This window comes from Ruegeria profundi (genome assembly GCF_001507545.1).
In the GTDB taxonomy this organism is placed as follows: Bacteria; Pseudomonadota; Alphaproteobacteria; order Rhodobacterales; family Rhodobacteraceae; genus Ruegeria; species Ruegeria profundi.
On sequence record NZ_LQBP01000002.1, the window covers coordinates 459,789 to 515,991 of the forward strand.

The 56,203-nt window shown below is 55.4% G+C and carries 58 protein-coding genes and 5 pseudogenes (1 of these 63 running past the window's edge); 31 read left to right on the top strand and 32 right to left on the bottom strand.

The features are described from left to right. The 4 genes from AVO44_RS05585 to AVO44_RS05600 all read right to left on the bottom strand — a co-directional run. Positions 1 to 473, bottom strand: the start of a protein-coding gene (locus tag AVO44_RS05585) for a CaiB/BaiF CoA transferase family protein (RefSeq protein ID WP_068333748.1). Its footprint begins 712 nt before the window's first position; the window shows 473 of its 1,185 coding nt (coding positions 1-473); it begins with the start codon at positions 471 to 473; its stop codon lies off the left edge, out of view. Positions 474 to 527: 54 nt separating this feature from the next. Continuing rightward, a complete protein-coding gene (locus AVO44_RS05590; protein ID WP_068333751.1) occupies positions 528 to 2,042 on the bottom strand; it encodes a tripartite tricarboxylate transporter permease in 1,515 nt (504 codons plus the stop codon). Positions 2,043 to 2,053: 11 nt separating this feature from the next. After that, positions 2,054 to 2,536 carry a tripartite tricarboxylate transporter TctB family protein gene (locus tag AVO44_RS05595; protein ID WP_068333754.1) on the bottom strand — a complete coding sequence of 161 codons (483 nt, stop codon included), beginning with the start codon at positions 2,534 to 2,536 and terminating at the stop codon, positions 2,054 to 2,056. Between the two features lie 67 nt (positions 2,537 to 2,603). Next, positions 2,604 to 3,578 carry a tripartite tricarboxylate transporter substrate binding protein gene (locus AVO44_RS05600; RefSeq protein WP_068333757.1) on the bottom strand — a complete coding sequence of 325 codons (975 nt, stop codon included), beginning with the start codon at positions 3,576 to 3,578 and terminating at the stop codon, positions 2,604 to 2,606. 122 nt (positions 3,579 to 3,700) lie between these two features. Here AVO44_RS05600 and AVO44_RS05605 point away from each other — a divergent pair, with 122 nt between their 5' ends. From AVO44_RS05605 to AVO44_RS05615, 3 genes are read left to right on the top strand one after another with little or no spacing between them, the layout of a single operon-like run. Beyond that, positions 3,701 to 4,366 carry a response regulator transcription factor gene (locus tag AVO44_RS05605; RefSeq protein ID WP_068333759.1) on the top strand — a complete coding sequence of 222 codons (666 nt, stop codon included), beginning with the start codon at positions 3,701 to 3,703 and terminating at the stop codon, positions 4,364 to 4,366. Continuing rightward, positions 4,363 to 5,739, top strand: coding sequence for a sensor histidine kinase (locus tag AVO44_RS05610; RefSeq protein WP_068333763.1), 1,377 nt, complete (start codon positions 4,363 to 4,365; stop codon positions 5,737 to 5,739). Before AVO44_RS05605 ends, AVO44_RS05610 begins: the two co-directional genes overlap by 4 nt. Next, on the top strand, positions 5,709 to 6,725 hold the full coding sequence (locus AVO44_RS05615; protein ID WP_068333765.1) for an ABC transporter substrate-binding protein: 1,017 nt from the start codon (positions 5,709 to 5,711) through the stop codon (positions 6,723 to 6,725). Before AVO44_RS05610 ends, AVO44_RS05615 begins: the two co-directional genes overlap by 31 nt. 167 nt (positions 6,726 to 6,892) lie before the next feature. On the opposite strand, the gene AVO44_RS05620 is transcribed toward AVO44_RS05615, so the two are convergent. After that, on the bottom strand, positions 6,893 to 7,657 hold the full coding sequence (locus tag AVO44_RS05620) for a hypothetical protein (protein WP_068333768.1): 765 nt from the start codon (positions 7,655 to 7,657) through the stop codon (positions 6,893 to 6,895). Further along, a complete protein-coding gene (locus AVO44_RS05625; RefSeq protein WP_068333771.1) occupies positions 7,654 to 8,511 on the bottom strand; it encodes a hypothetical protein in 858 nt (285 codons plus the stop codon). The genes AVO44_RS05620 and AVO44_RS05625 overlap by 4 nt, the downstream gene beginning before the upstream one ends. A gap of 537 nt (positions 8,512 to 9,048) precedes the next feature. On the opposite strand from AVO44_RS05625, the gene AVO44_RS05635 reads away from it, so the two are divergent. From AVO44_RS05635 to AVO44_RS20595, 8 genes and pseudogenes are all read left to right on the top strand, one after another. After that, positions 9,049 to 10,074 carry a LacI family DNA-binding transcriptional regulator gene (locus AVO44_RS05635; RefSeq protein WP_068334069.1) on the top strand — a complete coding sequence of 342 codons (1,026 nt, stop codon included), beginning with the start codon at positions 9,049 to 9,051 and terminating at the stop codon, positions 10,072 to 10,074. 94 nt (positions 10,075 to 10,168) lie between these two features. Continuing rightward, on the top strand, positions 10,169 to 11,473 hold the full coding sequence (locus AVO44_RS05640; protein WP_068333777.1) for an ABC transporter substrate-binding protein: 1,305 nt from the start codon (positions 10,169 to 10,171) through the stop codon (positions 11,471 to 11,473). Between the two features lie 107 nt (positions 11,474 to 11,580). Continuing rightward, a complete protein-coding gene (locus AVO44_RS05645; protein WP_068333780.1) occupies positions 11,581 to 12,447 on the top strand; it encodes a carbohydrate ABC transporter permease in 867 nt (288 codons plus the stop codon). A gap of 12 nt (positions 12,448 to 12,459) precedes the next feature. Further along, the gene (locus AVO44_RS05650; RefSeq protein ID WP_068333782.1) at positions 12,460 to 13,290 is read left to right on the top strand and encodes a carbohydrate ABC transporter permease; all 831 of its coding nucleotides are present in this window, start codon (positions 12,460 to 12,462) and stop codon (positions 13,288 to 13,290) included. A 12-nt stretch (positions 13,291 to 13,302) separates the two neighbouring features. After that, entirely contained in the window at positions 13,303 to 14,307 is a 1,005-nt protein-coding gene (locus AVO44_RS05655; RefSeq protein WP_068333784.1) for an ABC transporter ATP-binding protein, read from the top strand. Continuing rightward, positions 14,304 to 15,077: an L-iditol 2-dehydrogenase gene (locus AVO44_RS05660; protein WP_068333786.1), complete on the top strand. Its 774-nt coding sequence runs from the start codon at positions 14,304 to 14,306 to the stop codon at positions 15,075 to 15,077. The genes AVO44_RS05655 and AVO44_RS05660 overlap by 4 nt, the downstream gene beginning before the upstream one ends. After that, a complete protein-coding gene (locus AVO44_RS05665; RefSeq protein WP_068333790.1) occupies positions 15,077 to 16,582 on the top strand; it encodes a mannitol dehydrogenase family protein in 1,506 nt (501 codons plus the stop codon). Before AVO44_RS05660 ends, AVO44_RS05665 begins: the two co-directional genes overlap by 1 nt. Before the next feature lie 102 nt (positions 16,583 to 16,684). After that, positions 16,685 to 17,136: pseudogene (locus AVO44_RS20595) on the top strand (DDE-type integrase/transposase/recombinase). A gap of 214 nt (positions 17,137 to 17,350) precedes the next feature. Here the strand turns inward: AVO44_RS20595 and AVO44_RS05680 are convergent. From AVO44_RS05680 to AVO44_RS05715, 8 genes are all read right to left on the bottom strand, one after another. Beyond that, entirely contained in the window at positions 17,351 to 18,862 is a 1,512-nt protein-coding gene (locus tag AVO44_RS05680; RefSeq protein WP_068333798.1) for an amidohydrolase family protein, read from the bottom strand. Further along, entirely contained in the window at positions 18,852 to 19,535 is a 684-nt protein-coding gene (locus tag AVO44_RS05685) for a DUF1989 domain-containing protein (RefSeq protein WP_068334072.1), read from the bottom strand. The genes AVO44_RS05680 and AVO44_RS05685 overlap by 11 nt, the downstream gene beginning before the upstream one ends. A gap of 97 nt (positions 19,536 to 19,632) precedes the next feature. After that, positions 19,633 to 20,604, bottom strand: a complete 972-nt coding sequence (gene gcvA, locus AVO44_RS05690; RefSeq protein WP_338057279.1) for a transcriptional regulator GcvA — start codon at positions 20,602 to 20,604, stop codon at positions 19,633 to 19,635. A gap of 415 nt (positions 20,605 to 21,019) precedes the next feature. Then, on the bottom strand, positions 21,020 to 22,204 hold the full coding sequence (locus tag AVO44_RS05695; RefSeq protein ID WP_068333803.1) for an ABC transporter substrate-binding protein: 1,185 nt from the start codon (positions 22,202 to 22,204) through the stop codon (positions 21,020 to 21,022). A gap of 15 nt (positions 22,205 to 22,219) precedes the next feature. Next, positions 22,220 to 23,185 (bottom strand): CobW family GTP-binding protein, encoded by a 966-nt coding sequence (locus tag AVO44_RS05700; protein ID WP_068333806.1) that lies wholly within the window; start codon positions 23,183 to 23,185, stop codon positions 22,220 to 22,222. Between the two features lie 368 nt (positions 23,186 to 23,553). Continuing rightward, entirely contained in the window at positions 23,554 to 24,435 is an 882-nt protein-coding gene (locus AVO44_RS05705; RefSeq protein ID WP_068333809.1) for a polysaccharide deacetylase family protein, read from the bottom strand. An 11-nt stretch (positions 24,436 to 24,446) separates the two neighbouring features. Beyond that, positions 24,447 to 25,793 (bottom strand): amidase family protein, encoded by a 1,347-nt coding sequence (locus AVO44_RS05710; protein WP_157769932.1) that lies wholly within the window; start codon positions 25,791 to 25,793, stop codon positions 24,447 to 24,449. Positions 25,794 to 25,843: 50 nt separating this feature from the next. After that, on the bottom strand, positions 25,844 to 27,352 hold the full coding sequence (locus AVO44_RS05715) for an NCS1 family transporter (protein ID WP_068333815.1): 1,509 nt from the start codon (positions 27,350 to 27,352) through the stop codon (positions 25,844 to 25,846). A 179-nt stretch (positions 27,353 to 27,531) separates the two neighbouring features. Between AVO44_RS05715 and AVO44_RS05720 the strand changes: the two genes are divergently transcribed. Next, entirely contained in the window at positions 27,532 to 28,548 is a 1,017-nt protein-coding gene (locus AVO44_RS05720; protein ID WP_068333817.1) for a GntR family transcriptional regulator, read from the top strand. 152 nt (positions 28,549 to 28,700) lie between these two features. Here the strand turns inward: AVO44_RS05720 and AVO44_RS21535 are convergent. Together AVO44_RS21535 and AVO44_RS05735 are read right to left on the bottom strand one after the other, a co-directional pair. Next, positions 28,701 to 29,268, bottom strand: a pseudogene (locus AVO44_RS21535) (transposase); the annotation flags it as partial. A 74-nt stretch (positions 29,269 to 29,342) separates the two neighbouring features. Continuing rightward, positions 29,343 to 30,851: a methyl-accepting chemotaxis protein gene (locus AVO44_RS05735; RefSeq protein ID WP_233421929.1), complete on the bottom strand. Its 1,509-nt coding sequence runs from the start codon at positions 30,849 to 30,851 to the stop codon at positions 29,343 to 29,345. Between the two features lie 361 nt (positions 30,852 to 31,212). Here AVO44_RS05735 and AVO44_RS20605 point away from each other — a divergent pair, with 361 nt between their 5' ends. Beyond that, a complete protein-coding gene (locus tag AVO44_RS20605) occupies positions 31,213 to 31,383 on the top strand; it encodes a carboxymuconolactone decarboxylase family protein (protein ID WP_082677401.1) in 171 nt (56 codons plus the stop codon). A 20-nt stretch (positions 31,384 to 31,403) separates the two neighbouring features. On the opposite strand, the pseudogene AVO44_RS05740 reads toward AVO44_RS20605, so the two are convergent. The 4 genes and pseudogenes from AVO44_RS05740 to AVO44_RS05755 form a co-directional block, all read right to left on the bottom strand. Continuing rightward, positions 31,404 to 31,577, bottom strand: a pseudogene (locus AVO44_RS05740) (IS6 family transposase); the annotation flags it as partial. A gap of 109 nt (positions 31,578 to 31,686) precedes the next feature. Continuing rightward, positions 31,687 to 32,226 (bottom strand): YcnI family copper-binding membrane protein, encoded by a 540-nt coding sequence (locus AVO44_RS05745; RefSeq protein ID WP_068333830.1) that lies wholly within the window; start codon positions 32,224 to 32,226, stop codon positions 31,687 to 31,689. A 393-nt stretch (positions 32,227 to 32,619) separates the two neighbouring features. Beyond that, complete coding sequence (locus AVO44_RS05750) at positions 32,620 to 32,937, bottom strand: cupredoxin domain-containing protein (protein ID WP_157769933.1); 318 nt, start codon at positions 32,935 to 32,937, stop codon at positions 32,620 to 32,622. A 26-nt stretch (positions 32,938 to 32,963) separates the two neighbouring features. Beyond that, positions 32,964 to 33,488, bottom strand: a complete 525-nt coding sequence (locus AVO44_RS05755) for a DUF4142 domain-containing protein (RefSeq protein ID WP_068333836.1) — start codon at positions 33,486 to 33,488, stop codon at positions 32,964 to 32,966. Between the two features lie 137 nt (positions 33,489 to 33,625). Between AVO44_RS05755 and AVO44_RS20610 the strand changes: the two genes are divergently transcribed. After that, positions 33,626 to 33,940, top strand: coding sequence for a cupin domain-containing protein (locus AVO44_RS20610; RefSeq protein ID WP_233421930.1), 315 nt, complete (start codon positions 33,626 to 33,628; stop codon positions 33,938 to 33,940). Here the strand turns inward: AVO44_RS20610 and AVO44_RS21785 are convergent. The 3 genes and pseudogenes from AVO44_RS21785 to AVO44_RS05770 form a co-directional block, all read right to left on the bottom strand. Further along, positions 33,904 to 34,257, bottom strand: a pseudogene (locus tag AVO44_RS21785) (aminotransferase class IV); the annotation flags it as partial. The gene AVO44_RS20610 and the pseudogene AVO44_RS21785 sit on opposite strands and share 37 nt — an antisense overlap. Positions 34,258 to 34,272: 15 nt before the next feature. Next, a complete protein-coding gene (locus AVO44_RS05765; protein ID WP_068333842.1) occupies positions 34,273 to 35,223 on the bottom strand; it encodes an ornithine cyclodeaminase family protein in 951 nt (316 codons plus the stop codon). Beyond that, entirely contained in the window at positions 35,220 to 36,089 is an 870-nt protein-coding gene (locus AVO44_RS05770; protein WP_068333844.1) for a PhzF family phenazine biosynthesis protein, read from the bottom strand. The genes AVO44_RS05765 and AVO44_RS05770 overlap by 4 nt, the downstream gene beginning before the upstream one ends. An 85-nt stretch (positions 36,090 to 36,174) precedes the next feature. On the opposite strand from AVO44_RS05770, the gene AVO44_RS05775 reads away from it, so the two are divergent. After that, the gene (locus tag AVO44_RS05775; protein WP_233421931.1) at positions 36,175 to 36,450 is read left to right on the top strand and encodes an ArsR/SmtB family transcription factor; all 276 of its coding nucleotides are present in this window, start codon (positions 36,175 to 36,177) and stop codon (positions 36,448 to 36,450) included. A 191-nt stretch (positions 36,451 to 36,641) separates the two neighbouring features. On the opposite strand, the gene AVO44_RS20615 is transcribed toward AVO44_RS05775, so the two are convergent. Further along, the gene (locus tag AVO44_RS20615) at positions 36,642 to 36,887 is read right to left on the bottom strand and encodes a hypothetical protein (RefSeq protein ID WP_082677403.1); all 246 of its coding nucleotides are present in this window, start codon (positions 36,885 to 36,887) and stop codon (positions 36,642 to 36,644) included. Positions 36,888 to 37,316: 429 nt separating this feature from the next. On the opposite strand from AVO44_RS20615, the gene nadA reads away from it, so the two are divergent. The 5 genes from nadA to AVO44_RS05805 all read left to right on the top strand — a co-directional run bounded on the left by nadA (position 37,317) and on the right by AVO44_RS05805 (position 41,824). Then, positions 37,317 to 38,369, top strand: coding sequence for a quinolinate synthase NadA (nadA, locus tag AVO44_RS05785; protein WP_068333848.1), 1,053 nt, complete (start codon positions 37,317 to 37,319; stop codon positions 38,367 to 38,369). Positions 38,370 to 38,377: 8 nt separating this feature from the next. Continuing rightward, the gene (locus AVO44_RS05790) at positions 38,378 to 39,943 is read left to right on the top strand and encodes an L-aspartate oxidase (RefSeq protein ID WP_068334074.1); all 1,566 of its coding nucleotides are present in this window, start codon (positions 38,378 to 38,380) and stop codon (positions 39,941 to 39,943) included. Then, positions 39,940 to 40,788 (top strand): carboxylating nicotinate-nucleotide diphosphorylase, encoded by an 849-nt coding sequence (nadC, locus tag AVO44_RS05795; protein WP_068333851.1) that lies wholly within the window; start codon positions 39,940 to 39,942, stop codon positions 40,786 to 40,788. Before AVO44_RS05790 ends, nadC begins: the two co-directional genes overlap by 4 nt. 204 nt (positions 40,789 to 40,992) lie before the next feature. Further along, the gene (locus tag AVO44_RS21455; protein ID WP_205626530.1) at positions 40,993 to 41,250 is read left to right on the top strand and encodes a hypothetical protein; all 258 of its coding nucleotides are present in this window, start codon (positions 40,993 to 40,995) and stop codon (positions 41,248 to 41,250) included. Continuing rightward, entirely contained in the window at positions 41,141 to 41,824 is a 684-nt protein-coding gene (locus AVO44_RS05805) for an IS6 family transposase (RefSeq protein ID WP_068333856.1), read from the top strand. The genes AVO44_RS21455 and AVO44_RS05805 overlap by 110 nt, the downstream gene beginning before the upstream one ends. A gap of 32 nt (positions 41,825 to 41,856) precedes the next feature. Here the strand turns inward: AVO44_RS05805 and AVO44_RS05810 are convergent, their stop codons facing one another. Continuing rightward, positions 41,857 to 42,252 (bottom strand): alcohol dehydrogenase catalytic domain-containing protein, encoded by a 396-nt coding sequence (locus AVO44_RS05810; RefSeq protein ID WP_068333859.1) that lies wholly within the window; start codon positions 42,250 to 42,252, stop codon positions 41,857 to 41,859. 103 nt (positions 42,253 to 42,355) lie between these two features. Beyond that, positions 42,356 to 42,892, bottom strand: a complete 537-nt coding sequence (locus tag AVO44_RS05815; RefSeq protein WP_068333862.1) for a TetR/AcrR family transcriptional regulator — start codon at positions 42,890 to 42,892, stop codon at positions 42,356 to 42,358. A 135-nt stretch (positions 42,893 to 43,027) separates the two neighbouring features. Between AVO44_RS05815 and AVO44_RS21790 the strand changes: the two genes are divergently transcribed. Continuing rightward, positions 43,028 to 43,342, top strand: a complete 315-nt coding sequence (locus tag AVO44_RS21790) for a thioredoxin family protein (RefSeq protein ID WP_082677404.1) — start codon at positions 43,028 to 43,030, stop codon at positions 43,340 to 43,342. A gap of 80 nt (positions 43,343 to 43,422) precedes the next feature. Here the strand turns inward: AVO44_RS21790 and AVO44_RS05820 are convergent, their stop codons facing one another. From AVO44_RS05820 to AVO44_RS05840, 5 genes are all read right to left on the bottom strand, one after another. Then, positions 43,423 to 44,541 (bottom strand): flavin monoamine oxidase family protein, encoded by a 1,119-nt coding sequence (locus AVO44_RS05820; protein ID WP_338057284.1) that lies wholly within the window; start codon positions 44,539 to 44,541, stop codon positions 43,423 to 43,425. Further along, entirely contained in the window at positions 44,504 to 45,187 is a 684-nt protein-coding gene (locus AVO44_RS05825; protein ID WP_068333866.1) for an SDR family NAD(P)-dependent oxidoreductase, read from the bottom strand. Before AVO44_RS05825 ends, AVO44_RS05820 begins: the two co-directional genes overlap by 38 nt. A 3-nt stretch (positions 45,188 to 45,190) precedes the next feature. After that, positions 45,191 to 45,859, bottom strand: coding sequence for a cupin domain-containing protein (locus AVO44_RS05830; protein ID WP_068333869.1), 669 nt, complete (start codon positions 45,857 to 45,859; stop codon positions 45,191 to 45,193). A gap of 35 nt (positions 45,860 to 45,894) precedes the next feature. Further along, positions 45,895 to 46,518: a glutathione S-transferase family protein gene (locus tag AVO44_RS05835; RefSeq protein ID WP_068333872.1), complete on the bottom strand. Its 624-nt coding sequence runs from the start codon at positions 46,516 to 46,518 to the stop codon at positions 45,895 to 45,897. Positions 46,519 to 46,662: 144 nt separating this feature from the next. Next, positions 46,663 to 46,860, bottom strand: a complete 198-nt coding sequence (locus AVO44_RS05840) for a hypothetical protein (RefSeq protein ID WP_068333875.1) — start codon at positions 46,858 to 46,860, stop codon at positions 46,663 to 46,665. Positions 46,861 to 46,976: 116 nt separating this feature from the next. Between AVO44_RS05840 and AVO44_RS05845 the strand changes: the two genes are divergently transcribed. Next, positions 46,977 to 47,285: a hypothetical protein gene (locus tag AVO44_RS05845; protein ID WP_068333878.1), complete on the top strand. Its 309-nt coding sequence runs from the start codon at positions 46,977 to 46,979 to the stop codon at positions 47,283 to 47,285. Between the two features lie 127 nt (positions 47,286 to 47,412). Then, positions 47,413 to 47,586 (top strand): annotated as a pseudogene (locus tag AVO44_RS21540) (IS6 family transposase); the annotation flags it as partial. A 95-nt stretch (positions 47,587 to 47,681) separates the two neighbouring features. Here AVO44_RS21540 and AVO44_RS05850 read toward each other — a convergent pair. Further along, positions 47,682 to 48,260, bottom strand: a complete 579-nt coding sequence (locus tag AVO44_RS05850) for a helix-turn-helix domain-containing protein (RefSeq protein WP_233421937.1) — start codon at positions 48,258 to 48,260, stop codon at positions 47,682 to 47,684. A gap of 762 nt (positions 48,261 to 49,022) precedes the next feature. Here AVO44_RS05850 and AVO44_RS05860 point away from each other — a divergent pair. The 8 genes from AVO44_RS05860 to AVO44_RS05895 all read left to right on the top strand — a co-directional run bounded on the left by AVO44_RS05860 (position 49,023) and on the right by AVO44_RS05895 (position 55,866). Further along, entirely contained in the window at positions 49,023 to 49,811 is a 789-nt protein-coding gene (locus tag AVO44_RS05860) for a helix-turn-helix transcriptional regulator (RefSeq protein WP_169794834.1), read from the top strand. A gap of 108 nt (positions 49,812 to 49,919) precedes the next feature. Further along, entirely contained in the window at positions 49,920 to 50,765 is an 846-nt protein-coding gene (locus AVO44_RS05865) for a cysteine hydrolase family protein (protein ID WP_082677405.1), read from the top strand. A gap of 110 nt (positions 50,766 to 50,875) precedes the next feature. Continuing rightward, positions 50,876 to 52,147, top strand: coding sequence for a sulfite dehydrogenase (gene soxC / locus AVO44_RS05870; RefSeq protein WP_068333890.1), 1,272 nt, complete (start codon positions 50,876 to 50,878; stop codon positions 52,145 to 52,147). Next, positions 52,134 to 52,673 (top strand): c-type cytochrome, encoded by a 540-nt coding sequence (locus AVO44_RS05875; RefSeq protein WP_068333893.1) that lies wholly within the window; start codon positions 52,134 to 52,136, stop codon positions 52,671 to 52,673. The genes soxC and AVO44_RS05875 overlap by 14 nt, the downstream gene beginning before the upstream one ends. Before the next feature lie 27 nt (positions 52,674 to 52,700). Beyond that, complete coding sequence (locus AVO44_RS05880) at positions 52,701 to 53,177, top strand: YHS domain-containing (seleno)protein (RefSeq protein ID WP_068333895.1); 477 nt, start codon at positions 52,701 to 52,703, stop codon at positions 53,175 to 53,177. 14 nt (positions 53,178 to 53,191) lie between these two features. Then, entirely contained in the window at positions 53,192 to 53,971 is a 780-nt protein-coding gene (locus tag AVO44_RS05885) for an SDR family NAD(P)-dependent oxidoreductase (RefSeq protein WP_068333898.1), read from the top strand. Positions 53,972 to 54,028: 57 nt separating this feature from the next. Beyond that, entirely contained in the window at positions 54,029 to 54,991 is a 963-nt protein-coding gene (locus AVO44_RS05890) for an MBL fold metallo-hydrolase (RefSeq protein WP_068334079.1), read from the top strand. Positions 54,992 to 55,380: 389 nt separating this feature from the next. Then, positions 55,381 to 55,866, top strand: a complete 486-nt coding sequence (locus tag AVO44_RS05895; protein WP_068333901.1) for an acyloxyacyl hydrolase — start codon at positions 55,381 to 55,383, stop codon at positions 55,864 to 55,866. Positions 55,867 to 56,203 lie beyond the last annotated feature (337 nt).

Consider the following 56,203-nt stretch of genomic DNA (forward strand, 5'->3'; position numbering starts at 1 on the left):
GTACCGGTAATTGACATCACTCCGCTGATACCCTGCACGATCTGGTCATAGGCCGGGTCGTTCTTGCGTGGTCCGTGCTGCCCGAAACCGCTAATGGCGGCGTAGATCAGGTTGGGGTTCTCGGCGCGTAGCACTTCGTATTCCAATCCAAGCCGCTCCATCACGCCGGGGCGAAAGTTTTCGACCAGCACGTCGGCGGTTTTCAGCAATTGTTTGAACAGCACCTTGCCGCGGTCAGACTTCATGTCCAGCGTAACGGATTTCTTACCGGCGTTCTGTGCGAGAAAGCTGATCCCCATCCCGGCCTTGTTGCGCATTGGGTCTGCGCCCAGCACCCGCGCCAGATCGCCGGTGCCAGGCCGTTCAACTTTGATGACCTCGGCGCCCATAAGAGCCAGATGATAACAGCAATATGGGCCAGCCAGCACATTGGTCAGGTCTAAAATCCGCGTACCACGCAATGGTTGGGTCATCTTTCCCCTCCGTCAAAGGGCTGACAAACAAGTGGCGCGTCTCCGGTTTTGGTATCAATCGCCTTCGGCAACGCCCTCCTTGCGGGCTTTGGCGCGGCGCGCGCGATAGCTGGGAATGACAACCAGCAGCACCGCGATCACCAGCAGACCCAGGGTCATCGGGCGGTTGAAGATGAACCCGATCCCGTCATAGAGCTGCATGGAGCGTGCAAAGTTGTCTTCCAGCATTCCGCCAAGGATAAATCCGATCAACAAGGGTGCCAGAGGGTAATCCGCGAATTTCAGAACCGTGGCACCGATCCCCATGCCCACCAGTATGAGCAGCTCGGTCGCGTTGTTCTGGCCGATATAGCTCCCCATCAGGGTGAAGAACAGGATGAATGGGATCAGGTAGTTGCGCGGGATGGCCAGGACTTTGGCGATGTAGGGGATCAACGGCAGGTTCAGGATCAACAGCACGAGGTTCCCGATATACATTGAGATGATCACAGCCCAGAAGATTTGAGGGTTATCGATCATCAGGCGCGGGCCCGGTGTGACATTCAGAGCGATCAACGCACCCAAAAGGATCGCCGTGGTGCCAGAACCAGGGATGCCCAGCGTCAGCAGCGGCACGAACGAGCCGGTACAGGCGGCGTTATTGGCAGTTTCCGGCGCGGCCAGCCCTTTGATAGAACCCTTGCCAAATTCTTCCTGCTCTTCCTTGCTGGCGATGTTGCGCTCAACTGCGTAGCCCAGGAACGAGGCAATTGTGGCACCTGCGCCCGGCAGTACCCCGATGAAAAAGCCCTGAACCGACTGGCGCCCGATGACAGGGGCAATCTTGCGGCCCTCTTCGCGGCTGATACGCAGGTTTTCGATTTTGCCACTGGAGCCTTGCGCGCTTCGAGCGGGGTTTAGGACCAGAAAAAGTGCCTCGGGAAGCGCGAACATGGCCATCGCCAACGTGATAAAGCTCAAACCGGACTGCAAGTCCATCAGCCCCATTGTGAAGCGCGGCATGTTGAACAGCGCGCCTTCGCCTACCGTGGCCATGATCAGCCCCACAAGGGTCATCAATACTGCCTTGGCCACGTTTCCAGTTCCGGCGAATGCGGCGATGGCCGATAGGCCCACGACCATAAGCGCGAAATATTCGGCCGAATGGAACAGCAACGCCACGGTCGACAGCATCGGCGCAAAGACCATCAACAGCAGCGCCCCGATCGAGCCGCCTGCAAAAGACGCGATCGCGGCGATGGTCAGGGCCTTTCCAGCCTGCCCTTTTCGGGCCATCGGATAGCCGTCAAAGCTGGAAGCTACCGTACCTGCAACGCCGGGGGCATTGAGAAGGATCGACGAGGTCGATCCACCGAAGATGGCGCCATAGTAAACTCCGGCCAATAGGATTATTGCGGCAGAGGGATCACCGATTGTAATCGCGACAGGGATCATGATCGCGATGATCGACATCGGACCGAGACCCGGCAGCATGCCGATGAATGTGCCGATCAGACAACCGGCGACCACCATAAGCAGGTTTTGAATAGAAAATGCGGCGCTCAGACCGATCAGGAGTCCTTCAATCATCTTTCAACTCCTTACAGGAAAAACGGCCACGGGCGCAGGAAGATACCCAGCACTTCGTCAACCAGATACCAGACAACGAAACTGGCGAAAGCGGCGACGGGCAACAAGACGATTAACTTGCGCTCACCCAGGGTGACAGACCCGAGCACAAGGAACAGGAAAGTCGCACTCAGGAACCCTGCTGGACGTAAAACCAGTGCATAACCCACCATCAGCGCCAGAAGTCCCAAAGCCTGCGATAGGTGATAATCACCCAGACGGCGATAATCAATGTCCGGTTCCTTGCCGTCATCCTCGGACTTTTCCAGCCCCAGAAGGATGAACAGACACGTGATGATGGTAAGGACAGCCAGAACCTTGGGGAAGGTGCTTGGCCAGATCGGATTGCGCTGCATAAACGGTGGCAAAAGCGCGTCCATGGTGAAAAATGCAGCGTAGCCATAGGCCATGGCCGCGCACAAAATGACGAATGCGACCCAGCGGTCCAGTGCCATCTTTCCCCTCCCTCGGATAAGAAACAACCGGCCCCGTGATGGGCCGGCTGCGTTGCGTGACTAGGTTTTAGAGAAAGCCCAGTTTCTTCATCAGGTCGCCGATGACCTGTTCCTGACCTTCCAGGAATGTTTGAAAGTCGTCACCCGAATTGTGGATATTGACCCAACCGTTGCGGGCACGAACGGCTTCCCATTCGGGAGTGTCATACATTTTGGCGATGACCTCCTGATAAGCGGCCAGCTTTTCCGCGGGCAGGCCCGGGGCGGCAAAGAACCCACGCCAGTTGACGAAAGTTGTGTCGATGCCCTGTTCTTTCATGGTCGGGGCGTCGGCATAGGCATCCACGCGCTCGTCCGAGGTCACACCAATGATCTTGACTTCACCAGCTTCTGCCAGTGCCACGGCTTCGGAAAATCCGGTGGACAGGGCCTTGATCTCGCCCGAAAGCAGCGCGGCCATCGCTTTGCCGCCCGCATCGTAGGGGATGTATTTCAGGGCCAGCGCATCCTTCCCGGCGGCTTCCATCGTCATGGCGGCCACGAGGTGATCCATACCACCCGGAACCGAACCACCACCAATTGCTGTACCCGAAGGGTCGGCGTCAAAGGCCGCAAGCAGATCGCTCATCGAATTGATCGGGCTGTCCTTGTTTACAACGATTGCGGCGTAGTCGCCGATGGTGCCCGAAACCAGTGTCAGGTCACGGAAGTTGTGCGGAAACACACCTGTCAACGAGCGGATCACGATAGGGGTCGAGTTGACCATCAGCGTGCCATGCTGGCTGTCTGCGTTCTCGATGAGATAGCCGATGGCCTTGCCGCCACCTCCGCCCGACATGTTTTCGTAAGAAGCGGTGCCGACCAGACCAGCGCCGGTCAGCGCTTCGCCTGTTCCACGGGCCGTTCCGTCCCAGCCGCCGCCAGCGCCGCCGGGGATCAGAAAGTGGATGCTGTCGACCACCGGTTCGGCCGCCGCTGGCCCGGTGATGGCAAAGGCCGCTGCGGCAGCAAGAATGGCACGACGGCCTAATGAGAATGTCATGTGTTAGTCCTCCCATTTGACATTGGCGGCTCATACCGCTCATGACTCAGAAAGCTGACGGGCGAAGCTGACACAAAGCTGACACGGGTCAAAAAAGTGGCAAATGGAGTAAAAAGGGAGCAATGAGGTTCTTATTGATCGAAGACAACGTACAACTGGCAGGGGCGGTGGTTGACCGGCTTGTGCTTGACGGTCACGTCGTCGATCATGCCGCCGATCTGGAAACAGCGAATGATTTTGTTGCGACAACCGGTTACGATCTGATTTTACTGGATATTATGCTTCCCGATGGGGATGGCCGCGGTTTTCTGTCGCGGCATCGAAAGCAAGAATCCCAAACCCCGGTGATCGTGTTGACGGCGCGGTCCGAAGTCGCAGACCGGGTCGGTCTTTTGGACCTTGGCGCCGACGATTACATGGTCAAGCCAATTGATTTTTCCGAGTTAGAGGCCCGTTGCAGAGCCGTGCTCCGACGCCGCGGTGGCGCAGCACGGAACCTGTTGCCATTAGGCGACCTGCAATTCGATTCGCTTTCGGGTACACTGAAATTCCCCGATGAGGATGTGCAGTTGCGCACCCGAGAGTTGCGTCTTTTCGAAGTGCTCGCAAACGCGCCCGGGCAGGTGTTTTCGAAAGCGTCCTTGGTTGACCGGCTGTTTTCGTATGACGAAGAGGTCTCGGAAAACGCGATTGAAGTCTATGTTGGTCGGCTCAGACGGCACTTGCAAAAATCGAACGTAAGGATCACCACGATCCGCGGGCTCGGGTACAAGCTGGAAACCGAATGAGCACGCCGGTTGCCCATGGCTCCATTCGCCGCAGGCTCTTGCTGTCTTTGTTGGTCAGCGCAGCGGTATTGGCTGTGGTGGTGTATTTCATGGTGCAATCCGTGGCGCGGCAGGTCGCACAGGAAAGCCAGGACAATGTGCTTGCCGCGTCGGCGCTTTCGATCCTTGACAGCGCCCGCTTTAGCGGCGGGCAGATAAATGTCGACCTTCCCTATTCTGCGCTGTCGATGCTTGACAGCATCTCGGATGAACGCGTTTTCTATGCCATTCAACTGGGAGATGAATTCCTGAGCGGTTACCAGAACTTACCCAGCCCAGAAAGCACGCCTGGCGGGGGGCCAGCGTTTCTGTCGGCTGAGTTCCTCGGCGAAGAAGTCCGGATTGCCTCGGTCCAGCGTCGCGTGTCGACCGACATTGGTCAGAGCTTTCTTCAAGTATCGGTCGCGCAAACGCTGTCAGGACAAAAACAAGCACTGGCCAGGATTTCGAGAACATCCATGGGGATAGGAGCAGGGTTCTTTGCAATCTCTGTCCTGTTGGCCACCATAGTCGCCCGAAGCACGATCCGCCCGCTGGACCGGTTGACAGCTTCGGTTTCGCGTAGGGGTCCCAAGGACTTGCGCCCCGTCGCCGCGCCGGTCCCGACCGAGATGGTTCCATTGGTCACCTCGCTGAATTCCTTGATGCGCCGATTGCAGCATTCCCTTATGCGGTCCGAGGATTTCATAGCCGAAGCGGCCCATCGCGTCCGTACCCCGCTGGCGGTTGTGCGGACCAAAGCCGAAATTGTTCAGCGTAAATCGGATGACCCCGAAACCCGCGCTGCGCTCAAAGAGATGATCCACGCAATCGACGACAGTTCGCGAACTGCAGGTCAGCTTTTGGACCATGCAATGGTGACCTTCCGTCTGGATCACTTGCTGCGCGAGGAAGTCAGCCTGCTGCGCATGGTTCATGACACCGTTGAACGCCTGCGCCCTGTGTCCGACCTGAAGGACATCGACATCGACGCGACAGGCACTGAGGACATCATAATCGACGGAGACCCGATCCTACTGCAAAACGCGCTTCATAACCTTCTCGATAACGCGGTGAAATATGCGCCTTCGGGGGCGCAAATTACAGTCAGCCTCACCCAACGGGAAGGGGCCGCCAGTATTTCCATTACCGATACGGGGCTCGGTTTTCCCGAAGCGGAGCTGGATCACCTCACTGAACGTTTCTCGCGTGGCGCAAACGCGCAGAATATCGTTGGGTCCGGGCTTGGCCTGACTATCGTGAAAGAGGTTGTCGAAGCTCATGGCGGCAAAATGCAGATCGGCAACAACACCGGAGGCGGCGCATGCGTCAGTTTGCTCTTTACATTGTCCTGATCTTCACAGCCGGATGGGCCACTGCCTTCGAGACCGAAGACTTCGCGCGCTTCGGCCCAAGCGATAGCCAAACGGTGCTCAAAATCGTCTCTACCGCCGATATCCGGTTTTTCGAGCCTATGATCGCATCTTTCCTCGCGGCGCAGCCGGGAACTGCCATCGACTATACCGTCGTCAGCTCGACCGAGTTGCAAAAGGCAATTGTCGAAGAAGGCGCGGCGTTCGACATCGCAATCTCCAGCGCAATGGATCTGCAGACGAAGCTGGCCAATGATGGCTGGGTTCAACGATACGAGATCAGATCAATCGATGCACTTCCGGATTGGGCCGTCTGGAACGACATGCTGTTTGCCTTCACCCAGGAACCAGCTGCGATCGTGGTTTCCAAATCTGGGCTGGGGAATCTGCCCATTCCACGCGACCGCCATGATCTCATCAACCTGCTGAGGCAACATCCAGACGTTTTCCGCGGCCGGGTCGGCACCTATGACGTGCGGCAGTCCGGCCTAGGCTATTTATTTGCGACCCAGGACACCCGTGCGTCTGAGACGTACTGGCGCCTGACCGAGGTGATGGGCGCGCTCGAGGCGCAGTTATATTGCTGTTCTTCTGATATGATCGAAGCGGTGAAGACCGGCGAATTGCTTATCGCCTACAATGTTCTGGCAAGCTATGCGTTCAACCGCGAAGACCGCGATGATTTCGCGATCATTCTGCCCTCTGATTTCACCACTGTCATGCTGCGAACAGCAATGATCCCGCGCAACAGCCAGTCCTCTGAATTGGCAGGCCTGTTCGTGGATCACTTGATGATACGATCGCACGGCAGTGAGTTTAAGCTTTTGACCCACCCGGCGCTCAACCTGAACCAGATCGAAGTTGCCCTTAACCGCATCCGAATTGGCCCCGGCCTTTTGGTTTACTTAGATCAACTCAAGAAACGTGCATTTCTGTCAGAGTGGGAAAATGCCATTGTGCAAAATTAGCAGCAATGTGTTTCGGCGGCTCTGTTGCAGATGCCGGACTTGCAAAGATCGAAAAGGCGCTCCCTGCGGGTAAGGTGAAGGACCTTCGCACGTTTCGGAGAGGACTACGAAGAAAACGGTTTGTATTCTGGTTGGTGCCGGTTGCCAATTTGCGCCAGCTAGAGCTTTCATGGTGGCGCAGGTATGACTTTTTCTCGCTGCAGTACCAGCAACATGTCGATGATCGTTGACGGGGCGACATCAATAGAGCCGCTTAGCAAAACGCCGAGGCCACCATCTCCGATTTCTCGCGGACCTCCCTTTTCATAGATGGGATCGAGAGAGGCAAGTTCTGCGGGCAATTCCGGGCAAAGAGGTGTTTCACTCAAGACGAGATCTATCGCCGCGAGAAGAAAGTTTTTCACTTCGGACAAAGTATTCTCCTGCAACAACCTGTCTTTGGTTGACTCCGGACCGCTCAAGGTCAGATCGGGTAACTTCAAGTAGGCACAGTTGTCGCGCAATTCGACAGACACAACGGTGGATAATTGCGCCGAGAAGCTTCCCAACTCATCGCCGCGCCTAAAATCCTGCCTGCTTATGCGGCCGCAGTCGAAACGCGTTATCCCCAAAAGGCTGTCAAGCGAGATGGTGTCCTCATCAGCAAGGATAGAGAGGTCATTAAGCGTCACTTGCATTCCACAGCCGTCGACAAGCGCATTATCCGCCAACCGCTCAGGGATGATCTTTTGCACTTCCCTCAGATCCAGCAGCGCATCTACCCCGACGCGGGTAGGTGCCGTGGCGCTCAGACCCAAGTTGAGTTTGTAAGGCAGTTCCAGATCACCCGCCTCAAGAATTTCATCGAAAACGAAGTCAACCTGTTGTGCTCCGGACGTGCGTGCAGCAAGACAACAAATCGTCAGACTTATCACAAAAACCCAGAGTTTCATTCCGCAAACTCCAACACTCCACGTTCCTGCAAACCGGCAAGCAGCTTTACAAGAGTTTCTGCACTTACATCGACTGAGCCAACTATGGCGCCTCCCATTCCACCGGGCTCAATTTCGCGCGTCCCGCCGCTTTCATAATTAGGATCAAGCACCGAGAAGCTTTCAGGCAATGGGGGGCATATGGGGTTCGCAGCCAGTACCTCCCCGGCTTTTTCAAGGACGGCAGTTTTGATACGGTTTGTAATGCCAAAGATGTTGGCGGCACCTCCGATGAGCCCACGAGGATCGAGATCGAGTCCATCAAGTGTGAAATACAGGCATTGGTCTCTTACTTCTGCCTTGCCAACAGCCACCACATCTACGGTTACTCCAAAATATCTTAGCCCCGGTTCTTCATTGCGGTTACATCTTGAAAACTGCGCGCGTGTCGCCCCTTCGACCCGCACATTGTCACCTTGGGCAGCAATGTCACTTACCTCCAAGTATATCTGACGGTTGCAGCTTTCTTCCAGTGGCCCTGTCAGGATGTCCGGTGCCTTCAATTGCAAATCGCGAAGGTCCACAAGTGCCCTAAGGCGCAGCCGTGTTGGACCAGCTTCCTGAAGTCCGGCATAAACAGGGATCGAAACAGGGGTGTCGCGAAGAGAGATGCTTGAATCCAATTTGACCTGTATGCGGCCAGCGTAGGTGCTCGAATCTACCGCGGCGACTTGCGTAGCCGAAGCATCTGCAGCTTCACTATGTCCTAAAGCCCCTGCTTTGCTTGCTCGATCCTGAGCATTGCCGCCGCATCCGGGCATAACGGCAAAAAGAGTGCCAAGTAAGATCGCGTGAATCTTTAAACCGGATGTCATGCGACGTCTCCATATTCTCAGACTAGAAATGGCAGTATGGCCCTACTTTTCAGAATGCGTCAGACCTGACGGAGGTTACCGCAACGCATTAAGATGGCAATCACGAAAATGAATATGTTGATGGTGCAATTTCTGTCAGAGCGGGAAAACGCCATAGTGCAGTATTGGCAGCGATACGCTGAGGCTGGACTGACTGCGCCAAGATCAACGAATTTTTCGGTGAATCCGCAAGGGAATTTAGGCCTGCAGTGAGTATCGGTTTTTTGTCGAAAACCACTTGGTATAGCGTGGAAATCGCGGGTCTTTTGTAAAAAGACGACGCTCAAATTCCTTGGATGCCGGCATGCAAACGGTACTGAAAAATGAGGTGACGTTGTATCCTGCGGTTGCCTGTGATGTTCCCGCGGTCGAGACACACTCAAGCTCCTTGTCCAAAAACATGCCGAACCATTCGGGCCATTGATTTTCTTGACGCGCGCAAAGATTATGTAAAAGTACGAAAAGAGCAAGATAGCCATGATCGGCAGGCAGATTGGTATGACCAAGATAAAGAATATGGAAGAATTCGCAGCCCTCAGCGGTATATCGCGACCCACGGTGTCTAAATACTTCCAGGATCCCGACAGCGTCCGCCCAACGACAAAAGCCCGCATAGAAGAAGCTCTTGAACGGTTTGATTACCGTCCGAACATCTATGCTGTGAACCAGAACCGGAAACTGACCAAGAATATCGGCATCGTGGTTCCCTATCTGGCCGATCCGTTCTTTGCCGAAATTGCGCGCTATCTGGAGCAGAGCTGTATTGCTGCTGGGTATCGCCCATCCTTGTTCAGCTCTCATGGCGAACAAAAGCTGGAAAGTGAAATATTGGATGGTTTGCAATCTATGAAGCCCGCAGGGGTTCTTTTGGCCCCATTAGGCCGGATTTCGGACCGCTCAGCGATAGAAAAATTCTGTGCCAATGTTCCCACTGTCTTGTTTGACAGCAACATTGAGGGTCTGGGGGCTGCATTCATCGGATCCGACAATTTCAGCTTTGTGTCGCAGACCGTGGAATACATGACCCGGACGGGCGAGCCCCCATCATTCTTTGAAATGCGTACGCCTGCGAACCCGAACGCCAACAAACGCAGGAAGGCCTATGTTGAAGTGATGGAGCGCCTGGGGTTTGAGCCACACATCATCAAGGTAGACGGCAAAGGTTGGGCGTTTGAAGAGATCGGGCACAAGGGTGCGCTGAAAGTATTGGAGGAGCGTGCTCTGAGAACGGATTCCGTTTTGTGCAGCAATGACCGGCTTGCCATTGGCTTTCTTGCTGCCTGTTTCGAACAAGGGATTCGGGTCGGTCGGAAAGAAGATTGTACGCTGCGCGTCGCCTCGAATGACGATCATCCGTTCGCAAAATTTACATGCCCTTCGTTGACGACGGCTGCGCATGACTATGACAACGTCGCCGGGCGAAGTGTCGAAACCCTATTTGAACTTATTGAAAATGGTGGGAAATTTGAGTCTCGAACCGAGACGCTGTTCCCAGCAAGGCTCGTTTTAAGGGACTCCGCATAACTCCTTTTTTTAACGCGCGTAAAGTTTTTATTGACTGCGCGATAATTTACACCCTAGGCTAACAGCACGACATCCAAGCTCAGGGAGGACAGGGATGTATCTGAAGCACGCACTTCGTGCGGCGACTGCAATGACTTTCGTCGCCACGGCAGCAGCCCACGCGCAATCCATCACCATCGCCACCGTAAACAACGGCGACATGATCCGGATGCAGGGCTATACCGACAAATTCACCGAAGCGACGGGTATCGATGTCGAGTGGGTGACACTTGAGGAAAACGTGCTGCGTCAGCGCGTAACCACCGACATCACGACCAAGGGTGGTCAGTTCGACATCATGACCATCGGCATGTACGAAACCCCGATCTGGGGCGCGAACGGCTGGCTTGTTCCGCTTGATGGCATGTCGGCTGAATATGACGTGGACGACATCCTGCCCGCGATGGCGGGTGGCCTTAGCCACGAGGGCACGCTGTATGCCGCGCCGTTCTACGGCGAAAGCTCGATGATCATGTATCGTACCGACCTGATGGAGGCAGCAGGTCTGGAAATGCCCGAGGCGCCGACCTGGCAATTCGTCCGCGAAGCCGCTGCGGCCATGACAGACCGCGACAATGACATCAACGGCATCTGCCTGCGCGGCAAGGCGGGCTGGGGTGAGGGCGGTGCCTTCATCACCGTGACCGGAAACTCCTTTGGCGCACGCTGGTTTGACGAAGATTGGAAACCCCAGTTCGATCAGCCCGAATGGAAAGAGGCGCTGACCTTCTTCGTAGATATGATGAGTGAATCCGGTCCGGCGGGCTATGCCACCAACGGTTTCAACGAAAACCTGTCGCTGTTTCAACAGGGCAAATGCGGTATGTGGATCGACGCGACCGTTGCGGCGTCATTTGTGACAAACCCCGACGATTCAACCGTGGCTGACAAGGTGGGCTTTGCCTTGGCGCCAAACTCGGAAGGCGTCGACAAGCGCGCCAACTGGCTTTGGGCCTGGGCACTGGCGATCCCAGCCGGTACGCAACAAGAGGATGCCGCGAAGCAGTTCATCGAATGGGCCACCTCGAAAGACTACATCGAACTGGTGGCCGAAAACGAAGGTTGGGCCAATGTGCCTCCGGGGGCGCGGACCTCGCTTTATGAGAACCCGAACTACAAGGAAGTCCCCTTCGCCAAGATGACGCTGGAATCAATCCTGATGGCTGATCCGCAGAACTGCTGCGCCCAGCCGACGCCTTATACCGGAATCCAGTTCGTCGCGATCCCCGAATTCGCAGGCATAGCCACACAGGTGAGCCAGGAATTCTCGGCGGTGTATGCCGGACAGCAAACGGTGGATGAAGCCCTTGCCAAAGCGCAGGCTTTCACCGCTGAAGAAATGGAAGCCGCAGGCTACTGAGGCATCCTCCCCGGCGGGCGGGCAGCGATCTGCCCCCCGCTCAACCCTTCCACAACTCGCGTTTTTCTCGCAGGCTGAGTTATGCCTGAACAGAGAGGGTTTGCGTCATGGCAACTCAACATTCCCGATCCGTTGCTCGCCTGATGATGGCACCCGCAGTGGTCCTGCTGCTTGGCTGGATGCTCGTGCCGCTGACGATGACGCTGTACTTTTCGTTCAAGAAATACCTGCCACTGCGCGGAGGTGATCTGGGCTGGGTCGGCTTCGACAACTACGTCCGGTTCGTTTCCTCAAGTTCCTTTTGGCCCGCAGTTCAGGCGACGCTGGTGATCGTTGGCGGGGTTCTGGTAATCACGGTCATTCTGGGCGTGCTGCTGGCAATGCTGCTGGATCAACCAATGTGGGGGCAAGGCGTTGTTCGCATCCTCGTGATCGCACCATTCTTCGTCATGCCCACCGTGTCTGCGCTGGTTTGGAAGAACATGTTCATGGACCCGGTCAACGGCCTGCTGGCCCATCTGTGGCGCCTTTTCGGGGCTGAGCCGATTTCATGGCTTTCTGAGGCGTCAATGACCTCGATCATCATGATCGTCTCGTGGCAGTGGCTGCCTTTCGCAACGTTAATCCTGCTGACCGCGATCCAATCGCTGGACAGTGAACAGCTGGAAGCCGCCGAAATGGACGGCGCGCCAGTCCTAAAGCGTTTCTACCACATCATCCTGCCGCATCTGAGCCGCGCGATTACCATTGTGATCCTGATCCAGACGATCTTCCTTTTGTCGATCTTCGCAGAGATCTTCGTGACCACCGGCGGCGCATTCGGCACCCGTACGCTCACCTACCTGATCTTCCAGCGCGTGCTGGAAAGCCAGAACGTTGGCCTCGGATCCGCAGGAGGTGTCTACGCAATCATCTTAGCCAATATTGTCGCCATCTTCCTGATGCGCATCGTCGGCAAGAACCTGGACGCGTGAGGAGGTAAGACAATGGCCCGCGCAGTCACAACCCGCCGCAAATCGCTGAATACCGCCCTCGCTTGGGCCGTTGGTTTGCTGATCTTTTTCCCGATACTCTGGACCATCCTGACCAGCTTCAAGACCGAGGCGCAGGCGATCGCCAGCCCGCCGCTGTTCCTGAACTTCAACTGGACGTTGGAAAACTACGCCATTGTGCAGGAACGGTCCGACTATATGCGGTTCCTATGGAATTCGGTCATCATAGCCGGGGGTTCGACTATTCTCGGCGTTATCATCGCCGTCCCCGCCGCATGGGCGATGGCATTCGTGCCATCCAAGCGAACCAAGGACATCCTGCTATGGATGCTGTCCACCAAGATGTTGCCTGCGGTCGGTGTTCTATACCCGATTTACCTGTTGTTCATCCGACTGGGCCTGCTGGACACGCGCGGAGGGCTGGTCGTCGTGCTGATGCTCATCAACCTGCCGATCATCGTTTGGATGCTCTACACCTATTTCCGCGAGATTCCGGGTGAAATTCTGGAAGCCGCGCGGATGGACGGTGCGACGTTGAAAGAGGAAATCCTTTATGTCCTGACACCCATGGCCATTCCCGGCATCGCCTCGACCGTGCTGTTGAACTTCATTCTGGCCTGGAACGAAGCATTCTGGACGCTCAACTTGACAGCCGTGGATGCTGCACCGCTAACGGCCTTCATCGCCAGCTATTCCAGCCCAGAAGGCCTGTTCTTTGCCAAGCTCAGCGCGGCCTCGACCATGGCGATTGCGCCGATCCTGATCCTTGGCTGGTTCAGCCAGAAACAACTTGTCCGCGGCCTGACCTTCGGCGCTGTGAAATAAGGAAGACTTCTCATGGGACGTATTCAACTCAAGTCCGTGACCAAAAGCTTCGGCGATGTTGAGGTCATTCCTCCGCTGGACCTGACCATCGAGGACGGTGAGTTCACAGTCTTTGTTGGACCTTCGGGTTGCGGCAAGTCCACGCTTTTACGCTTGATTGCAGGGCTGGAGGATATCACTTCGGGCTCTATCGACATTGATGGGGCAGATGCCACCGACGTACCCCCCGCAAGACGTGGGTTGGCGATGGTGTTCCAGTCCTACGCACTTTACCCGCATATGACGGTACGCAAGAACATCGCGTTCCCTCTGCGCATGGCGAAGCTGGATCAGGCCGAAATCGACAAACGCGTCGAAGGCGCGGCAGCCGTTTTGAACCTGACAGACTATCTTGACCGTCGTCCTGGCCAGTTATCCGGTGGCCAGCGCCAGCGTGTTGCCATAGGTCGGGCGATTGTTCGCGAGCCCGCTGCGTTCCTGTTCGATGAACCGCTGTCGAACCTCGACGCCGCACTGCGCGTTGGCATGCGGTTGGAAATCAGTGAATTGCATGAGCGTCTGGCGACCACAATGATCTACGTGACCCACGATCAGGTCGAAGCCATGACCATGGCCGACAAGATCGTCGTGCTTCAAGCCGGAGTGATCGAGCAAGTCGGCAGCCCGCTGGAGCTTTATCGGACGCCGCGCAACCTGTTTGTCGCCGGGTTCATAGGCTCACCAAAGATGAACTTTATCGAGGGACCCGAAGCAGCAAAACACGGGGCTCACACCATCGGAATCCGGCCTGAACACATCGCAGTTTCGGAATCCGAAGGTGACTGGTCCGGGGTCGTCAGCGTTTCGGAACACCTTGGATCTGACACGTTCTTCCATATTCACGAAACCGGTCTGGCAGAAACGATTACCGTCCGTGCCGATGGCGAGGTCGGCTTCCGCCACGGGGACCGCATTCATCTGACACCACGGGCCGATGTAATCCATCGATTTAACGCGAAAGGCTTGCGGATCGAATGACACGTCTGGCAGGCAAAACCGCCCTGATCACAGGGGCCGCGCGCGGCATCGGGTTCGCCTTTGCCAAGGCCTATGTGGCAGAGGGCGCGCGCGTCGCGATAGCTGATATCGACATCCAGCGTGCGCGGGGTGCGGCCGCAGAGATTGGCGAGGCAGCATTCGCCATCAAAATGGACGTGACCAATCAGCAAAGCATCGACGAGGCCGTAGAGAAAACAACCGACCGTTTCGGACCCATCGACATTCTGATCAACAACGCTGCTATCTTCACTGCCGCACCAATCGTTGAGATCGAGCGTGCCGACTACAACCGCGTTTTTGACATCAACGTCGCTGGCGTGCTTTTCACAATGCAAGCGGTCGCCCGCCACATGATCGCGCAGGGAACAAGAGGTCGGATCATTAACATGGCGTCGCAGGCCGGACGGCGGGGCGAGCCTTTGGTTGCGGTCTACTGCGCCAGCAAAGCGGCAATCATCTCTCTGACACAATCGGCAGGCCTAAACCTGATCTCTCATGGAATAAACGTAAATGCCATTGCCCCCGGTGTAGTCGACGGCGAACACTGGGACGGCGTTGATGCGTTTTTCGCGAAACATGAAGGCAAACCCCCCGGCCAAAAGAAGCGCGAAGTGGCAGCAGCCATTCCCTATGGCCGGATGGGGCGCGCTGAAGACCTGACCGGCATGGCGGTATTTCTCGCCTCGGATGAGGCCAAGTACATCGTCGCACAAACCTACAACGTCGATGGCGGAAACTGGATGAGCTGATGGACCCTGTGGCGAATGCAAAACCTCCGGTGCGGCTGCGGCGTGACAACCTGTCAAACCTGCCAGCGACTGTCAAAGTGCCGACGTACCAGGTAACGGATCTGAGTCCGGGCATAGTACACATCGGACTAGGCAATTTTCATCGCGCACACCAGGCTTGGTATATTCACCAGCTATTGCAGCATGGACAGGCCCATGACTGGGCAATCATCGGGGCTGGCGTACGAAGTTATGACGCCGAGATGCGAGAAAGACTGCTTGCGCAGGACTGTCTGACAACGCTCATTGAACTGGATCCGCATGGGATATCAGCCGAGGTGATTGGTCCGATGATTGACTACCTGCCGATTGAGGCGGGCAACGCTGCTCTGATACGGCAGATGGTTGATCCTTCCATACGGATTGTGTCGCTGACAGTAACCGAGGGCGGTTATTATCTGGATGCCAACTCCGGGATCTTGGACACTGATCAAGAAGATATTCGCCATGACGCGGAAAACCCGAACCAGCCCCGCACGGCCTTTGGCGCCATAGTTGCAGCGCTAAAGCAACGCCGGGCCGGTGGTATCAAACCATTTACGACGCTGAGCTGCGACAACCTTCAGGGAAACGGCGCAATTCTGCGCAACTGCGTAGTTGGCCTGGCGCGTATGTCCGACCCGGATCTGGCTGATTGGATTGACGAAAACAGTGCGTTCCCCAATTCGATGGTGGATTGCATTGTACCCGCGACGACAGACCATGTCGTCTCGCAATGCCTCGCGCTCGGCCTCGACGATCGTGCTCCAGTTTCACATGAGAATTTTCGCCAATGGGTGATCGAGGATGACTTCTGCGCCGGGCGTCCACCCCTCGAACAGGTCGGGGTAACGCTGACCCACGATGTTCACAGCTATGAAGCTATGAAACTTCGGATATTGAACGGGGGCCACCAGTTGCTCGCAAATGTCGGGGAAATTCTGAATGTACCGACGATTTCAGGCTGTATGCACGACCCAGATATCGCGGCGTTTTTCCAGAAAGTTCAAGCTGAAGAAATCCTGCCCCATGTGAAGGCTGTCCCCGGAACGACATCGACGGAGTATCTTGGGCTGGTTGCAAAGCGATTTGCCAACACCGCGATTCACGATACAACGCGCCGGGTGGCGTTTGACGGATCTGCACGGCATCCCGGATTTTTACTGCCATCCCTGCGCGATGCACTTGCGTCAGGGTCATCCACAAACGGGCTCGCATTGGCCGCGGCGTTCTGGTGCCGGATGTGTGCGGGTGTCCGTGAGGATGGTTCTGAAATTGCCCCCAACGACCCCCAATGGGAGAGTTTGCAGAAAACCGCGCTGGCGTCCAAAGCTGATCCAGCCCTTTGGGTCGAACAACGCCAATACTATGGTGACTTTGGCAGCGAAACGCAGTTTTCTAGGGCCTTTGCCCACTGGCTGAACTTGATCTGGGAAAGTGGCAGCCGGGCGGCTTTAGCTGAATATGTGGTATTGCCAAGTTGTTGACCAGGTTTGATAAAGCTATGTCAGTGCCGTGAGAATATCGACCAATTCGCCGCGCTTCTGAACACGGCACTTGTCGAGATCCTGTTGGCAGCGCGGGGTGTGATGGTCATTTGGGAAGCAATCCGGCTGTGGCGGGCGATCGACGCAAATGGAGGTGTTGTCGATATTCTCGTGCAAACGCGCAGGAATGCAAAAGCCGAGAAGCGGTTTTTCAAAGACTGGTTTCGCAGTTTGGCCAACTATGGGTCGTGATCACCAACAAATTGCGCAGCTATATTAAACCAATCAAAGCTCTGGCCCCAGACACTGACCGCCGCGCCCACAAAGGTCTCAACACCGCGATCGAAGTATCGCACAGACAGGCCCACAAACGGGCGAAGATGTTCGGTTGGTTCAAATCCAACTGGCTAGCTCAGAGGTTTCTGTCCGCGCATGACCGGATCGATCTGATCTTCTGCCCCTGCCGTTATCAACTCACCGCCGCCTCATACCGCCACGCCCGCAACGATGCATTTAACCTCTGGGCCAACTACACTGCCGAAACAGCAGTATGAACCAGTCTGTGCCAATTTTTCAGACACTGCAGAAAACAACTTGGCAATGCCGTTGGTCCATATCTGCCTATGGAAATTGGATACAGCCGATCATGACCATAGGTTGCTTTTGAAAGTGGATCAGACAATCTGCACCAATACCAGATGTGATTGCACGGGCGCTTCTTGCGCCATTGTGCCGGACGATTTTATTTTTCAGTGTCCTGCTCTTTTGTCACGCAGGTCTGACGTTGTCTGCCAACCAGTTCTCGTACCAGCGCATCAGGCAAGACCTAAGGGTGGCGTAGTCCTTCGTGCTGAGTTTTTGGTCGGTTGCGCGTTGCATTTCTTCGGCCACGTTCTGAAGAACATCGTGCTCGTCGCGACCACATGTTTCTCCGTCTACAACTGCCAATGAACCGCCAGTGTAAACCTTTTGGATGTCCGTAGACTTTGCACTGCTCACCAGCAGCTCAACCGGATCAACATGCTCGGCCAGCCAAGGTCCTTTCAGGCGGTTCAGGTTTACAATTTGAAAATCGGCGCGTTTGCCAATTGAGAGGCTGCCAATGTGTTGATCCATACCCATCAGGCGCGCGCCGCCCATTGTTGCCATGTCAAAGACGTCTTGTGCGCTCAGGTCCGGTTGTGTCGGATCGTCAGACCAATAGAGGTTCCGGGCCAGGCGCATCTCTGCGAACATGTCATCATCATTTGCCAGGCTCGTGCCATCCATCCCAAGCGCAAGATTTATCCCCAAACTCTTCATTCTTGGTGCGCGCGCGATCCCACACCGCAACCGCAAATTTGAACTGGGGTTGCAAACGATATGAGCCCCCATATCGGCAACACGGTTCAGATCTTTGTCATCGGCCCAGACCATGTGCGCCAACGACAGATTTTCACTTAACAAGCCGGACTGGGCCAATTCGCTAATGGAAGTCGGAAAATCAGCACCCCCAATGGTCCGATGTTGCAGTAAGGACTCTTCCGCGTGGGTTTGAACGCGCACACCTTTTTCCCGTACCGTTCGGCCGATGTCGCGCAAAAGCCGTCGCCCCGTCCAGTGGGGTGCCGTTGGCCCAAACCAAATATCCACGGTATCCGTTCCCCGGTATTCTTCGTGTAATCGGGAAATCAGGTTTACGTAGTTTTCCGGTTCCAAGCGTTTGCGAGAAATGTGTTTGCGCTGCAGCGTTCCTCTTAAGCTTTCAGGCAATGACGCAAGGAAAGCTTGATCCTGCCCATCGGGGTGCACCAGCCGATTTTGCCAGCGTTCTCCGGGTGCGACTGCGCAGGCAAGACCCAGACTCGAAAATACTTGGATTTTTTCCCTGATTTTACTTTCGGAAAGCGCCACGGTCTCTGCGGCTGTACAGCAATCCACAACGGCCGTTACCCCGCTTTTTAGTAGCCGTAGTGAGGCGTATTCTGTGGCCGTTCTGGACGAGATGTCCGCAGCTCCGGCAGCGGACAAAATCCAAGGTTCCAAGACATCGTCAAAAATCCCTTGATTCACCAGATTCACCCCAAAACAATGGTGGTGAGCATTCACGAAACCCGGTGCGATCACGGTACTTTCGTCTTTGTGCAGCGTTGCTTCAGGGTAGCGCGACCTTAGTTCCGGAAACGGTGCAAGGTCGCAGATTTTTCCCTGGCTGACATAAATCGCGTGGTTCTTATGACTGTGAAACGCATCAACAATGACCCACTTTGCCGCGAATATGGCTCTACTATCAGCCGGCATTTACAACAAATTCCAACGAGCTGGGTGTACCTTCATCCCCATTGACCGGTGTAATGTCCTGCGGACATGCAGACATGACCGCATAGACCGACATCTCTGCTTTGAAAGTTATCGTGTCGCCTGGCTTGGAAACTGGCGGCGCCCATTGAAGTCCGCCTTCGACAAGGACCGGAACGTTCATCCAAAGGTTGAAGGGCGCAGGCACAACGGGTGCCACTTGCCCAATTGCAATCATTGCTTGCCTGAGATTGTCGGCACAATTGTCATGATATTCCGCACAACCAAGCTGTTTGTATCGATTGGCGTCGCAGGCTGCGATAAGCGTGTCGTGTACACCAGGTGAGCTGTCTTGGATCACGGTCAACAAAGGGTTGCGCAGATTGCTGACCAGTTTGTCACCCACTTCGGGAGAGATGGAAAGAAGATCTGTATGAACGTGTGGCATCGACATGTATTCCTGAGTATCACTCGCATTAAACGCCCAGAAATCACAGACTTGCCAGCCCGTCGGATTGGTGATTGTCAGACTGTGCCCTGCAGCCAAACGAACTGCCACACCACATCGCGCGGGAACAACGTAGTGCTTTGAAAGCACCGGGACGCCGTCATCAGAAATGGCGCTTTTCATACTTTTGTTAAAGCCATCGGGTTGCGACGGGATATATTGCTGCATAAGCGGAAACTCCTGTTTGAGAGTCCAGAAACGCATGCTTTGGCACAATTGAGAAATGACAAAAATTCAACCGATGGATTAGATCGGTTTTGCGGGTTCAGTCCTCGAAAAACCTCTGGCCCACTGCACTGTCGCGAAACTCGTCCGCCTGATCCAGCAACCACTCACGGAATACCCGCACCCGAGCGCGATTGGCGTAAGTTTCAGGGCAAACAAGGTAGTAACTCTTGTTTTCCAGCGACGTGTCAAAAGGTGCGACCAGCATTTCCTTTTCCAGAAAACGCGCGGCGGCCAAAAGGCTGACCAATGCAACCCCATGGCCGTCACTAGCGGTCAATAAGCAGATATGTTCTTCAGAGTAAGTGACGTAGGGTTCGACGTTGCTGTCCTTCAGCCCGACAACATCCATCCACCGCTCCCAGCTTGGATCCGCCTCGGAGTACCCACTCCACTGATATTCTATCAGCTTTGCCTCCAGCAAATCGGCAGGCGACGTCAGTTCTCTTGCCTTTTCAATGCTGCAAACGGGTGCGACCCGGTCATTCAAAACCCAGACGACATTACTGTCAGGATAGTCACCAAACCCATAGCGAATAGCAACGTCTACGTTACTTGACTTGAAATCCACCAATTGATCGCTGGACAAAACGCGAACCGAGATTTCAGGATATTCCTCGTAAAAACTGCGCAGCCTGGGACTAAGCCAATTGGCGGCAAATGAACCAGTCGTTGAAATGGTCAAGGTCCCACCCAGCACGTCTTCCTCAAGGGCGAGAGAGCCGGCCTCAATACTCTTGAAAGCGGCGATTATGTAAGGAGCGTAGTTGGCACCTTCCTCCGTCAGCTTCAGCGCACGCGTCAACCGGTGAAAAAGAGATACGCCCAGTTGTTCTTCCAACGACTTAATTTGATGTGACACGGCTGTCGGCGTCACGCACAACTCATCTGCGGCGTCCTTAAAGCTCAGATGTCGGCAAGCGGCCTCAAAGGCCTGAATGCTCTTCAATGACGGTATCCTCGCCATGCTGCGCGGCCTTCCTTCTATTTCGTTCAGACTCAATAACATCATACCCTAATTGCCATTACGCGTATGCGTGAAATTCTTGGAAATGAGGTGAATTGAGCTAACTTGCTCCGTGTTCGGCGTTAGAGTTTTGGGACGAGTTCACGCGTCGAATGTATGTTGGCGCTCAGCGGATATACGAAGCCGCAACAGAATGTCAGGAACTTGGCGATAAGCGCCACACTGCCTTTGTAGCTAATGCGAAAGCTGATGCACACTTGTTGCTCGCGGAATAGTAGCAGAATAAACAATTTAGTAAGGCGGATTCGGTATGCCAAAGCGACCCCCGCCCTAAGACCAGATTTTCAGGGTTCGGCAAGCCCGCTGACAAAATTTAAGAGGACCAGTGTCCGTTTTGGCTGACTGTCGAGCCATTGTTGGCGGCCCAATTTTTTCGGCACATGGCACCGTTACACTGTCACTATATGAGTGCATCCATGGTGATTAAATCCCACAACCTCACCAGGAAATTGTGTTCCTCCATCACGGAATTCCAGATTGCGATTTGCCCTTGCCGGGTCTCGTAACTACCGCCTTCGCGACGTTCGCCGGGTAAGTAGACGACGTTGCCAAAGGCATCATGTATTTTCGAAACGGCCGGCTCTCCGCCATACCAGAAATTCCATTCATTGACAGAAAGGTTTTTGCGTACCGCATCCGGAGCAACCATGTATGCGCCATTGCGGGCCATGATTGCACCAGCCGGGCCCGACAACCACCAGTTCAAATAGGCGTATGCAAGCTCTTCCGTGCGCTTATCCATTTTCTGCGAAAGCGCCATACCTCCGCACCATCCCCGATACCCTTCCGAAGGAGAACACATCCGAATTGGTATGCCTTTTGCCTTTTGAGACAGATAGTTCGACCACCACATTGTCGACAGCGTGGCGCCGTTATCGGGGCTGGGTGTTCTGTCAGTCCAGAAACCAGCAAAATGACCCGCAAGTTGATATTGCTTGACCAACCGGATGAAGCTTTTGATTTCGTTTAAGGTCAAATTGCCGGGGTTGTCACAAAGAAACTCACCCCGCGCACGCAAAGCCAGTAGAAGGTCGGGCACACCAATGGCGGCGTCTGCCTGAATAGCGACGCGACCGCGCCATTGTTCAGATAAAAGATCTCCCCAACTGGTAGGTTCGGGTACGGAGCTTTCTCCTACGATTGCAAAACTGTCGGCGTTGTAGACTGTCGGCAGCATCGAAATACGCCCAGAGACAGCGCTTCCTAATTCGCCATTTTCCTGCACATAAAGCCGGTCCAGAGGTGTTCCGCTTGGTACATGGCTGTTTGGCTCGGGGCGCAATACAGCCCAGTTGCTTACCTGGTCCCAACACTTGATCCGGGCCACATCAATCGGGCGCAGTGACCTTGCTGGCCATACCAGGTCAAGATCGTGAAACCACTGATCGTAGATATCAAAACTGTCTGGCGCCAGCACGCCTCGACGTTGTGACTTGATCCCATCCAAAGCGGTAAACTCCAGACGGATCCCCAGATCGGCCTCGGCAGAGGCATGAATCGTATCGATCAGCGTCACGCCAGTACCCAACACGCGAAGCACCGCCGGAGTGGTGTTCACAAAGGGCGTTGTCACTGGCTCAGACATTCTTCACTCCGCCCGTTACGATACCTTTACGTTCAAGAAAGCTTCGAAAGAAGCGCGCAATCGAACCATATCGAGATCACGCGCAATGAATACGAGGTGCGACTTTTGATTGGAAGCGATTTCACTGTCAAGATGACGCGGGTGATGCAGCGTGTGTCCAACGCCATCAATCAGAACAACCCCTTCTTGCGTTTTCAACAAGCATTTTACGCGCAGAAGATTGGCACCGTGTCGTTGGATCACAGCAGACAGCCAGACTACAAAAGATGTCCAGTCCAGTGACGTGTCAAAAGTCAGGCCAAGGGTCGCCGCCCCGGTACCGTCGCGATGGGCCGACCCGGGAAACTGCAGGCTGTTCAGGTCGATGCTCGAACTGGACGTAATATCAGCGAACGTCAGATTTTGCTGGGCGTCCAGTTGTCGTGCGACCGGGTTGATCAAACTTAGCCGTAGCTGCAGGTCCGGCAGTAAAGCTTCCGGAACAAGATCTGTTTTTGATATCAGGATCGTGCTGGCTGCGGCCACTTGCGCGACCCATTCAGGCTGATCAGCATGCAAAGATGCACCGTTCATTACGTCGACCACGGTAACAACATCCTGCAAGACGACCTGGTTATGCAGCACTGGGTCGAAAGTTAGCGTGGAAAGGATCTGTGATGGATCGGCCAGCCCGGTGGTTTCTATTACAATTCGGTCAAATTGAGGGATTTCGCCGCAGTGGGCCCGAGTTAACAAATTCAGAATCGCGTCTTTCAGTTCCCCGCGAATCTGGCAGCAGACGCACCCTGAGTTGAGCAGCACAGTGTCCGGCGCAATTTCCCCGACCAATATGTGATCAATGCCAACCTCACCAAATTCATTCACAAGAACTGCGACCCGGTCGGCAGTTTCACTCTGCAACGCAGCTGAGAGCCATGTCGTTTTTCCTGCACCCAGAAAACCTGTCAGAAGAGTGATTGGAACAAGAGACCGTTGGCTCATTTCCCATCCTCCGCACAAGGGAAGTTCGCTTCGTCCAATGGGTCGAAGCTGTTACCGAATTCTGTCTCCAGCGCGGCCCATACTTCTGTTACGTTGCTGACAATGGCCGTATGGCCGGTCATATTTCGTAGGACGTAACTTTGACCCTGCCAATCTGAAAGTTGAATGCGTCTGTGGGCCAGCATCCGATTTACTGCGGCAATTCGATCAGCACGATCTCGACGCCGTTGCACCGGATCTGCCGAAGCGCCTGTTTCACGCCCTGCGGCACTCCAGTGATTGTCTGTACCAAATATTCCGCATAATCCGCACATATTATGGTCCTCTGTACCGGACAGGCGGGTCGCGGTCCCGCCTGCCCGATTTGATCACGACTTGCGTGGCGCTCGTGCGTTGTAGTCGTCAGCGATCTCGTCGAAGGTGGCCCATTGCACGCCCTCGTGGCTGTTGATGTATTCGATCAGCCGCTCATGCATCAGCAGAACCTGTGGACGGCCCGAAACATCAGGGTGAATGGTCATGGTGAAAACGGCATAGTCGTTTTCGCGGTAGACGTAATCGAACTGATCCTTCCACATTTGCTCAATATCGCGCGGATTGACGAAACCGTGGCTGTTCGGCGATTTTTTAATGAACATCATCGGCGGCAGATCATCCAGATACCAGTTGGCAGGGATTTCGATCAGGTCGGTTTCCTCGCCCCGCTCCAGCGGCTTCATCCAGCTATCGGGATGCTGGCTATAGTCGATCTTGGTCCAGCTATCGCCGACCCGCACCCGGTAGGGGTGAAAATCATTGTGCATCAGCGAGTGGTCGTATTTGATCCCGCGTTCCAGCAGCAGTTCGTTGGTGACATTCGAGAACTCCCACCACGGTGCAACGTAACCGGTCGGGCGTTTGCCGCTCAGGGCTGTTGCCAGCTCAATCGACTTGTCGAGGATGGCCGTTTCCTGCTCTCGGGTCATCGCAATTGGGTTTTCATGCGAATAGCCGTGTATGCCGATTTCGTGACCTGCCTTGGCAACCGCGGCCATTTCCTCGGGGAAGGTCTCAATCGAGTGGCCCGGAATGAACCAGGTTGTCTTGATGCCATATTTTTCGAACAGTTTCAGCAATCTCGGCGAACCGACTTCACCCGCGAACATCCCGCGCGAGATGTCGTCAGGCGAATCCTCACCGCCATATGAACCGAGCCAGCCGGCAACGGCATCGACATCCACGCCATAAGCGACAAAAATTTTCTTTGTCATTTCATTCTCCCTTACGTGTTTAAGATTGGATGGGTAAGTGCGGGAACGAGCCGTTCGGCTTGGGACAGCAGCCCATCGTCATTTCCGGACGCGGCCGATAGCAGGATCGAACCCTCGACCCGGCCACCCGCGTCGCGCAGCGGCACAGCAAGACCGGGCCAGTCCAAAAGGCTGCCGACCATTGTGGCGGCCAGCAATCTGGCGTTCAGTTCCTGTGCCGCGTCTGGGTCGTTCTGGTAAACAGGTAATGAATGGCGCAGCGAGGGTACTGTAGGAAAGGCGAGCAGCCTGTTCCCGATCTCGGCGCGGGCGGCAGAAATCAACTGTTCCCGCTTGTGCAGGTAACCGGCATATTGCGCGTCGCTGAGAACCGGTGCTTGCTCTAGCCGCGCGCGGATCATCGGATCAATCTTATTGGCCTGTGCGCTGGCAAGCAGATCTGCATATTTCCGCCTAGCCTCGATTGCGACCAACGGCCCCTCAGAGGCGGTCAAGACACGCAGCTCATCAACCGATTTCAGACGCGCAGGACGCACAGTCCATCCAGCCGCTGTGATACGGCCAAGCGCCGCCTCATAGGCTGCAGAAACATCCTGCCCCCAAGCCGGCCCTAAGGAATCTGAAAGGTCCAGTATTTCGGTCTTCGCTGCGTCGGGTTTTGGGGTCGGTTGGATGCTCAGAACTTGATCGGCCGAACGCAGCACGTCAAAGGACCGCGCCAGCGTGCCAACGGTATCAAGAGTCCGGGACAGCTCGTGAACACCAGCTCTGTCATAACGGTTCGAACTGGGTTTGAAGCCATAAATGCCGTTCAGCGCCGCAGGCAGTCGGATGGAACCTGAGGTGTCCGTTCCGACCCCCAGATCAGCCAGACCAGCCGCAACCAGAACTGCGGATCCTGACGTTGACCCCCCCGGCAGCAGCGGGACCGTCTCCGATAAGGCCGATGGTGGCGTGCCGAAATGCGGATTGATGCCAAGGCCTGAGAAGGCGAATTCCGACAGCCCGGTCCGTGCAAGAGATACTCCTCCGGCCGCCTCAAGTAACGCGACACAACGCGCGTCCTGCATCGCCGGTGGCGCAGATTTGCGCAGCTCCGATCCGCAAGTGGTCACCTGCCCCTTCTGATCTATGATGTCCTTCCAAACGACACGCATCCCGTCCAAAGGCCCCAATGACCGGCCATGAGCGGCCCGTTCCTCAGCCTGCGTTGCCAGCTTCATCGCGCGATCTGCCGTGATGGCGGTGCAGGCGCCTGAGACCTTCCAGCTTTCCAGCGCCCGCAGCGCAGCGACGGTCTGGTCGGTCGCCGAGGCTGTCTTTGCCTCGGCTGGGTGATGTTCGTGAAATACTGTCATGATGTTCTCCATGGGCGGGTGTGGTCTGCACCCGCCCGGATTGACCCGACTTACAAGTCTTCGCGGGCGACCGCATCCGCTGGAATGTCCGCGGTTCTGACCCGCTGCATTCCGCTTTCCGACGTGTAGACCCAGTTCATGTTCACCGATGTCGCAAGGTATTTCTCATCGTCCGGGTCTTTGATCTCGGCCTGATCATGACGCGGCAGAATCCAGACTTTCATCAGTATGAAATACACAACCATCGCAGTCGGGAAGCCAACGACATAGGCGTATTGGATGAAATACAGTGCCAGTCCACCGCCAACGACCCAGGCAATCAGACCCGCCGGGTTCCAGCCGCCAAAGTAACGGAACTGGCCGTGTTCACGGTACAGTTCGGGTACGTTAAGGCGGCGACCCCGGATCAGGAAATAGTCGCAAACCATGATACCACCCACTGCAGAAAGCATTGCCCCATACATGCCAAGATAGGTGAACAGATGGTTCAGGATGAGCCAGGGCATAGTGAGTGTGCCAACGATACCCGCAATCAAGATACCCATCGCATAGGTGATACGCGGTGCGCCAGCGTTCACGAAGGTCAGCGCGGCAGGGATCAGGTTTGCGCTGGTGTTGGTGGACCATTGCGCCAGGATTACCATCACCAGCAAAACAATCAGCGTTATCCCGGTCCCCTGCTCCTGAATGACGTTGATCGGATTCCAGTCACCGGTCGCGATAAATGAAACTGCCCCGATCAGCGCGATCCAACTCTGCGCCACCGGCAGCGCGATGAACTGCGCCATGAAAATATTGCGGTTGCGCCGAAAGAAGCTTTTCTCGCCACCTTCAGTCTTCAAAAACCGGGTAATATTCGGGATATCCACTGCAAGCGGCGACCAGAATGCCATGTTGGCCACGAAGAGCGCGATAATGCTCATTTCCCCATCGCCGGCAAAGGTCCAGATGTTGTGTCCACCTGCCGCAGCAACGTTCTCGAGGGTGAAATACATCCAGATCGAAATCGCGATGATCGCGGGCGCCGCAATACTGGCAAGCAGCTGAACGGCCCGGATACCCATAGCGGTATTGATGATCTGAACCAGTCCGAAAACGATATACCAGAATACCCAGCTGTCAAACCCGCCGAAGTAGGACACGATACCGTTTAGCGCGAGCGCTCCGAGGTAGGTCTGAATGCCGAACCAAGCAGCCGCCACGATCCCTCGTGTGACCGAAGGTAAATGTGTGCCAACAGTGCCAAACGGTGCCCGCAGATAGACAGCAAAGCTGATGCCGTGCTCGGTGCCAATATCCGCCGTGAGCGCCATTACCAGACCTAGCGTAAGGTTAGCGAGAAATATCGTGGCGATCACCGTTGTCAGGGGCAGCCCGGCGACCCCGCCCGCACCCAACTGGAACGTTGCGATGATCACCGCCATACCAATCCAAATCCACACATATCCCAGTCCACCAATCGTCCGCTGATTCAGCCAGACCGGTAGAATGGACTCCTCTAGTAGATGCGATCTTTCATCTGAATACGGGTTCTGCTCCGTCGCTTCGGAAAGTGCCATTCTGTGTCCTCCAGCACATTAATGATTTTTCGTATTCATAAGATCGTTTTTTAAAAAAGAGAAGTCTTTTGTTTTGTGATCTGGCCCCTTAGGATATTGAGCGGCGAGAGGCTTAGCGCTCTGCAAGTTCCAGCCGACGGCCAGAATTTCAGGGCAAAACGCAAAGGTTTGGTAAGAATTTGTCGATAATTCCCAGATACATATCGATCTCTCAGGCAATCAGGGACGCCATCAAAGCCGGTCGGCTGGAGACCGGTCAAGTTCTGACCGAAGAACCTTTGGCACGACATTTTGATGCCAGCAGAACCACCATCCGAAAGGCGCTAGCCGAGCTTCACACGACGCAATTAATCACGCGTTTCGACGGCCGCGGCTTTCTTGTCGGAAGTGATTCTTCCGCCCCTCCGCGCCGAGATTCGATCGAGCGGGCCTTGTTTGACTCGAAGACAAGTGGCACGATCCCACGGGCCGTTTCCAACACTGACCAAATGCTGCCAGTCCTGCGCGAAGAACTGATACGCGCCCTACCCTTTGGCCCTTTGCAAATTAACGAAGTGCGGCTAACCGATCGTTTTTCCGTCAGCCGGTCAGTCGTCCGTGACATGCTTTCCCAGCTTCGTAGTTCCGGCATTGTCGAGAAGAGTGAGCGCTCAAAATGGGTGCTCCCGGTTTTGACCGCTTTAGATGTGCGCAACCACTATCAATTGCGCATCTTGCTTGAGCCTGTCGCCCTTGCAGAGGCCGCGCCGCGGATCGAAAAATCACACATTGATAGCGCCCTCGCCTTTGCCAAGGAACTTAACAGCCAGGAAGCTGAACCAAGCGCGGCTGCCCTTTCGGAATTAGAGAATGCGCTGCATGTTCAGGCGCTGTCCGGCTGCACGAACACCCATCTGCTCAAGGTCCTCCAAAAATCGCGCCTGGTCCTGGCAATCAATGAGATGTTTCGCCTCCTTCTTGGCCGGTCTCCTGCAGCAGGCCGTCTTATTCAAGAACACATCTCGGTTCTCGAAGCACTAGCGCGCAACGAAACGGCGAATGCAGCTTCACTGCTGGAACTTCATCTTCTGGAAGCACGGGAGCGGACATGCAGAAGGCTACAAACTCTATCTGTTTTGCCGTCGCCAAAACTGCCAAGCTATCTGACCCAGGGAACGGTTTCGATAAACCAAACAGCATTGCTTAAAGAGAAATAGGTTTATTTTCTGCTTCGGATCGCAAGCCGATTTCCATCAGAAACGATCAACTTCTCATTCAGGCGTTCGGGGAAGACCATTTTCGCCGGGACCGCTGCAATAGATTGAGCAGATAGCAGCGTGCCTGACGCTCTTTTGTTTCAGGCGATACCCATCGGTTCCAGATGGAAGGCGGCGTTGCCGACCCAATCAGCCAAAGTGGTCCGGTGAATTTCGATGCCTGCACAAATCAGGATCCGGGATTGCCTGTAAAGCGGACAGTGATCCGCATATTTTGACACCCATTGACCGGCAGGCGATTTGGCAAAGCCAAATCTGCCGAGGGGACACATGCGCAATGGTGGCCTCGGTCGGCATCCCACATGGGATCAGGTGCGCCGGAGCGGGTGCTTGGACGATGCCTTCTTCGCAGGAACGGCAGGCATATTGCGGGCGGCGGGTGACGACCACGCGGAGCTGGGCGATTACGACATCAAGCCGCTCGCTGACATCCTCGCCAATCACATGCCGGTCAGCGCCAAAACAGCACACCGTGCTGACCAGCTCGGTCACCTCTTCGATGCGCGGCAAATCTTTGGGCAATGATACCCGGTTGGACTTGCGTGGCGTCGGGGTTCGCGTCCGCGTGACAAGCGGATTGGCTTCGCCATCGGCCTCGACCCGAGCAATCCCGGTTTCGATGTCTTCCAGAGCGCACTCGAACCGGTCTGGATCAACCTTTTAGGATATGCGGCCATAAACTTGCCACGCAACCGCGGATCAAACCATGTGCAGCGCGGTCCACTTCATACTCTTCAGGGTTTCCCGCCGACAACCTGGAGCTCTGGAGGTCGCGCGTGGTCCTTGGAGGCATCCTCTGCGGTCGCATACTTTTCTTTTCTGGTGACCTGGAAAGACCCAACAAGCTCAGCGAGCATGCTTACCTCCTGCCGCATTGAAAGAGCTGCAGCCGTTGTCTGCTCGACCATTGCAGCATTTTGCTGGGTAACCTGGTCAAGCTGCACAACACCGGTGTTAATTTCGGAAAGGCCTGTCGATTGCTCCTGAGCGGAACTCGCCACATCCCCGGTCAGTTCCGATGTCCGTTTGATGTCAGCAACCATTCGATCAAGGGCGCTCCCTGTTTCATCGACAAGAGCCACACCGCTTTCCACATGCGCCGAGCTGACATTGATCAGTGTTTTGATTTCATTTGCCGATTCAGTCGTCTTCTGTGCGAGCGACCGCACCTCCGAGGCCACGACGACAAACCCGCGTCCGGATTCTCCAGCACGAGCGGCTTCGACACCTGCATTGAGTGCGAGCAGATTTGTCTGGAAGGCGATATCATCAATCACGCTGATGATCTGGGAAATTCTGCTGGATGACTCCTCGATCTCCTGCATCTTCTGGATTGCATTTTTGACCACGTCGGTGCCTTGCTCAGCGTGGATGCGCGTCTCAGAGACGGTCCGGTTGGTTGCCGCTGTTGCTTCCGCTGACGATCGCATGCTTACCGTGATTTCCTCCAAAGCGGCTGCGGTCTCTTCCAGAGTGGCTGCCTGAGATTCGGTGCGCTTGGAAAGGTCCTCCGCCGATTGCGCAACCTCATTCGCAATGACGTGCAGGCTGTTGGCAGTGTCCTGGACCGAGACCATAGTCTCGCGCAGCGTCTGCATGAGCCCGTTAAAGGATTCCCTGACAGGGTTGAACCGTTCGGGGAAGTCGCTGTCCTTAGGAGAAGGAATAGGTGCGGTCATATCCCGTGCAGCCATCCGGCTAATGCCGTCGATAAGATGCCGGAATGCGGCTTCTTGCTCTTCCCTCTCGGCTGCAAAATGCGCATCCAATATGATGTGGGTATCCAGTGCAAAAGCACGGGTCAAAGCGGTCAAAATTGCTGGCAGGTTTCTGTATCTCCATGCTCCGCTCAGGCCGCCGTATTTTTTCAGCAACAGCTCCTGGATATGGGAGGTCACGTTCGCATAGCCAGACAGATAAAAGAGAAACGGCAGGCCGATCTTGGGGTGGATCCGACCAATGCGATAGGCTGACGCAAAATAGGCCTCGCTGAATTCTCCGGACAGAAGCATCTCCCAGTGCCGCTGCTGCCCTGCCTTGGCGCGTTCCATCAGGGCTTTGTCGGGAAAGAACCGTGCCGTTTCCGGGTCTTCGGTAATAATGGCGTAGAAGTGATCCAGAACCTCCGGCAGCAGGGGGACAATTAATTCCCCGCCCTTGGTCAGGTAGCCTCTCGCCTCGCCATTCAGGCCAAACTTCGAGAGAACTTTTGCGTGTTCGGGTGACATCTTCTTTCCTTCCAAACGTAAAACGCAGTTTCGGCGTTTCGCTCTCGTAAAGCGGAAACGGTAAAAGACTGGTTTCAAATGTGGGATTTATTTACTGGGTACTGCCAAATTGTTCTTGCTTCGTCGTTGCGATAACAGCGACCAAAGATCGTACCGGTTTCCGTGTCTCGCCTATAATGCTTTTGCTTCCTGAGTGAGATCATCGCCTAGGCCGTCTGGGTCCATCAGCAATTCAACATGAGCCTTCTGATATCGAAGGCGTTCTTACCGAGCGCGAGGTCGTTGCAAGTCGTGAAGCGATCCTGCTTCGGGTCAATCGTTTTCGCCGACACTTTGCGGAAAGCACCAAGAGAGATCGGTTTTCGCCTGGGAATAGATGGCGCTCAGCCCTCAATTGTTGGCCGGGTATACCTTCATGTGGGATGTGTTCAATACGTCGAGCCTCGACACACAAGAGCGGCAGGTCGTCTACTTAACTGCCAACTTTAAGAATGAATGTAACTATTGTGTGCCTTGGCACACTATTCTGGCTGAGCAGGCCGGTTGAAGTCAAATGACGTTGACGCCCTACGAGGTGGTGGAAAGCTGATAGCGGCGCGGGCGAATGACGGTGTTGATCTGATCTTGGGCAGCCAGAAGTCTCTGTGCTTGTAAGGGAGATTTGAACCGTCCCATCAGCTTCTCGCGTTTTCGTGTTGGCATGTGCGAGTCTTCGATCTGGTTGTTCAAGCCCCAATGCGCGACCGGCATACGGCGGCTGACAAATGGCAGCTGGATGAATTCATCGATGCTCCCTGCGTCCTAACCCAGGCAAAAGCAACCGAACGGCGGTCAACGTGACAAGACCCATTCAGTGGCTGTGGCCCTCATCAGCACTCGCCGGTACAACCAAAACACTTGGTGCCGGAGCTTCCAGGTCATGACCGTCTTGCCCAACCTCAGGGATTTCGATCCAGTGTCGCTCGCTGTTCGCGCATTCCTGGATCGCGGGAATGTAGAGCGTTTCGTCTGCAGAAACACGGTCGCTAATCCAGGCGCGGAATACGAACTCATCGTAGTAAGCGTTCAGAAGCTCTCCCGACCATATGATTTCCTGCACACCTTCCGAGACGGTACTTCCATAGTATTCGTAGCTGTTCTGGTACTCGCCGGTAACTGTTTCAAGTGTCCATCCGGCTTTGACCATCGGCTGCGCCGCGATTAATCCCTCTGGAATTTGTACACGGACGCGCAAGGTTGCCTCGTCTCCGCAGCCATGGGGAATGCGCAGCGTCAGACGCGTGGTTTCCCCCTGCACAGCCTCAGTTTCTGCAAGGGAAACATGCGCATGCGCCTGGGATGCGAATATCAGCAAAGAAGTAATCGCAGTGAATGAAGTGATTTGTTTCATGGGTTCTGTTTTTGCTTTGCGTTCTGATTCAGTTGGATTTCGAAACGGGGCTGGGACGCGGGGTGTTTTTCGAGCGGGTCTTTGTTCAGGCTGGGTTTTTGAAAATCCTAGGATGTTTCCGGTCCAGAGGAATTCGGCTGTCCTGAGGATGATCTAAAAGTGGCGCCTTGTTTGTGAACAAGCTCGCCTCCAAGTATACCGCCGCCTGCGAGGGTTCTAATTGCAGTCAAGTCTAACAGCAGCACCCAGACCGACAATACATACCACGTGATGCAGCACTGCCTCTGGGGTCTGCTCTGCGCCCAATTCGACATATGCTGCAGGCCACTCAGATGTCTGCTCTTCTTTGGTATGCAACTCCCGCCTGGGCATCCGCTTTGCTTCTTTGGCCCGCTACTCGATAATCTCGATCTGACCTTTCATGTGCGGGTGGAAAGCACAAAAATAGGACAATTCCATAGCTTCAAACACCTCGATTGAAGCCGTGTCGTTCCGTTCCAGGGTCTCAGTCTCCCACCCAAACTCATCAGCGGTTGCCGTGTGAGGAGCAATGTCCTTGTTGGTCCATCGTATGGTGTCGCCAATGCGTACCTGGACCGCGGCAGGAAGATACTCGAATGATCGAATCTCAACTTCGTGCACCACCGGCGTTTCGGCCATAAGAAGCTGCGGAATCGGAGCGGCCGCTACTGCAGCCGCTCCAACAATCACGCCCCTGCGCGTTGGTAAATCCCGCCTCACTGCAGCGATTTAACCATCATTTCGGCGTGACCTTCATGGGCCTTGAATATTTCAAGGCCCTGCTCGAACAGCGCCTTTACTTCGGCATTGTCGATATTCGGGATCATCGTGTTCTCGACCAGATCGTTCACTGCCTTGTGGTAGGCGAGTTCGTTGGCTGCATATGCCGCGTCAAATTCTGCGCCGCGCAGTTTTACGAAGCCATCAATAATCTCGTCTGCATTTGCATTGAGCTGCTGGCTGAATGCATTGTCTTGCGCCGATGCACCAAGCTTGTCGAGAAGACCCAATGCGGCTTCGTTTACCGCTGTATGGTCGCGGATCATTGTGTTTGCAAACTCATGGATGTCGGGATTGTTCGACAGCGCAAGCGCCAGATGCGCGTAGCGAATATCGATGTTATCAGCCGTGTAGGCGATATGTGCGTATTCAAGATCATTCATGTCAGCAACATCTTGTGCGGACGCCTGAACACCTGCCATGGACAGAGCGATTGCAACCGTGGTCAGAAGCTTTTTCATGCCGGAAATTCCTTTGGATTGTCGATACCATATGAGTACCCACAGGATTTGATGTGTTTGAATGCGCGAACGTTCTAAATGTCATGCAGATAGTTCAGACCTCTGTACACGTTCGCTTTGGGCCGTATGGTTTTATCATGCTTGATCTTCTGAGTGACATCCTGACCAGCCTTTCCGTGCGCGGAACGATCTATTTTCGCGCATCATTCACAAGGCCGTGGGGCGTCGCAGTTCCAAGCTGTGGAAACGTTGCGAGATTTCACTTCGCGCATCGCGGCAACTGTCTTATTCGCGTCGATGGTGTCGATGAACCCATTAGTCTAGCGCAAGGGGATTTGGTTATCATCCCCGCGGAACAGCTCACGTTCTATACTGCGGCCAAGATCCCAAAAACACGATCCTGCCGCTCGATACGGTTCCGGGTGATGATGCAATCACCTTTCACGATATAGGCATTGTTCGAAGTACCTTCGGCCACAAGGCCGTCAGCGACGAGCCAGGCATCGTCGCAGCCTTCTCCCTTTGCTTCCATCTTTGCAAGCGAGGGATAGAGAAGCTGCACCGTCTTGATATCTCGCCTCGCCCATCGCAGGTCTGGCAAAGTTTTGACCTTAAGCCCAAGCTGCTCGCTCGGGATGTCGGCGATCCCAGGTTTTGACTGCGTGAACATTACAACCGACTGATTTGGCCCCTTTGTCTTTCCGCCAAGAACGCCAGTGATCTCATAAACGGCGTCGGCAAACAGGAAACCGCGGTCAAAAACCGATATCTTTGCTTACCGCTGTTACCCGATTGCGGCTGAGGCAAGCTCTCCCCAAATGGCATTTACGGTGGTCAAATCCTGCACACCCAACCCCGAGAGGCATGCGACAGTTGTTGCCTTCCTGTTCCCGCTTTCCCGCGAAATCACGGATCCGATTTCGGTAAATGCGTCTTCGGTCAAGACATTTGCCGAGAGCGCGCGGGCTGTTGCCCCGTACATTCGAGCCGTGGCCTTTGCGTCGACAAAAACCTCTGAGTCTTTCAGGATTTCCGGATCAATCTCGCATTTGGTGGTGTCGTCCGACCCGACAGAGGTGATGTGCTGGCCCGGTCTGAGCCAATCGGCCTGTATCAAGGGCTCTTTTGCTCCGGTCGCGGTTACAATCACATCGGCTTGGGCAACTGCAGCCGGCAAGTCATCAACCACTTGCACGGACACCCCGGTGAGACGCGACTCCAATGATAAACATAGCTCACTGGCTTTGGCGCGATCCCGCCCCCAGATCTTAAAGGTCTTGATTGCGCGCACCGCAAGCAAGGCCTCAGCTTGCAACCGCGCTTGCGTCCCGGTTCCGACGATCAAGGCGGATCGGGCCGATTGCGGAACCAACAGTCTTGCCACCAGCGCACCTGCCGCCGCGGTCCGGTAATCCGAAATCAGATGGTCGTCTTGCAGGATGGCCAGCGGCTTGCAGGTTTTGCTGTCAAAAACCGCAATCATACCACTGGATGCCGGTTCGCCCCGATCTGCAAGGATCTGGGACCAGCCCGCCATCTTGACCGTAAAAATCGGACACCCCGGCAGAGACGCCGACTTGACATGGATGTCGGCCAGATCATTGGGATGCAGAACATAAACGGGCGATTGCGCCCTGCCGTCCGAGATCGCCTGGAATGCTAACTCTGCGGCCGGGATCAATTGCTCGATGCTTAAAAACGGGCGGATGGTTTCTGAGCCGATGACTGGGATCATGGCGCAATCACTTCACCGCTGCCGACATAAGCGACTTCGCCTGCGACCGTCACTCTTTTGATGTCGTCTGGCGTTCCGAAGGGCGTCACGATTATCTCGCTCGGCCGCCCCATAAAGTGACCCTGCTTCAAAGGAAAACTGCGGCCCGATTCCGCCAGTCCATGTTTCAAGGCATAGGCTCCAACCACGCCAGCGGCGCTGCCGGTTGCGACATCCTCCATGACCCCGTCATTGTTCCAATGCCGCCCTTCAAATGTGTCGACATCGAGCAGATATGCAAACTCTGCCCCGAAACGTTTCAGAGACTGCTCCAAATCGGGAACTGTGATCCGCGCGTCCTTCAACCCTCCCAAAACCGGAACAACGAGGTATTTCAAACCTGTTGAGATGACGTCCAGCGGAAAATCAGCAAGTTGATCCAGGTTAAAAGCTCTGGCAATGTCCTGCCGTTCTTGCGCGTCGACCGTGCCGATTATCTCGGGCCTGCCTTGATCAAGTGCGCCGAAATAGTACCCATCCCGGTACTGCGTCGAAACACTGACCTCTCTTCCGCCCTGCAAGCTGATCGTCCACCCCCGCGAGCCTTCGGTGCCCGCTTCTCTATGCAATGTGCAAGCAGCACCGATAATGGAGTGACCTGCAAATGGTAGCTCCTCAAAGAGATCAAACACTCGCGCAGAGATTTGACCATTGTTCTCACTCAGGAAGATCGACTCAAAGTGTCGCATCTCCTGGGTAATGGTCAGCATTTGTTCGCCGGTCAGCCCTTCAGAATCTGTAAATACGGCCAGACTATTGCCGCAATAGGGCTTGGCCGCGAAAACATCGCAGTGAATGAAGTTGAAGGTCAACTTAGGAGGTGGCATAAGGAACCTGCATAGCAAATGATCTATATAGATAGGTATCTATTCAGTGGATGTATATGTGTCAACAGCCCAAGCACTGCGCGCCTTGGCCCATGAGAACCGGTTGCGAATTGTGCACTGGCTATCAGAGCCCGAAAGTCACTTTCCGCCGCAGGTCGATGGTGATTTGGTCAAAGACGGGGTATGCGTCGGCTTCATCACGGAAAAAATTGGCTTGAAGCAACCGACCGTGACCAACCACATGCAAATCCTGCAAGAAGCTGGCTTGGTCGAGAGCAAGAAGATTAAAAACTGGGTATTCTACAAGTTGCGACCAGATCAGGTCGAAAATGTACTTCGAAAAGTCGGCCAGATGCTTTGAAAACGGTCACCCAAACGACCTGAGGCAAAGGAACATCTTCACGACAAAACTTATTAGCCGGTTGGAGGCGACCGGTTCTGGACTGAGTTGCAGCCGCGTATACTTTCGTCCTCTAAACATCTTGGAACCAATTGGCGTTATAGCCAAGATCTTCGAGCAACTATGAGACCTTTGGCAAGCTGCTGAGCATCCTACCGTGGCCGTCGTAGATAGCGTGCAGCTTTTTCTACCACCCTTGGCTCGACCGATCTCGCATCCACGCCCCCATTTTCTAAACCCATAGTGGTCGCCATTCGATAAGCTATGAGATAAATTGGATCGTCCATCACGGTCTTTTCTTCAACATGGTAAGCGGCCAAACCGACCATCACGCGCGAAAAGATGCCTTCCAGCTCCGGCGCTTCCTCCAGCTGTAAAATGTTTTGTTCGGGGCGCATTCATCTAGCGCGTATCGCCGACGCAAACGGTTGTGATTAATGAAGATAATGCTACCGAACGCCAACCAATCATCGACGCTCGGCTAACCGTAGGGCTTTCAGATGAGGGGTTTCTAACGCCCTGTTTGCGAGTCGCTCAAGCAAATAGATAATTCGTGCCACCGCTTCTTATTCGAACCATGAAACAACCCGCTAAACAATTAAAAATGCATCCTGATTTTGATCAGAGCGTTTCACTGCTGATTTGAGAACCAATGATGATATTCACAGATCAACTTTCTCGATAGTTTTCTTGGATCATCGAACGAAGGTCGATTAGTTTGCGACGCCAACGAATTTTGGGAACTTTTCCTCATTTACGCTGTGGATAATCGAGAAAAGGCCCGGTATCTTCACGCTCTCGTGATCAATAGGCAGAAAACCAATCCCGTGTTCGACCTACCCGCGCAGCGTGCGCACCTTTCCGAAAAATATGATCTTGCACCGTCGCCCGAGCTGGCGGCGAGCATGAGTGAAATTTATAGCCGCATGTCCCGCGTAGTGTCGCCGATGGATTGGGCAATCTACGCGCCTTACATCAAGGCGATCAACGATCTGAAGGCCGAGCGCAATGCGGTCATTCTGGGCCACAACTACATGACGCCCGAAATTTACCACGGCATTTCGGACTTCGGCGGCGACAGTCTACAACTGGCGATCAAGGCCACCGAGGTCGAGGCGGATGTGATCGTCCAATGCGGCGTGCATTTCATGGCAGAGACGTCAAAGATCCTCAGCCCCGAAAAGACCGTGCTTATGCCGGATATGGAGGCGGGCTGCTCACTAGCGGAATCAATCACGGCCGAAGGGATCGAGGAAATGCGCCGCCGTTATCCCGGCGCGCCGGTTGTGTCCTATGTAAACACCACGGCCGAGGTCAAAGCGGCTTCTGACATATGCTGCACCTCATCGAACGCAGCGCAGATCGTTGCAGCAATGGACAGCGACACGGTTATCATGACGCCAGATCAGTACCTGGCGCAGAACGTGGCCCGCGACGTGCCGCAAAAGAATGTGGTCTGGTGGGAAGGCTCGTGCATCGTACACGAACAATACCGTCCTCAGGACCTGCGCGATTTTCGCGAATGGAACCCCGGCACGCGTCTGATCGCGCATCCCGAATGTCCACCAGAGGTGGTGGCCGAGGCCGATTTCTCTGGATCCACCAGTGGTATCATCAAATATGTCACCGATGAAAAACCTGAAAAGGCACTGCTGATCACCGAATGCTCGATGGCGTCGAATATCGCGGATGCCTTGCCCGAGGTCGATTTTGTCGGCCCCTGCAACATGTGCCCCTACATGAAGAAGATCACGCTTGAAAAGGTGCTGTTCGCGCTGGATACCATGACAGGTCAGATTGAGGTTAATACCGAGGTCGCCGCCAAGGCGCGCCTGTCGGTGCAGCGCATGATCGACCTTTCGCGCCAACTGGGTATTTGATCAGCAACATGAAGATCGCTGAAACGCCGCGTGTGGTCATCATCGGAGCCGGGCTGGCGGCGGTTTATACCGCGCTGAAACTGGCCCCTTGTCCGGTCGTGATGATCTCGCCCGAGCCGCTGGGGTCCGGCGCAAGCTCAGCCTGGGCGCAGGGCGGTATCGCTGCGGCGATGGCCAGGACGGACAGCCCCGAAGCCCATGCCGAGGACACCATGCGCGCGGGCGCCGGGTCGGTCCTGCGCGAAGTGGCCGAGTTCGTCACCCAAGCCGCACCGGAGCATATCCTCGACCTGTCCGACCTTGGCACTGGCTTCGACCGCACCGCCGATGGCGGCTTTGTGCAATCGCGCGAGGCGGCGCATTCCGCTGCGCGGGTGGTGCGGGTCAAGGGCGATCAGGCCGGTGCCGAGATCATGCGCGCGCTGATCGTGGCTTTGCGCAGAATCGCATCCATTCAGGTCATCGAAGGGGCTTTGGCGGTTAGGTTGGAAAGCGACGGTGCGCAGGTTAGCGGCGTTTACTTGGCCGATGCCCATGCACCGAACGCACCACAGGTTCTGCTGCGCGGGTCGGCGCATGTGCTGGCAACCGGGGGCTCTGCGGGCTTGTATGCCAATACCACCAATCCCTCGCGCATCCGGGGTCAGGGAATTGGCATGGCCGCCCGGGCCGGCGCGCGGATTGCGGATGCCGAGTTTGTCCAATTCCACCCCACCGCAATCGACGTCGGCGAGGACCCCACTCCGCTGGCGACCGAGGCGTTGCGTGGCGAGGGGGCTATTTTGATTGACGGAAATGGGCATCGGTTCATGCTCGACATCCACCCCGATGCCGAACTTGCACCGCGCGACACGGTTGCCCGCGCTGTATTTATGCAGACGCATGCGGGTCGTCGTCCGGCATTGGACACGCGAACAGCAATCGGCGCGCGAATTTCGGATCATTTCCCCGCAGTGACCAAGGCCTGCCTGCGCAATGGCGTTAAACCTGTGCGCGATCCGATCCCAGTCACTGCCTCGGCGCACTACCATATGGGCGGTATCGAAACAGATTTGGCGGGCCGAAGCTCGCTGAAAGGACTTTGGGCCTGTGGCGAGGCCGCTTCAACCGGGTTGCACGGCGCGAACCGGCTGGCGTCAAACGGACTGCTTGAGGCGCTGGTATTTGCCCGCACATGTGCGCGAGACATTGCGGAGTCTGTGTCCGTCGGTCACGTGCCAGAAGTTGACCTTGCTCTGACTGCGGAAGCCCAACCGGCAAGGAACACGGATTTGGCCACCCTGCGTCGTATCATGACCCAGCACGTGGGCGTGATGCGTAATCGGTTAGGCCTGAACCGTGCCCTGACTCGGATCGCGGCTCTTGAGGCCCGGCATCGGGCCTCTGACGTGTTTTTGAATATGACGGCCACGGCCACCCTGATTGCCGCTGCCGCGCTGCTGCGTGAAGAAAGCCGTGGTGCGCATTACCGATCAGATTTCCCTGACCCTATCCCCGGCCCCGGCCAACGCTCTGCCCTGACGCTGAGCGAGGCTGTCGCCCTGCGGGACCGTATTACAAAGGACGCAGCATGACCCTTCCAGCCTTACCCGACATGATCCTCGAACCTTTGGTCCGGTCGGCCCTGATCGAGGATCTAGGTGCCTATGGTGATATCACCACCCAAACGGTGATCGCGCCGGACGTCACTTATGCCGCGCGCCTGAACGCCCGTGAAGATGCGGTGGTATCGGGATTGCAGGTCGCTGCCATGGCATTCCGTATGTTCGATCCTTCGCTGAAGATTGCCACACTTATCGAGGACGGCCAGCGCTGTACCAAGGGCGATACGCTGATGGAGATAACAGGTAAGGCGGCCTCGATCCTGTCGGCTGAGCGCGTGGCGCTGAACTTTGCCGGACGCCTGAGCGGCGTGGCCACCGCAACGGCGGCACTGGTGGCTGAAACCAGGGGTACAAAGGCGCGCATTACCTGCACGCGAAAAACCACCCCCGGCCTTCGTATCGTTGAGAAACAGGCGGTTCTGCACGGCGGAGGATTCAATCACCGTTTTTCCTTGTCCGACGCAATCCTGATCAAGGACAACCATATCGCGGCGGCTGGCGGCGTACGCGCTGTTCTTGAGGCCACGAAAGCTCGCGCCTCGCACATGATGAAGATCGAGATCGAGGTAGATACGCTGGAGCAACTGGCCGAAGTGCTTGATGTCGGCGGTGCCGATGCTGTGCTGTTGGACAATATGCCGCCTGACATCTTGGCCAAGGCGGTTACACTGGTTGATGGTCGGCTGATCACCGAAGCCTCGGGCAATGTCACGCGGGACACAGTTGCTGCCATTGCGGCCACCGGCGTGGATTTCATTTCATCCGGCGCATTGACCCACTCCTATCGCACGGTCGATCTGGGTTTGGATTTCTGACGCTATTGCAAGGGCATGATAACCCAACAAGCTGATTGAATACCCGCCCGCACTTGAACCCATTCGTTCTGCATCTCAACGTTCGACCAATCTGGAAAGAAATCACTGTGATCAACATAAGTGTAGTCAGTGCCGAATAGAAACGACACATCGCGCTTCCGGTCGGCCGCCTCCCGCAAACGCGGGCCTTTGGCAGGGTCGCCAATGCCCAAACCCGCAACCTTTGACCGTGATGGATTTTTCTTCCTGCGTATCATGGGATTGGGATGTGTCGCAAACTTTGGGCCTGGATTGACGAGCATAGAGATTTCGACTTTAGGTATCCGCGCATTGTTCTCCAACAGGTTTCAGCATGATTTCCTTGAAAGGCTGCCATTTTCCCAAGGATGCGGTTTTGCACGCCGTTTACTTCTACTTGCGGTACACGGTTTCTTATCGCGATTTGGAAAAGATCATGGCTGAGCGCGGTGTGCGAGTTGACCACGCGACATTGAATAGGTGGGTTGTGAAGTTCTCGCCGATGGTCGCAGCTCGCGCGCAATCAAAGAAGCGCCCAACTCAGAGTTCATGGCGCATGGACGAAACCTACATTCGTGTGCGCGGGAAGTGGATGTATCTCTATCGAGCGGTCGACGAACACGGCGAGACCCTTGATTTCATGCTGTCTGAGCGACGAAATCGTCCAGCAGCCACACGGTTCTTTGCCAAAGCACTGTCGTCAAACGGGATCCCAAACAAAATTGTCATAGACAAGAGCGGCGCAAATGCAGCTGGCATTCGAGAAGTGAACAGGATCCTGAAGCGGTTCGGCTGCCCAGCCAAAGTACAAACGATCAGGTCCAAATATCTCAACAACCTGATTGAGCAGGATCACAGATTCATCAAGCGACGCGTGCGGCATATGTGCGGGTTCAAGTCGTTCAGATCCGCGTCGGCTACTTTGGACGGCATTGAGGTCGCCAACATGATCCGCAAGCAGCAATTCCCCAGCACTACCACGTCGGGCTTTCGGCTATTTGCCGAGATCGCTGGATAGGTGTGTCCGGTAGGTCGCTGGCGTTGGCTGTTCTAAATGTTTGCGACACATCCCGCCAGGGTCTGAAGATCGATTGGGCTGTCGATCGCGATGACGTTCTGGCGTTTGACGGTAATGTACTCGGCATAGCTGCCATGGCGGTCAAACATCATACCGCCCATGGCCGTAACAACCTTTTGTCCTTTATCAAACTGTCCAAGCGGATCGTGATCAACGATGCCCGCCGCTTCGATCCCCAGAGCCCACTTTCCCGAAAAGGCCCCGTGGTTGCCGCGACGGTTATAGGCTTCTGCCTTGTTCAGAGCGAACGAGCGCACTCGGATGCGGATTTCGTTTTCGGTGGGAATGGGTTTTGCGACATCGAGAATTTGCAAAACATCTGCTTCACCAGGCTCAATTGCGATGGCAGCTTTCATTTGGTCAGTCATAGTGAGTTCCAATCATGGCGAGAGTGGGCACGCGCGTGCTACGCGTACCGCTGGGTGAGGTTTGAGAGGTCGTGAAACCGGGGAGGATCTGGTCTTACGTGTGCTAGCTGACCAGCGACACGGCATGCGCCCTTGCTTCAAGCAGGGGATCTTCGCTGCTGGTAGCGAGGGACAGCACCATCGCGCCTTGCAGCAGCGAAATGAGCAAGTTAGGCGTCAGCACCGTCGTGCTGCCCTCTAACGCCGTGGCAGACCATGCGCCTAGCCGGTCATAGAACGTACGTACTTCGTTCGACGTTTCATCCGGCAGGTGCGAAACCACCGATCCGAGCACAGCGCAGAGACAGGTCGACGATTCCACCCGGTAGCTTCCGATATAGGCGTCCGCTAGTCTGCCAATCCGGCTGGCCGCGCTTTCACTGGGATCAGTGGGCGACCCGAGACCATCGATGAAGCTCTCTGCGTACCGCTTTGTGACCTCGGCCCCCAAGTCTGCCTTGGTCGGGAAATGATAGTGAACCGAGGCGCTTTTTACGCCGATCGCGCTTGCGATGTCGCGGAAGCTGACACCATCAAACCCGTTTTTGCGGATTTCGCGCTCGGCATAATCAAGAATTTCGTCTGCACGCGTTTTCGACATTCGGCTTACTCCAGTATATATCTATCACTAGATAGTTAATCTTATTCCAAATGCAAGTTGCTAATTTATCTATTAGTAGATTAAGAAGCGCCTGCGGAACACGTCGGCCATGCTTGCAACAAGAGTAGACTCAGTATGTCGACAACGACGAAAAAACATCGATCGTCGAACAATATTTGTGCCTCGGATCGCTCAGAAATCGTCGAGTTTTCAGCGCTGGATTGTCAGCCGTGTCATTCAAAGGAACGGCTAGTCGATGGAGCTGTCCATGATCTCAGAGGGGCCGCTGAAGTAGTTAGAGTGGATGTCCATAACGAGTCCGAGGCGGCGGAGCGGTTTAAACTCCGATCCGTGCCAACAGCTATCGTTGTGGAGGATTGCAAGGTGACCTCGCGATTTTCGGGATTGATTGACCGGGACTCGTTGGCGTCCGCGGCGTCCAGCCATTGAAGTAAAACGATGGCCAAAACGGTGTTGGCCATCGACATTGATTTCGAAAGAAAAGATGACGGGCGCCGCAGCGTCGTTCCTTATCCGGCGGGTTCTATTGCATTCAGTGCTTGCAAGCGGTCCAAGGCGTTTTCTGCCGCTTCAAGCGCACCTTCGAGATAGCCACCAAAGTGCTGTGCGGTCTCTGTTCCGGCGAAGATTACCCGCCCATCCATTAGATCCGTCATGGCGTCGGGCATTCCATAGCCCGGATGTGCGAATAGGGGCTTTTGGTCTTCCGGCGTTGCTGCGAAAGGGTCAAAGGCCCAGTCCTTGATCAGCAATTGCGCGGGCTCAGCCGCCTCGGGGCCAAATAGACGGGCAAGCTGAATGAGGATCTGTTGGCGCAACGCACCTAGGTCCTGGCGCGCAGACGGCGGGACACCGATGAAACCGAACAGCGCCCCAGAACGACCATCAGCAGGCGAGGCATCGTGGATTTCAACCATGGGACCAAAGCGGCTCATGGCATCACCAGACAGGCCTTCGGCGCGCCAAAAGGGAGTTTCGTAAATAGCCACCGCTTTCGCTTGGCCAGCCATCCAAGTTGCAACGTTTGACATCGCCAAATGCGTGGGCTCTGGCAAAGCGGGATAGAAGCGGACTGTTTCTGCGACCACCCGCGGCGGCAAGGCCAGTACGACTTGCTTGGCGTGGATTGCGCTACCATCAGCGAACGTGGCTTTGAGGCCGGTATCCTCTTCGAACAATTCCACCAGCGCCGCATCCAGAGAGACCCGGGCCTCGGGCAAAGTTGCGGCCAAGGCCTGCACAAGGTTTTGGAGCCCTCCTTCGAGACGCCAGGAACCTTGCATGGAGGCAAAGCCCCGTCCTCTTTCCACTCGTCCGGCCTCGTCTTCAAAGCTCAGCGCGCCTTTGTAGTGCTGTTCGAACCTCTTGAGACCAAAGCGGTCAATCAACGCAGCAATCCGCGGCTGCCCATGCCAGAACCAAGCCGGGCCCAGATCATAGGAGCCTTTAACCGTTGTCTTCGTTAAAATACGACCGCCCAAGCGGTCGCGCGCCTCGACGACGTGAAAATCGACATCAGCGCGATTGAGTTGATCTGCTAATGACAAGCCGGACAAGCCACCGCCAATAATCAGGACGTCGGTCTGCATCTCAAAATCCTTCGCTTGCAGGTCGCAAATCAAGCTCATGCGTCCAGGTGGATTTAGGCTGACGCGCAAGCGCCACGTAGGCGGCAGCAATGTCGTTGGGGCTCATCATCTTAGTCGGGTCCAAGCTGTGTAGTACACGCGACCTTTTTGTGTCGATGATCCCGTCAAGGATTACATGAGCCACATGGATACCCGCGGGTTGATACTCGCGAGCAAGCGATTGTGTAAGTCCGCGCAGTGCGAATTTTGCGCTGGCAAATGCCGAAAAGCGCGCGCCTCCTCGTAGGGACGCTGTCGCGCCAGACACGATGAATGTACCGCCTCCTGCCCGGGCCATGGGTTGCATCACCCCTTGCGCGAGCAGCACAGCACTTTGCACCATCGAAGCCCATGTGCGTTGATAGTCGTGCAAAGTGGTTTCGGCAAAGGGAGCTATGACAAGCTCGGCCGCGTTGTGAACGACGATCTGCGGTGCGCCATGGGTAGCGATGAGGCTGCCAATCAGCTCCCTCATTTGTACTTCATCAGACAAATCGGTTTTGTAGAAGGCGCCAATCGTCGTGTCCGGGCGCGTCCGACCGATCCCGACCGGCTCGAACCCGGCCTCTTCGAACGTGGCAAGGAGGGACTGGCCAAGGCCAGCCCCTGCCCCCGCAACAAGGGCCAATGGTTTGTGATCTGCCATGGATCAGACCACCGGCGGCTTGGCATAGGGCAAGTGACCGGTTTTGACCCAGACCTTGGCCCCATTTGGCCCCGCGACAGCGTTCAGAGCCCCGCCTTCGGGGATTCGTAGCCAAGAGCCCTTGCGCAGCGCATCGCCGCTTTCGGTCATCTCACCGCCGATCATGAGTGCCTCGATGCCACCTTCCGCTGCCAGTTCAAACGTCGCACCGGCATCGATATGATGGTACGTCACAGTTTCACGATCATCTTTATGCAATACTGCGGTCGCCACACCGTTGACTGGTGCCGCGAGTTCATCCGCCATGTTTTTCCGGAACTGGGTCCGGTCATCCATGTCGAATTGCCAGAGCTTGACAAAGATCGTCGTGCCCGGCTCGGACCCGGGCGTGTGCGCCGTGGTCGGTGGGTTACGCACGTATGTGCCTTCGGGGAAGTCGCCGTGCTCGTCCTGAAATACACCGTCCAGCACGATGAATTCTTCGCCACCAGTGTGGGTATGGGCGGAGAACTTGCTGTCGGGGGCATAGCGGACGATCGTGGTTGCGCGGGCAACCTCACCGCCGATGCGGTCAAGCATGCGGCGGTCTACGCCCGGCATGGGGGAGGCCTGCCACTCAAGCGTATCAGAGTGGACAACAACACGTTGGGAAAAATCTGCGTTCAGTTCCATTTAGTTATTCCTTTTGGCTTGAGTGGCTATCGGTCTTAGGCGGCGATGCTGGGCCGCGAGCTGACCTTCTCTCGCCAGGCTGTCAGGTTGGTCAGGTTGGCCGGGATGTCGATCTTGGCAAAATCCGCAAAAGCGAGGCCCGCAAAGACTGTGATGTCGGCCATCGAGAACGTGTCGCCAGCAACATAGGCATTCTCGCCGAGCACCTCGTCGAGATACGCCATTGTTTTGGTTGCGACTTCTTTCTGTTTCAGGCCCCAGTCTTCGTTCTGGTACACCTCAAGATCCGGGCCGAGGCCTTCGGTTGCGTGGTGGAAATAGTTGCTCACCGCATTCAACAAGCCGTTCTCAGCGCGCAAGTTCATCATGCTGATATGGGCCCGCTCTTTCGGTGTTTCGCCCGTTAGGGTCGGACCATCCGAATAGGTGCCATCGATGTATTCGGTGATCGCGTTGCACTGTGAAATATGTGAGCCGTCTTCAAGCTCCAAGCAGGGCACCACGGCGTCCGGGTTCTTTTGGCGGAATGCTTCGGTGCGGTGCTCTCCGCCCATCACATCAACCGGAATGAACTCGACCTTGTCCTGAACGCCTTTTTCAGCAAGTGCGATGCGCACACGTGCCGGGTTTGGGAAGCCTTCGACATCGTAGATCTTCATTTGGTTTTCCTTTCTGGCTCTCTTCAGTGTCTTATGAACAACTATCTATCGATAGGTAAGTATTTTGCAAGTCTTGGCGAAAGATTTTTGATCACAGATGCGTGAGCGGAGGTCGCGCCAAGGGAGATCACGCCAAAATCTCAATCAGATCGGTGGGTTGCGATCCGAGAAGCTCACCAGGTTATAGCGATGCGGAAATGCGGCCGCAGTTCGCGATACCTCTTCCACGTGGATGGACACAAGATTTCCAGTGTACTCCTCCTGATATTTGGGCAGATCATGCAGCGCGGCGTGCCCGCGTATGTTCAGGAGGTCGCCGGTTTCAAAATCCGTGAATTGCACGTCGACGCGACCATCCTGCGCGATATTTCCCAGAGTATTGAAGAAGTTGTTTCCCTTTTAGTTCGAAAACTCGATCGTGTATGCGTCTTGAACTCTCACAAAGCCAGGCGCCCCCCATGGTGATTGATATCAACGCCCGTGCGCGGGTCATCGGAAAAAAACCCGGAACGCGACGCGATAAAAAGGGAGTCTGCGCGTCGGATCTGAGCCGCGGCGACGGAGTCCAGGGCTGGCAATTACTGCGTCTTTGCCCGGGCTGCGGGGCCACCGCTGATGCGTTCTCTGACTTGGATGTATTTCGGACAGTGTCCATAACTCTGATCCACATGCAGGAAAAGCGCATCATCACGAGCAACTTTGACCGTTGCATTGTGGCGGTTGCGTCGTTGTGTTTCATATTGAACGCCTACGACACTGATTTTTGACCCCACATCGAAGCGGACACGCTTCAGCTCCTCTGGGAGGGGCGTGGACCGGATCACGAGCGTCTTGTCATCCGGCGATGTCATAAACCCAGAGAGCCCGACGCGTGTTAAAGCTACCGGGTGCACGAATAACTTCGTAGAACAAGATCACGGGTTCTTCTTACGACAAACCCGCCTGATCCTTGGCTTCAAGTCCTTTGCATTACCATCTGCAACTCTTTCAGGTATCGAAGTTGCGCACATGATCCGCAAAGGTCAGTTCACGCTCGCACTCTCTCCTTTTCGACGGCTCGAAGAACTGACGGCCGAATCCATCGGCGCAAAAGCGGGTTTTCGGACAACCGCAAACTTTGCAACGGAGTCGGTCAGAGGTGGTCGTAGCGCATACTTCTTCTTTCAATGCGCAGCAACGGTTTGTCGTAGCGCATTGGGCGTTGTACCGACACGTGCTTTGAACGTGGTTGTAAAATGGCTTTGTGAAGAAAAGCCGCATTCAAACGCGATTTGCGCGATTGGCCATTTGGTTGTGATAAGTAAGTGTCGAGCGTGTTCGACACGGCGTTTCAAGATGAATTGGTAAGGCGCCAGGGTTGTGGTCGCTTTGAATTGGCGGGCAAACGCGGCTTCGGGCATGTTGAGGAGGCCCGCCAGCCGCTCATTGGTAAGCGGTTTGTCTAAATTGGCATCCACAAATTCGGATATCAGTTTTATGTCATGCCGGGGGAGCTTCCCGACTTTTGCAAGCGTACTAGAAAGAATTGGAGATTTACTTCGCAAGATGTCGGAGACTATTGCGTTGACATAGTTGTCAGCATGGTGAGCATCAAAAGCATCTGGTTCGTTTAACGTGGAAAAAAGAGTCGCCAGCAAGGCTGACGACGCCAATGCCTCAAAAATCGGTTTTCCGCGATACACGTCAGATTTGCGATCAGCATGCTGTGCTTGCAGCGCTTGATCGAAACGAGCCTGTGTCAAGACCACGTATTCAAACTCCGACGCTGAGGTCGCGAGCGACCGAAACGAGGTATTCGGTGGCACAACTGCAACCTCACCGGCATGCACGGTGCGCGTTTCAAGCCTGGCATCGCCGAATTTTCAGACAGAACTGTCATAAGACTTCAAGACACGGCCAATACTCCAGGCGGGGATCGAAGTTCCACGATAGTCATCAGGTTGAACGGTCAGCCGGACGAAGCTGAACTCTGCGGAGTGTAGCTGAACGCGCTTGAACAGATCTGGTGCCTCTTTTTCGTCGCACGAATTCATCTCCCCAACAAACAATGCGGGAATTACATTCGCGCTAAGTGGCATCGTCCCTTCTGATACTGTCTTTCTCCCGTGGCTCATACCCCAATCTACCTACTTTATTCGCATTCAGCGAGTATTGCTCTAATCAGCATCCAAAACTTCTTGACCCAAGCTGAGTGCGGGCGCTTAAATCAATTTTCTTCTCACTTCTTCATGCGGGAACTACGGTTTCATTTGTCATTGATGATAGGGCACTGGCGTTCAGAGTCTTGCGCATTCCAATCAGAGTTTTTCAAATTCCGCTCACATTGCAGATTTACTCGGTACCTACTGTCGACTTTCGCTGCTTTGGACTTAAGCTTTTGACCATCTGCCCAAACACTGGAGGCGCATGTGTATTGTTCTGATCAAGCCTGCTTTGCCGGTCCGGCGAATATGCTGCCGGATCTCGCGTCATTTGGCGCGGTCGGTTCGCATGGGGCGGAAATGGTGGAACTCGCTACCTCCCGCCGGTCGGTCACTGTAGACCCGCACCGAACACTGTACATCTGCACCTTTCTGAGCGGGCGGCGGGCTCGCTACCGAATGGGCGGGCGCCTGATCGACCGCGAGGAATTCGGCGCTGGTGAGGCTCTTGTGCAGCCCGTCGGCGTCGACTTCAACTTCGAGATGATGACAGAGACGAGAAGCCTGGGTCTGTTCGTGCCACAAGACATAGTGCGCTGCACGCTTGGTGAAAGAGTTCTGGACTTGGACAACGCCTTTGACCAGCTGGTCGGGGTGCCTTTTCGCTCATCCGTGTCACTGTCTTTGTTGGAACGTTTGCGTGGGGACGTGGTGAATGCCTCACCCCATGGGACATTTGTGGGCGACGAAATTTTGCGCGCGCTCGTGGCGGAACTCTTCACGCTTGCGCATCGCGAAACACCCGCATCTCGGACTGTTCGTTATGCGTTGTCCGACAAAACTTGGGACAGTGTGGAACGATATGTCCGCACGCATCTGGAAGAACGCATGACAATAACAGACTTGGCGCACAAAGCCGGATTGCCTGCGGCCGAATTTACGGCTTCGCTCAAAAAGGCCAAAGGCCTGACACCTTACCAATTAATTTTGCAGATCCGTCTGCAGGAAGCACGGGGCCTGATTGTACAGCGAGATCTTTCGCTCGCGGAGATCGCATATCGTTGCGGGTTTTCATCGCAGAGCCACATGACGACTGTGTTCTCGCAAAAGCTCGGTGTCACACCAGCCGCGATCCGGCGGGCGGCCTGCTAGGTCACGATCGATCGCGCGCGAGAATTTGCAAACCTTTTTTCAGAATTTGAAATAGCTAGCGACGTCGCATTGGTAACTTCCTCTCAGACCTTAACGAGAGGAACAACTATGACACAGAGTATACGCAAAGTGTGCGGCTGCCACAGTGTAGACGACGTGGACACGATGCGCCGCCGCCTTCTGGCAGGAGCAACCGCAGCAGGAGCGGTTGGCCTTAGCGCCGGCGTTGGAACTGCAGCGACGCCAGAAGCGAAGGCACTTTATGCGGACCCGGAAAACCCGGGTCTTCCCTCGGTAGACATGGAAATTGATCTTTCCCGTACAGGCCTACTAGTCGTCGACCCGCAGGTGGACTTCCTGTCGGAAGACGGCGTGACATGGGGTGTTGTAGGCGAAAGCGTCACGGAACAAGGCACAGTCGATAATATAGAGCGGCTCTTTAAAGCGGCGAAAGAGATTGGGATGCAGACCTTCGTCTCACCGCATTACTACTATCCGCATGACCATCAGTGGAATTTCGAAGGTACGCTGGAAAAGACCATGCACTCCATTGGCATGTTCGACCGGCCTGGCCCGCTTGACCTGACGGGCTTCGATGGTTCGGGCGCGGATTGGATGCCGCAGTACAAACCATACATCGAAGACGGCAAAACGGTCGTATGCTCGCCGCATAAGGTCCACTCGCCCGCGCAAAACGATTTGAATTTGCAGATGCGTAAGCGAGGCATCGACAAAGTGATCCTAGCGGGCATGTCCTCGAACCTGTGTGTTCAGGCACATCTCTATGAGCTTCTGGAACTTGGCTACGAGGTTGCCGTTGTGCGTGACGCAACAGCAGGAGCCAAGGTGCCGGAAGGCGATGGTTACCTCGCTGCGCTGATCAATTTTCGAATGGTCGCCAACGGTGTTTGGTGGACCGATGACGCGGTCGAAAAGATGATGGCCAGCGTTTGATTTTTTGAACCAGAGCAAAGCTTTGCCCCAGCTTTGCTCAGGGCCTTCCCCGGAAACGCCTGTCCCCACATCTTGGTCGCTGGGGAAGGCCCGCCTAAAGGAGCTTTCAAATGCAACGATATGTAAATGTCAGTGAAAAGGTTGCAGGGGGTGGTTTGCTTCACCGCCGCACTTTGCTGGGCGTTGCGGCGTTCGGAGGTGTCGCTGCTGCCGGAAAAAGCTTGGCTGCGCCGCTGGCGGTGCCTGAATGGTCCGAGGTGCCCGGCCTGCCCATGAGCGGTTACGGCCAACCCTCGCCTTTTGAAGCGCATGTGCAGCGACCTGTGTTGGGGCTCTACCCCGAGGGCACTGGTGACGGGGCGGGTGTGTCCTTCACGCCGCTGGAACACCTCGAAGGCACGATTACACCGAACGGTCTATTCTTTGAACGCCACCATTCCGGCATTCCCGAGATCGACCCGACCCGGCACGAGCTCGTCATTCACGGTCTGGTACGACAGCCCCGTGTCTTTACGTCCGAGGATCTGGTTGGGATGCCGCTCATCACTCAGACAGTGTTTCTGGAATGCGCGGGCAACAGCCTGTTCAATTCCTTAGCCGAGCCGCAACAGCGTAGTGCCGGAGAGATCCATGGCCTGATCGGCGCCGCGGAGTGGACAGGCGTGCGTTTGGCGGATCTGCTGGATCTGGTGGGCATCGATCCGCGTGCCACCTGGATATTGGCAGAAGGCGCGGATGCGGCCAAGCAAAGCCGCTCGATTCCCTTGAGCAAGATCATAGATGGCGATGCGATGGTCGCGCTTTACCAAAACGGTGAGCGGCTCAGGCCCGAGCAGGGCTACCCGATGCGACTGGTGCTGCCGGGCTGGCAGGGCTCGATGCAGACGAAGTGGCTACGCCGTATCAAGCTTGTGGATGGACCAACGCAGACCAAAGACGAGACTTCGAAATATTCGCTATCGCAGAAGGATGGGCGCGCGCAGCAATTCATCTTCGAGATGGGGGTGAAATCGGTCATCACGCGCCCATCGCCGGGTATCGCCCCGACGCGTCCGGGGCTCTATCAAATCTCCGGTCTTGCCTGGAGTGGGGCAGGTCGCATCGTTCGAGTGCAGGTTTCGGCCGACGGAGGGACATCATGGGCCGATGCGCTGCTTGATGGTGACGCACGGCCCAAGATGCTGACACGCTTCCGCCTGCCTTGGGATTGGTCTGGTGAGCCAGCGCTGCTGATGAGCCGCGCCACCGATGAGATGGGTGCTGTCCAACCCACGCGTATGGAGTGGTACGCACCCTGGGCCCCCGAACAGCTTTATCACCAGAATGCCATTCAAGTGTGGTCGGTCGCGGCCACAGGAGAGGTGCAAAATGTTTACCTTTGACGATAACACGCGCCTAACAGTTCTTGCGACGTCGATCACGCTCGCAATCTTGAGCAACAAAGCCGAGGCGGACGTGCCCGGTCGTCTGATATCGGAAAGCGAAATCGCTGCTTGGGATATCAGTATCCCACCCTCCGGCGCGGGCTTGCCTGAAGGTAGCGGAAGCGTCGCAGATGGGGCTGAGCTATACGCTGCACAATGCGCTTTCTGCCACGGCGCGACAGGTACAGAAGGCCCAGCGGACAGGCTGGTTGGCGGTTTCGGATCATTGACTTCGGACGCGCCGACTAAGACTTTGGGCAGCTTCTGGCCACATGCGACCACTGCCTTCGACTACATCCGCCGCGCCATGCCCTTCTACGCGCCCGGCAGCCTGAAAGACTCTGAGGTCTATGCAGTGACTGCCTACCTGCTGCATCTGAACGGCATCCTGCCCGAAGACGCGCGCCTTGATGCCCAAAGCTTGCGTGCTGTTACCATGCCGAACGCAGCCGGCTTCGTCGCGGCATACCCCTCCGACAACTGACCTGAACTTAGCGAAAGGATCTCCTCCATGACCCTGAAAAGAGCCGCCAGTCTTACAGCCCTCACTGCCATGCTCGCCTTGCCTGCCCTTGCAGCAGACGAATACAATTCCTCTTCAGGCGTCACCTATGCTGGCTTGCCGCTGGGTTTTCACGGGACGGACCCGGTTGCCCTTCTGCAAGGCACCTTGACCCAAGGTGTCTCAGATCACACAGCCGTCCATGACGGCGTGTCCTACTATTTTGCGACAGCCGAAGCCGCCGCCGCATTCACAGCTAACCCGGAAGCGCACCTGCCTCAGTTTGGAGGCTTTTGCACGCTCGCGGTTGGGCTCGGCAAAAAGTTCGACGGCGATCCACGCTATGCTGATGTTCGTAACGGCAAGCTTTACGTTTTCGTGAACGAAGCAGTGTTTCAAACCTACCTCCAGGACCCGGACGGCACAATTGCCAAAGCAGAGGCAACATGGCCTCAAATCCGTTCCACCCCGGCGCTTGATCTCTAAGAAAGGACCGAAAGATGGAAAACAAGATCAGTCTTATCATTGGTGGCACCTCAGGCATGGGCCTTGAGACCGCGTTGCAGCTTCTTTCCGAGGATCGCCGCGTGATGGTCGTGGGACGCGAGGACAGTTCCATGGGAACCGCTCGGAAGACAATCACGGACCAGCTTGGCGCGGATGCCCTGGAACGTGCGCAAATCGTGGCGTGCGATCTAATGGACCGCACGCAGGTCACGGATCTCGGCCAGCGCATCAATCAGATGTCGGAACATATCGACCAACTCGTCAATGCCGCCGGAGTCTTCAAGCCGAAACCTTACCTGGAGCATGACCAGAACGATTGGGATTTCTACATGGAGCTCAATCGCGCCATGTTCTTTCTCACCCAGGCCGTCACGCTGAACATGGAACGGCATGGCGGGGGATCCATCGTCAATATCGGGTCTATGTGGGCGCACCAGGCGATCAAGGCGACTCCGTCCTCCGCATATTCGATTGCAAAGGCTGGTATGCACGCCATGACGCAGCACCTTGCGATGGAGTTGGGCGAAAAGGGTATCCGCGTGAACGCAGTTGCTCCAGCCGTTGTGGTCACGCCAATTTACGGTGCGTTCATTGAACCAGACAAGGTCGAACAGACCCTCACGGATGGCTTTGACAGCTTCCATCCCATTGGGCGTGTGGGCCGACCTTCGGACATAGCCAATCATGTGACGTTCCTGCTGTCTGACAAAGCCTGCTGGACCACAGGCGCGATCCACAATGTCGATGGTGGTGTTATGGCCGGTCGAAATTGAACCCATACTGGCCCGGAGGTTACTCGGGGCCTCTTTACCTACAAAATGGAGCTTCCCATGCCCAAGATGTCTCGCCGTACGCTTGTCGCTGCGTCTCTCGCCGCACCTGCGTTGATCGCAACCGGAGTCTTTGTAGCGCCTGTGCGCGCCGCGACGGCTGTCGCACCACCCCCAGTCGCGCGCCGCAAAGTCGGACGCTTTACCGTGACGGTGCTGACCGACGGCTATCTCGATGTGCCTTACAGCACTTGGGTCGGAATTGAAGGTGCCGATCTCGAGGCTATGGCGCGCGCCGGTCATGCCCACCGCGCCCATGGTGGTATGCGCTTGTCGCTCTCGACCTGGATTGTGGATGACGGAGATCGCAAAGTACTGATCGACGCTGGCCCTGGCGTCTTTGCCGAGACAACTGGGCGCTTGCCCGGAGCCATGGCTGCAATTGGTATCGCGCCAGAGGAAATCGACGCGGTAGCGATCACCCATATGCACTTCGACCATATCGGCGGCCTGCTGGACGGCGATCGTGCTCGCTTTCCGAATGCTGAGCTGTATATCGACCGGCGCGACGTAAGTTTCTTTACGGATCCGGCGGAAGAAAACGCAGCACCAGACTTTCGCAAAGTCAGCTTCCGGACCTCCGCAAAGGTTGTCGCAGCCTACAAAAGCCTGCAACAGATCGACGGGGAACGCGAGATTTTGAAAGGCCTCTCTTCCGTCGATCTGACCGGTCACACACCCGGCCATATCGGTTGGCGCATCGCGGATGCGGGCGATAGCCTGACAATTGTCGGCGACATGCTTTTTAACCCGGTCATTCACCCGGTGCGGTTGGATGTGGGCGTCGCGTTTGAACCCAACGCTGACGCGGCAATGCGCATGCGGCGATCTTTTATCCCACAAGCCGCTGAAGAAGGCGGATTGCTTGCTGCGACCCATATGCCGTTTCCGGGGCTAGGGAGGATAGTTCGCGATGGCGACAGCTATGCGTGGCTCCCAGCGGAATGGGACTTTGACGCATGACGCCTCTCTAAGCATTGCTTCCAGGCGCAGCGACCAATCTGCCAATACGCGCAAGATCATCGTTGTTCTGTGAGCGATACTTGAACCGAGTCTCCTCTTCCTTTTGAGGGTAGGGGCGTTTGCCCATCTCTTCCATCATCTTCTCACGGAACAGCTCAGTAGGCGTCTTCCATCCAGTCGAAGAGCATCTTCTTTCTTCTCTGCGGCTTGGTATTGCATGGAACTGCGCGCAAGGCCGACCACCTTGCAGGTGCGACGCTCTGATGTGCCGCGCTTCTGGCGACCATAATTGACGGCCCGGCGAGGTTGGCTCGTCGTCAGGCTCTCAGTTTTAGGTAGCTCTGACTTTCCTTGAGGATCACCTTGTCCAGTTCCAGGGAATCTCAGCCATGAAAACTCTTCTCACGACAATCGCTTTCATTGCAACCGCTCAGATTGCGCAAGCTCAATCATTGGTTTTTGGGGCGGGTTTTGCCGATTTCTCTAGTGGAGGCGCAAAAGATCGTGCCGCATTCTCTTTAGAATACCAGCATCGCCCATTCTATGAAATCCATCAGATTGCCTTTGCCTGGGGTATCTCCATTTTGGTGGATACCACAGGCGATTTCTACATAGGCGCTGGTTTGGTTGGCACATATGAGATCGCCGACAGATGGTTCTTGGAAGGCAGCGTAATGCCGGGCTTTTATGCATTCGGCGATGAGGCGAACGATCTTGGTGGCGACTTCCAGATACGTAGCCTTGTAGGTGTCGGGTATTCGTTGGCTAGCGGCAACAAAGTATCTCTGGCGCTCGCCCACCTATCGAACGCAAGTACAAACGACGAAAATCCTGGCGCCAATGCCATTTTTTTACGCTTCCACAAGGCATTCTAATTCAGAAACTCTGTGAAGCAGAGTTGCTAACCGAACGCAAAATACCCAAAGGATTCACCGACATGATCACGTGCTCTTTCGATGCATCGCCGTAGGCGCTCACTAGTTTTCGCTAGGACCGATTAAACTATTCAATTCACTGCAATCACTGTTTCCGCCCGCCTAAACAGTCCAGAAGTCAGGCCTTGCTGCCATGGCCATTGCGTAGCTACGCCTCGGTTTCAAAATCCCGTACACCTGTGGAAACTTTTTGCTGAAGTCAAAGCGTTCAAAATCCGAAAAACAAAAACTGAAAGTTGCAAGACGTGGCCTGAACTGAATGTCAAAAAAGTAGCAA

Coding starts and splice junctions, on each gene's coding strand:
- AVO44_RS05590 (WP_068333751.1), bottom strand. CDS start 2,042: ATGATTGAAGGACTCCTGATCGGTCTGAGCGCCGCATTTTCTATTCAA.
- AVO44_RS05595 (WP_068333754.1), bottom strand. CDS start 2,536: ATGGCACTGGACCGCTGGGTCGCATTCGTCATTTTGTGCGCGGCCATG.
- AVO44_RS05600 (WP_068333757.1), bottom strand. CDS start 3,578: ATGACATTCTCATTAGGCCGTCGTGCCATTCTTGCTGCCGCAGCGGCC.
- AVO44_RS05605 (WP_068333759.1), top strand. CDS start 3,701: ATGAGGTTCTTATTGATCGAAGACAACGTACAACTGGCAGGGGCGGTG.
- AVO44_RS05610 (WP_068333763.1), top strand. CDS start 4,363: ATGAGCACGCCGGTTGCCCATGGCTCCATTCGCCGCAGGCTCTTGCTG.
- AVO44_RS05615 (WP_068333765.1), top strand. CDS start 5,709: ATGCGTCAGTTTGCTCTTTACATTGTCCTGATCTTCACAGCCGGATGG.
- AVO44_RS05620 (WP_068333768.1), bottom strand. CDS start 7,657: ATGAAACTCTGGGTTTTTGTGATAAGTCTGACGATTTGTTGTCTTGCT.
- AVO44_RS05625 (WP_068333771.1), bottom strand. CDS start 8,511: ATGACATCCGGTTTAAAGATTCACGCGATCTTACTTGGCACTCTTTTT.
- AVO44_RS05635 (WP_068334069.1), top strand. CDS start 9,049: ATGACCAAGATAAAGAATATGGAAGAATTCGCAGCCCTCAGCGGTATA.
- AVO44_RS05640 (WP_068333777.1), top strand. CDS start 10,169: ATGTATCTGAAGCACGCACTTCGTGCGGCGACTGCAATGACTTTCGTC.
- AVO44_RS05645 (WP_068333780.1), top strand. CDS start 11,581: ATGGCAACTCAACATTCCCGATCCGTTGCTCGCCTGATGATGGCACCC.
- AVO44_RS05650 (WP_068333782.1), top strand. CDS start 12,460: ATGGCCCGCGCAGTCACAACCCGCCGCAAATCGCTGAATACCGCCCTC.
- AVO44_RS05655 (WP_068333784.1), top strand. CDS start 13,303: ATGGGACGTATTCAACTCAAGTCCGTGACCAAAAGCTTCGGCGATGTT.
- AVO44_RS05660 (WP_068333786.1), top strand. CDS start 14,304: ATGACACGTCTGGCAGGCAAAACCGCCCTGATCACAGGGGCCGCGCGC.
- AVO44_RS05665 (WP_068333790.1), top strand. CDS start 15,077: ATGGACCCTGTGGCGAATGCAAAACCTCCGGTGCGGCTGCGGCGTGAC.
- AVO44_RS05680 (WP_068333798.1), bottom strand. CDS start 18,862: ATGCCGGCTGATAGTAGAGCCATATTCGCGGCAAAGTGGGTCATTGTT.
- AVO44_RS05685 (WP_068334072.1), bottom strand. CDS start 19,535: ATGCAGCAATATATCCCGTCGCAACCCGATGGCTTTAACAAAAGTATG.
- gcvA (WP_338057279.1), bottom strand. CDS start 20,604: ATGATGTTATTGAGTCTGAACGAAATAGAAGGAAGGCCGCGCAGCATG.
- AVO44_RS05695 (WP_068333803.1), bottom strand. CDS start 22,204: ATGTCTGAGCCAGTGACAACGCCCTTTGTGAACACCACTCCGGCGGTG.
- AVO44_RS05700 (WP_068333806.1), bottom strand. CDS start 23,185: ATGAGCCAACGGTCTCTTGTTCCAATCACTCTTCTGACAGGTTTTCTG.
- AVO44_RS05705 (WP_068333809.1), bottom strand. CDS start 24,435: ATGACAAAGAAAATTTTTGTCGCTTATGGCGTGGATGTCGATGCCGTT.
- AVO44_RS05710 (WP_157769932.1), bottom strand. CDS start 25,793: ATGACAGTATTTCACGAACATCACCCAGCCGAGGCAAAGACAGCCTCG.
- AVO44_RS05715 (WP_068333815.1), bottom strand. CDS start 27,352: ATGGCACTTTCCGAAGCGACGGAGCAGAACCCGTATTCAGATGAAAGA.
- AVO44_RS20605 (WP_082677401.1), top strand. CDS start 31,213: ATGGCGCTCAGCCCTCAATTGTTGGCCGGGTATACCTTCATGTGGGAT.
- AVO44_RS05745 (WP_068333830.1), bottom strand. CDS start 32,226: ATGAAACAAATCACTTCATTCACTGCGATTACTTCTTTGCTGATATTC.
- AVO44_RS05755 (WP_068333836.1), bottom strand. CDS start 33,488: ATGAAAAAGCTTCTGACCACGGTTGCAATCGCTCTGTCCATGGCAGGT.
- AVO44_RS20610 (WP_233421930.1), top strand. CDS start 33,626: ATGCTTGATCTTCTGAGTGACATCCTGACCAGCCTTTCCGTGCGCGGA.
- AVO44_RS05765 (WP_068333842.1), bottom strand. CDS start 35,223: ATGATCCCAGTCATCGGCTCAGAAACCATCCGCCCGTTTTTAAGCATC.
- AVO44_RS05770 (WP_068333844.1), bottom strand. CDS start 36,089: ATGCCACCTCCTAAGTTGACCTTCAACTTCATTCACTGCGATGTTTTC.
- AVO44_RS20615 (WP_082677403.1), bottom strand. CDS start 36,887: ATGCGCCCCGAACAAAACATTTTACAGCTGGAGGAAGCGCCGGAGCTG.
- AVO44_RS05790 (WP_068334074.1), top strand. CDS start 38,378: ATGAAGATCGCTGAAACGCCGCGTGTGGTCATCATCGGAGCCGGGCTG.
- nadC (WP_068333851.1), top strand. CDS start 39,940: ATGACCCTTCCAGCCTTACCCGACATGATCCTCGAACCTTTGGTCCGG.
- AVO44_RS21455 (WP_205626530.1), top strand. CDS start 40,993: ATGCCCAAACCCGCAACCTTTGACCGTGATGGATTTTTCTTCCTGCGT.
- AVO44_RS05805 (WP_068333856.1), top strand. CDS start 41,141: ATGATTTCCTTGAAAGGCTGCCATTTTCCCAAGGATGCGGTTTTGCAC.
- AVO44_RS05810 (WP_068333859.1), bottom strand. CDS start 42,252: ATGACTGACCAAATGAAAGCTGCCATCGCAATTGAGCCTGGTGAAGCA.
- AVO44_RS05815 (WP_068333862.1), bottom strand. CDS start 42,892: ATGTCGAAAACGCGTGCAGACGAAATTCTTGATTATGCCGAGCGCGAA.
- AVO44_RS21790 (WP_082677404.1), top strand. CDS start 43,028: ATGTCGACAACGACGAAAAAACATCGATCGTCGAACAATATTTGTGCC.
- AVO44_RS05820 (WP_338057284.1), bottom strand. CDS start 44,541: ATGAGCTTGATTTGCGACCTGCAAGCGAAGGATTTTGAGATGCAGACC.
- AVO44_RS05825 (WP_068333866.1), bottom strand. CDS start 45,187: ATGGCAGATCACAAACCATTGGCCCTTGTTGCGGGGGCAGGGGCTGGC.
- AVO44_RS05830 (WP_068333869.1), bottom strand. CDS start 45,859: ATGGAACTGAACGCAGATTTTTCCCAACGTGTTGTTGTCCACTCTGAT.
- AVO44_RS05835 (WP_068333872.1), bottom strand. CDS start 46,518: ATGAAGATCTACGATGTCGAAGGCTTCCCAAACCCGGCACGTGTGCGC.
- AVO44_RS05845 (WP_068333878.1), top strand. CDS start 46,977: ATGGTGATTGATATCAACGCCCGTGCGCGGGTCATCGGAAAAAAACCC.
- AVO44_RS05865 (WP_082677405.1), top strand. CDS start 49,920: ATGACACAGAGTATACGCAAAGTGTGCGGCTGCCACAGTGTAGACGAC.
- soxC (WP_068333890.1), top strand. CDS start 50,876: ATGCAACGATATGTAAATGTCAGTGAAAAGGTTGCAGGGGGTGGTTTG.
- AVO44_RS05875 (WP_068333893.1), top strand. CDS start 52,134: ATGTTTACCTTTGACGATAACACGCGCCTAACAGTTCTTGCGACGTCG.
- AVO44_RS05880 (WP_068333895.1), top strand. CDS start 52,701: ATGACCCTGAAAAGAGCCGCCAGTCTTACAGCCCTCACTGCCATGCTC.
- AVO44_RS05885 (WP_068333898.1), top strand. CDS start 53,192: ATGGAAAACAAGATCAGTCTTATCATTGGTGGCACCTCAGGCATGGGC.
- AVO44_RS05890 (WP_068334079.1), top strand. CDS start 54,029: ATGCCCAAGATGTCTCGCCGTACGCTTGTCGCTGCGTCTCTCGCCGCA.
- AVO44_RS05895 (WP_068333901.1), top strand. CDS start 55,381: ATGAAAACTCTTCTCACGACAATCGCTTTCATTGCAACCGCTCAGATT.